Consider the following 57,671-nt stretch of genomic DNA (forward strand, 5'->3'; position numbering starts at 1 on the left):
TAAAAATAAATGGCTTTAGAGGGGTTAATACGGAAATTAGTTTTGATTACCCTATAACGGCTCTTTCTGGATTTAATGGATCAGGAAAAAGTACCGTGGGACAGCTTATGCTGTGCGCATATCGTAAAATGCCTACGTCAAAAAACTCTAAGCGATTTTATGTAAAAGACTTCTTTCCAGTTTCTAATCTAGATCCTGAGCCTTTCACCTCCACAGCAAAAATTGAATTTTTCTACGAAACAGACAAACCTTCAACTAAGCAAGAATTGACGGTCACTCGATCTAAGAAAGAATGGTCTGGATACAAAAGACAGCCAGAAAGAAATGTAGAATATCTTGGATTTACAGTGTATATACCAAAAATAGAACAAAGAGATCTCAGTATATATCTTGCCTCAAGCCTCTCCGTATCTGAAAAAGATAGAGTGGAGGTAGAAAATGGCGCTATGTATGCGAGCCGTATCTTGGGATCTAGTTATGAAGATATATATTTTCAAGGGGTAAAGGCTAGATCAAGAAGTGCAGAACTAGGTGTGGCAAGCCGTTTTGGTGCAAAGTATTCAGAAAATAATATGGGATTTGGTGAGGGACGGGTTGTTTATACAATTAGACTCTTAGAGAGTTGCCCAGCACAAAGTTTAATAGTGTTGGAAGAACCCGAAACTTCTCTTCATGAAAGCGCTCAGTATGAATTTATAAAATATCTAATGGATGTAGTAAATAGGCGCGGTCATCAGATTATTTTTTCAACTCACTCAAGTATTATGATGGATGCTTTGCCGCCGGAAGGGCGAAAACTACTTATAAGAGGAAAAGAGGGAGTTGATGTATTTGATAGTGTAACATCGACTAGAGTAAAAACAGCTCTTTCGTGTGGAGAGGGAGGGCACGCCATTATTTGTGTTGAGGACGAGTTTGCTCAATCATTTCTTCGAGAAATACTAAGACGGTACGATATTAATGTGCTGGAATCGGTTGAAATAATTCCGTTCGGTGATGCTAAGGCTGTATTATCAGCTCACAGAGTTCTTGCTAAAGCAGGACAAAAATCAATCGCGGTTAGGGACGCTGATCAAGGAGAAGATCTAGCCCAACATCTTTTGGCGCTCCCAGGAAGCCTTCCACCAGAGAAAGAGGTGTTCTGCTCAAAAGCATCCAAGGATAAGCTTAACGAATTATATGGGTTTAGTGCCGATACATTTTTGTCATCACACCCAGATATAGACCATCATGAGTATTTTCCAAAGATAGCGGGGAAACTTTCCTGCTCACGTGAGGTCTTAGAGACAGACTGTATTCGAGCTTTTTTAGACAGTGTTGGAAGCATTTGGAGTCAAAAGTTATGTGAAAATATTAAAAAGGCAATAGTGTAGTGTCATAAAATGCATTGATTGTGTAATTTATATTTTATTAAGCGGTATTGAATTTTTAATATTCCGAATGCCCGAGTATCTCTGGACATCCCAAAAGAACCAGACATTCCTCTCCCGGGCAAAACTGCCTGTCGATGAAGGGAGTCGCGTTCTTTTCATCTCGTTAATTTTAATAAATCGGGATCAAAGGGACTGCGTCCCTTTGCGGGGTTCGGGGCAGCGCCCGGGTGTGCCCGGTTATCGTTGTGGACTACTGGAAAACTGTAGTCCACAACGGGAAAATTACACCGCCTGTTGCATGGCGGTGCGTCCTTCGATGGCGTCTCGCAGTGCTTCGGTGACTGTGTCCTCGCTGGTGTGGTTGCGGATGTAGTGTTCGCCGGCGGAAGCGGCGACGGTGTGAGCGGCTTTGTCGGTGTAAAGCCGGATGATCTGTGCTGCCAGTTCACGGGCGTCTGTGCCGGTGAGGGCGCTGAGTTCGGGGGGCAGGATCATGCCTTCGGCGGCGATGGTGCTCATGACGCAGGGGACGCCGGAGGCCAAGGAGTCGAGCACTTTTCCCTTGATGCCGGCGCCGTAGCGCAAGGGGGCGACGGTGAGACGCACCTGATCGAGCAGGGTGTGCAGATCGGGCACGTAGCCGGCGATTGTGACGCCGTCCTGACGGAGGCGGTATATGGCGTCGGGCATCTGGCTGCCGGCGAGCAGGAAGCTGATTTCGGGATGCTGCCTGCGGACCAGCGGCATGACGGAGCTGACGAGGAAGCGGGCGGCGTCCAGGTTCGGAGCGTGGGTGAAGCTGCCGATGAAGGCGACGCCGCTGCGTTCTTCGAAGGGGCGGGCGCCGGGGCGTAGCGGAACATGCCAGGGGACGTGGTGGACGGTGGCGTCGGGCACCATGGCGCGGAGCAGGCTGAGTTCGCGGAGCGAGTGGGTGAGGACGGCGTCCGCTGACCAGGCGGCGGTGCATTCCTCCAGCCGGACCTGGCGGGCGGTTGCGAGCAGTTCCGGCCGGTTTTCTGCTGCGGCCTGACGTTCGAGCCGCAGATGGTGGAGGTCGGCGACGCTGTAGATCACGCGGGCGCGGTTCTGATGCCGGCGGACCAGCGGCATGTAGCGGGTCGCGATGTCATGGCGGTGCAGATAGACGACATCGAAGCTGTGGGCATGACGGCGCAGAACGTCCTCGACGGAGGAGGTGAAAGGCGCGGTGCAGGTTTCGATGCCCTGCGCGGTCAGGGCTTCGCGCAGCGGCTCTGCGGGTGAGAGATCGTCCGCCGCGATAAAGGTGATGTCATAGCCGAGCGTTTTCAGGGCACGCATATGAGAGAGGATGGCCTGCGAGCCGGCGTCGCGGGTGGCGTCCGGTGTGAGTGCGTCGATCACCAGCGTCCGGCGGCGTGTCAGGGTTTCCAGCACGCTCCGGGGGGCGGCCGGTCCCTGTGTGCGCAGAAGGCGGCGGGCGTGGTCGCGGGCGGTGGCGCCGGACTGTTCGTTTGCCTGTCGCTGTCTGAGGGCTTCCGCCTGGGCCATCATGAAGGAATAGACGTGTTCAAGATCGGCGCTGCTGTCCAGCGCCTGCACGGCTTTTGCCACGGCGGTTTCGAGTGCGTCGTCGAAACGGGTGGCGGATTCCAGCACGAAGGGGGAGCCTGCGATCTCGGCGCCGTCGCTTTCGCGCACGACCTGCACGACGTGACGGGTCAGGGGAGAGAGCGGGACCGGCAGGGTGAGGTCGAAACCATGACGGCCGTCGCCGATGCCGGACTGGCGGAGATCGTTTCTGTCGGCGTTTGCGATCGTGCGGGACAGGACCATGCCGTTATCGAGAATCTGCAGGGCCACGGCGGCGTTGCTGTCATCGGCGGCCCAGCCTGCGATCCGGTCGCGGGTGACGATGTCGAGATGGCCGCGCAGAGGGCCGGAGGATGCTGGCAGGGCCGTGGCGTCGGGGAGATCGATAAACCATGGGCTGTGAGCGAGGGCTTTTCCGTCCGATGCGCGCCGGACCTCGATCACATGGCGCAGAGCCGGCGCGAGACCGCCGGGAATTGTCCGGCTGAATCCGCAGCAGCCGTTGCCGAAGCCGGCCTGTTCGAGGTCGGAGCGCCAGGTGGAAGCGGAAACGGTGCTGATTACGACACCGTTTATGACGATTTCCAGATCGACGGGCTGGCCGGTGTTATCATGCGCCCAGCCGGCGATGTGCTCGCGGCTGACTTCATCGATGAAGCCGCTGAGCGGTGCTTCTGTTGCTGATGGCATGGAGCGGCGGGCGTTGATGGCGTGGCGGGCGGCTTCCAGTTCCGGGCCGGATTCCACGCGCGGGGCGCAGTACTGTGCCGGGATGCGTGGGGCGTTGGGATAGAGGGTCGCGAATTCGGCGGCGTTGTGGAACATGCCGCGGCTGTCATCATCGATGAAGGTTTCGGAGGGCGCGCCTTCCGCGAGGATGATGTCGTGGGTTTCGAGTTCGATGTGGAAGTAGGCGACTTCGTCGATCTGTCCGGCCTGGAGGATGGTGTCGCCGTTGACGAGGGCGAGGGCCGGGATGAGGACGCCGTTGAGATACATGGCGTGCAGGGGTGAAACGGACAGATCGCGGGCTGGGAGGTTTTCGCCCAGCGCGCCCTTCCGGATAATGACGGGGAGGATATCCTGATTGCCAGACGCGAACTGTCCGGAATAGCTTCTTGTTCCGATCCAGCGGATCGGGCGGCTGAGGCCGGAGGCGGTGACGACGTGATCGCCGATTTGCAGGTCCTCGACGGCGACATCGCCGCTGGATGTGCGGATCAGCGTGCCGCGGCAGTAGCAGGGGGTGCCCTGATCGGTGATTGTCATGCCGCCGTAACCATCCTGGGCCATGACGAAGTAATCTTTTGAGTAATCGCCGGTGAGTTCGAAGGTGAGGGTTGTGGAGGCGGTTGTGACGACCAGGGTGGAGGTGCCCTGAAGCATGACCGTGGCGCCGGAGCCGTAAACGATGTCGGTCAGATCGAGCGAGGAGCCGATTGACAGCACGGTGCCGGTGACGATGGCGCCGCCGGCCAGAGCCAGGACGCCGCCTGTCTCCACGACTGTATTCCGGGCGGTGCCGCCGGACAGGATCGAGGCGCGCGCATTCGCGTTCACCTGAATATTGCTGACGAGGCCGCCTTTGTTCACGTCCAGCGTCTGCCCGGAGAGGATGGTCGTGCTGAGGAGGGTCTGGCCGTCATTGATGACGTAGGTTGCGAGATCGACGAAGCTCAGGGACGGATCGTGATCCGACTCCCGGACGCTGTCCTGATACTCCGCGTTGACATGGACGGTTTCAAAATCCGAGTCTTCGTAGAAGGTGCTGCTGACCAGCGTGTGGTCCAGTGATTCCGCGTTTCCTTCGAAGACGTAGGTGTACCGGTTATCGGGGTCTTCGTGGCCTTCCATATCAGTGAGAACGCCGCTGCCGGTATAGATCTGCTGGGTGTCACTCCATGCGACATCGTTAAAATCGCCCAGCACGCCGACTTTCGCGGTCGGGTCGCTCTGCAGAAGTGTTTTGACGTAATCAGTGATGTATTCTGCCTGTGCCTGTCTGCCGTTGACGTCATCGGCGGGCGTGCCGCCGCCATGGTTCACCGGCGGCTGGGTTGAGCCGTACAGCTCGGAGCTTCCTGCCTGCGATGAGTTGTGGACGTTGATCAGGGTGACGTCCTGGCCGTTGAACTCGAAGGTTCCGACCAGAGGCAGGCGGGTGTTTTTGAATGTGGTTGTGGAAGCATCCGTTCCGATGCGTGAAACATCGCCGACCAGGCTGACACGTTCGGGATTATAGAGGAAGACGTTGCGGATATTGCCGCCGGCGACGCCGCCTTCGGCTCCGTTCACGGGATCGATTTCGGCGTAAGCGTATGTCGGACCGCCTGCGGCGGCGATCGCGGCGATGATGGCCTCGATATTCTGCGTCGCGTCTACGGTGCCGTCATTGGCGGTGCCGCTGTCGTCCTGGACTTCCTGCAGGGCGAGGACGTCCGGAGCGTTCAGGTTCTGCGTGATGATGGTGGCGAGCTGTGAGAGACGGTCAGCCTGTGTCGGGTCGAGCGCGTCGAAATTTTCGATGTTGTAATCGGCAACGAGAAGATGTGTCTGGTCTTTCAGGAAGTTCGTCGTCTGCTGCGGCGGGGCTGCCGGTGTGACGGTGACTGCGGAGATGGGTTCGAGTTCGTAAACGCCGTTGTAATAGTTGAGAACGCCGGTGACGTCGCCGAGTGAGTCTCCGAGGGTGGCGGAGATGGCGTCTCCGGGCGTGACGCCGCTGTCGTAATAGACCTCGATCCGCTGGGTGTTGATGTTGTCGGCGCTTTCGATCAGCGCGCCGCGGCTGTTCAGGAGTCCGTCGCCGCCATCGGGGACGACCCATGTGGCGTTCGATGCGGTGGCGCCGACGACGACGGCGTTATGGATTGTGACGACCTGTCCGACGAGGCTGCGGTAGAAATCCAGAGCGTTGGCGTCCGGCTGCAGCGTGGCGGTGCTGGTGTTCAGATTTGTGTCGGTGCCTGTATAGGCCTCGGTGGGTACCGTGAGGCCGCCTTCTCCGATGACGGTCGGCGTGATGCTGACGGCGGCGGTGTCGGCGACGCTGTGCGATGTTTCCACGATTTCGGAAACGGGCAGGGAGTTGGACCAGGATGTGCCGCTGTAGTTCTCCATCAGGCCGGTGACGGTTACGGTCTGGCCGACTGACGGCAGTGTCGCGCCGGTTGCCGCCAGGACGAAGAGGCCTGAGCTGCCGACATGAGAGGCGTCGGGGGACGGGTCCTGTATCCAGTATCCTTTGCCGCCGGTGGTGTCGACGGCGGTGACAACGCCGGTCGTCTGCACGGTTTTCCTGTTATACGGGCTTGTATAGCTGTCGCCGTTGAGCTGCTGGATGGTCAGGGTGAGGGGTGTCGTGGTGTCGGAGCCGCCCCCGTTGTCACCGCCGGTATTGCCCCCTGTGCCGCCCGTGTCATCACCGCCGCCTCCGGCTGATCCGCCGGCATCGGCGGAATCGTTGGCTGCTCCGGGGGTGTTCAGAACCGTTCCTTTGGCGGCTGCTGTTCCGTAACCATCGATACCGGCAAGGGAAGGATCGTTGGTGACCCAGTCTGAGGCGCTGTCGGTGTCGTGGCCGTCGGGGATGCGGGACGCGCCGGCGGCGGCGGCTCCGGTCAGGACGGGCGCGCCGGCATAGGCCGGGTCTGTGGCGTCGCTGTCGCGCACGGCGATGCTGTCGGCGATTGTGGACCAGGGGGTTGTGTTCAGGACGCCATCCTTGTCGGGATCGAGGTCCTGTCCGAGGGTTCCGGTGAAATCCTTTACGAGCAGGACGGTCTGGGAGCCGTTCTGCAGGACGTTGCTGCCATAGGGTGTGACCCAGTAGCCGTCGGCGTCCGTTGTCCCGAGATTGTAAATGTTATCTATTTTTCCGGCAGCGTTTGGAAGATCTCCGTCGATGACCACGAGGGACCAGCCGGTATAATCGGTCGAGGGGTCCCCTTTGACCTCTATAAATTCATGGGTGTCCGTGCCGGTTGGGTTGAACATGAACTCATTGATGATCGGATCTGTGGTCACGTCGTTTTTCTTTCTCTGAATTCACTCAGCACTCTGTACCGTCCGGTCATGGATTCTGGTACGACGTCATGAAAGATGTTGATTTTATGATGTCTGTTCAGGTCATTCCGGTATCCGCAGATCTGATCTGATACAGTACGGTCCGACGGACGCCGGCCGGTTCGTGACCGGGGCTGCACGAAGAATAAAGGGCCGGAGCTTTAGCCTTCATGGTGATGGGAGAGCCTTAACGCCAGGTTGCCGTTAATCATTACCTTACGGTTCGAAACGAAGCGCTAACAATTGGAAATTTTACCGTACGGACAGGTTACAGTAATTATGTGATGTTTTTGCAACATATATCGGTTTATTACATAGTTATGACAACAATAAATCCATTAACATCACGAAATGACACTATTTTTTATTTATTACATAATATTTTCGGTTTATATCGTACTGTTTCGATATGTTTATGAAGTGAAGCTGAGGCGGAGAGACATCCCTGAATGTGGCGGGACGTGTCATCAGTTAATGCTGATGATGTCAGGGAGGAACCGGGCGGCGTCGGGGAAAGTTGATTCCGGTCTGTTGTGGCGGGCTGCGATATATCTGAACGGCTTCAGGTGGTTTGTGAGGTTTCTTTTTTACAAAGAGGGAAGCTGATCGGCGCGATCTTTGCTCCTCCTGTCTGACATAACAAACCCACCGCGAACGTCTTTATCACTGACCGGTGGTTTCACAGGCAGGATCCTGAAACAGCCTTTTAGGTGTTGTGCGGATCTGTGCTCTGGAAGCCGTATGTTTCGTAACGGGTTTTTACGGTTCCGTTTGCTACGTCCACGACCATGAAGCCTTCCGGGGTGCCGTAGCGTGTGCCGTGCCACCAGTTGCCACTGACGGCGCCGCCTGTGATGTAGGGCACACCGTGCCAGTCGATCCGTTCGAGGATATGGGTGTGACCCTGGAACACGCCGATGACGTTGTGGCGGTCGAACAGCGGCAGGATTTCGTAAGCGTTGATGACGCTGAGGGAGTGATGTTTCAGCGGCGTGGCGGGCGGGGCGGCGTAGGTCTCGACGGCGGTGACGAGGGGAATGTGGGTGACCACGATGACCGGTGTGCCGGTGGGCTGAGCGGCAAGATCGTTTGCGAGCCAGGCGATCTGCGGCGCGTCGATCCGGCCTTCGTAGGAGCGGTCTCCGGTGATGCCGATCGAATCCAGAATGACGAAATGCACGCCTTTATGGTCGAAGGAGTAATAAAGGCGGCCGAAACTGTCCTCGAAATACTTCTTGCCGTAGAAGGGATCGGTCGGTTGCGCGCCGCTCTTTGTGTAGATTCCGAAGAGGTCGTGATTTCCGATCGTATGATGGACGGGCAGGGTGAGGTCGTCGGCGGTGTGTTTGTAGAGCTCCATCAGCATCGTGGCGCGGCTGGCGCTGACGCCGAGGGCGTCGAACACGTGATCGCCGCCCTGGATCGCGAAATCAGCCGGGATCGCGCGGGCTTTTGTGAAAGCGGAATGACAGCCGGCGGTTGCGTTCAGCTCTGGCTGGAGGTGGGTGTCGGTGATGAACAGGAAGGTGAAGGGCTCGTGGGCGCGCAGGGGCGGCCGGTCCGGGATGGCGGCGCGGGTTCCGGTTGTCGCTGTCAGCGTCAGACCGCCGGTCAGCGTGAGGAAGGTGCGTCGGCTGAGCTGAAACATGCGCGGCGTGTCCTGCTGTTCGTGCCGGGTCAGTCTGCGCGGTGTGGTGTTGCTGTTCAACGGTGTCATAAATGGTTCATCGTTAAGCGGGGCGTTGCTTTGCCCGTGGCAAAACGTGTTGTCTCCTGCACCGCAGTATTGTTCAGAGACTGTTTCAAAGGTCTGCCCATGAAACCTCTGGTTAATTACAGAGAAGTTTTTGGTGAAGCTTTTTTCAGAAAGCTTCAGAAGACGCCGCCTTTTTGGGAAAAGGCGGCATCCAAAAACTTTTATTGTTTTTTGAGCCTGGCTGAGGCGAACAGATGGTCTGGAAGGAAAAAATATAACATTATCAGTTTGTTATGAGAATTTTGTCCATTAAAGGTTTTTGAAACAGCCTCTTAACAAACCGGGATCAAAGAGACTGTGTCTCTTTGCGGGGTTCGGGGCGGACCCCTGAGACAGCCGCGTCATCCTGAGGGTTTTTTCTTGCGTCCGGGCGGAGGTCTGCTCAGGATACCGTCTTATGAACATGGTCCCGACTGATCGTGGTCTTCATCCGACCGCTCCGCCTGCCAGCCGATGGGATCTGTTCCTGATCCTTTGTCTGCTGACCTGTCTCGGCCCGCTGAATATCGATCTCTATCTGCCGGGTTTCCCGGGCATTGCGCATGATTTCCATGCCGGGCAGACGTCGGTTCAGTTCAGTCTGACCGGTGCGTTGTTCGGGCTGGCTGTCGGACAGCTGATGGTGGGTCCTTTCAGCGATGCGAAGGGACGCAAGGGGCCGCTGATGATTGCGATGGGGCTGTTTACGCTGTCGTCGCTTCTGTGTGCCGCGGCGCCGGGGATCGGTACCTTTATAATGGCCCGTTTCATGCAGGGGCTCACTGCGGCGGCGGGTCTGGTTCTGTCGCGCGCCATTGTGCGCGACCTGTTTTCCGGCGTGGCTCTGGCGCGGTTCTTTTCCCGGCTGATGATCATCAACGCCGTGGCGCCGATGGTGGCGCCGATGATCGGCGGGGCTATTCTGCTTACGCCGTCCGCGACGTGGCGGACGCTGTTTCTGTTTCTGGCCGGGGTTGGCCTGGTCGCTTCGGCGCTGAGTTCGGTGCGGCTGCATGAGACGCTCGATCCGGCGCGGCGTGGCGCGCATTCGACGCGGGCTTCGCTCGGGGCGTTTTACAGTCTGTTCAGCGACCGTGAATTTGCCGGTTACGCGCTGACGGTCGGGCTGATCCATGGTGGCAGTTTCGCCTATGTCGCGGGTACGCCGTTCATTTATCAGGGGCTTTATGGTGTCTCGCCACAGGTGTTCAGTGTGCTGTTCGGGATCAACGGGCTGGCCATGGTGGCCGGAAGCTGGCTGGTCGGGCGGTCTTCCGGGCCGGCGCAGACGGCGCGGATTCTGCGTAATGCCGTGCTGACCATTACGGCGGCGAGTGCTCTGATTACGGGTCTCGGGCTGATCCGGGGACCGCTGGCTTTTCTGGTGATCGCGATTTTTCTTTATATGATCTGCATCGGTGTCGTGCTGACGTCGACGTTCGTGCTGGCGATCGAGCGGCAGGGGCATCGGGCGGGGAGCGCCAGTGCGTTGCTCGGGGCCCTGCCGCTGTTTATTGGCGCGGTTGCGGCGCCGCTGGTCGGGATGAGTCGCGTCAGTGCGGTTCCGATGGGGCTTGTGCTGTTTCTGACCTGTCTGATGGGGCTGGTCTGTTATTTCCGGTTTGTGTGGCGGGGGGCTTTGTGAGGTTTGGGCTCTGTCCGGAAATTTGCCAGAGACGGCTGGCTTCTGGAAGGCGCTCAGAGTCTGTTTCGAGAGCCTGATCCTGAAGCCGCTGGATAAATCATAAAGAAGTTTTGGTGAAGCTTTTTTCAAAAGCTTCAGAAGAAGCCGCCTTTTTGAAAAAAGGCGGCACCCAGAAACTTTTTTTTCAATGACTTATTGTAGGGGTGTTTTCTGGCCGGGCAGGATGAGCGGGTGACCGGGACGAAGCCCCGGAAACCTGCTCCGCGTTTATCAGTGAATCGAATGCTGTTCCAGGGCCAGCCGCAGCAGGGTTCCGTTGTGGTCTTCCGTAATCAGCAGGGTTCCGTCCGCCATGATGGCCAGTCCGGTCGGGGCGCCGGCGGGGCCGTCGCTGTCTGACAGATCCCGCCAGCCGCGGATGACGGGCTGAGGCGTGCCGGTCGGTTTGCCGTTCGGGCGCACGGCGAGGCTCATGACCTGATGACCGGTCGAGCGGTAGCCGTGATAGGTGATGAGCAGATGGTTGCGGAGGCCGGGGAGGGTTGTCCGGTCGTAGAAGATCATGCCGAGTGGGGCGGCGTGGGCCGGGAGCAGGAGATCGGGACGGGTTGTGGCGGCGCAGTTATGGTCGGGATATTCCGGCGCCGGGCGGGCGTTGTCGTAGCAATAGGGCCAGCCGTAATCAGCGCCTTTTCTGATGATCTGCCAGGTGTCATGGGGCAGGTCTCCGTCGGAGAGCGTCGGGTCGGCGCTGTCGATGCTGTCGCGGGCGTTGACTGCTGCCAGAAGGGCGCCTCCTGGCAGCACGGTCAGGGCCATCGGGTTGCGGAGGCCGGTTGCCACGACGTCGCCGCTTCTGGCGGTGAGGGGGGCGGGGCCTGGGCGGAAGCGGAGGATGGCGGCGCGGGGTGGTTTTTCTTCCGTTTCCGTACAGCGTCTGGTGGCGTCGGGCGCTTTTCCGGTTTCGGTCTCGCAGTTATTGGTGGCTGAGCCGACGCTGACATAGAGCGTGCCGTCGGGACCCGCTGCGAGGGCGGGCAGAGGATTCCGGCCGGTGCCGGGCAGGCCGGTCAGGACAGTCTGCTGGTCCGCCGTGCCGTTCGGGTGCAGAACGATGCGGGCGATGTGATCGGGGAAGCTGATATAGAGCTGTCCGTCCGCGCCGAAGGTCAGGCCGTTGGGACGGTCGAGCTGTGCGAGCAGGATTTTCGGTTTGTCGTGCCCGTTATGGTTCAGGGCGAGAAGCTGTCCCTGGGCGTGATGCCAGCCGCCCATATCTGCGACGTAGATGGTGTCGCCACTGACCGCGACGCCGCGTGGAAAGCCGAGGCCTGAGGCGACAAGGCCGACGCAGAGTCCGGCGGGAGTCTGCAGATCGACGCGGGGAAAGCCGTCGCAGTTTCCGTGCGGGAGATAGGGGTCGGGCTGGGCCTGTGCCGGCCTGCCGGGCCATGCCGCGAGGGTGGCCAGAATCAGAAATGTGAGGAAGACGCAGGGAAGTCTTTGCACTACGGATCGTAGCAGCGTCGTCTGTGCCGGCATGAGGTCCCCGGTCCGTCGTTACACGCTGGCGGTGTGGCCTCGGTGTCCGGCGGTCTTTTTCTGGTAATTTTCCTTTATCCTCAGCCTGTTTCCGGGAAAATCCTAATCACGAAAACGTCGTTTCCGGGAGCCTGGCTCTGGCACTGCGGACGGGGGATGGTTTCCGGAACGGAGGATCGGGTCGGGTGCTGGCCGGACCTGGTGGAGGTTGTGGACTGTTCCATCTGACAGATCCGGGGAAGGACTTTCTGTGACGGTTTCTGCCGGGTTCAGGGTTGTGGTCTGATGCTGTCCGGAGCGGTTTGCGGGGCTCTGCCCCGCGTCCTGGCAGGAGGCGTGGTTTTCTGCACCTCATTTGTTTTCATAAAAGGCGTTTGTATGCTTTGCAGATACAGGCGCGGTGGTTTTATCGCGGACCCTGCAAAGGGGCGCGGTTCCTTTGATCCTGGCCTGTTAAAATAAATTGGGAAGGGCAGTGGGCTGCTTTGTCTCCTGTCGGCAAAATACATAAATATCTGAGAGGCTGTTTCAAAGGCCTTCAATGTACAAAAATTCTCATATCAAGCTGATGATGTTATGGGTTTTTGAGTTCGGTCATCTGCTTTACTTCAGCAAGGATCGAGGAGTTTTTCATGATAAGCCATTGATAAAATAATAAAAGTTTTTGGGTGCCGCCTTTTTTCAAAAAGGCGGTGTCTTCTGAAGCTTTCTGAAAAAAGCTTCACCAAAAACTTCCTGATAATTTACAGGCGGCCTCTTAATAAAAAGGGGTCAAAGGGGCTGTGCCCCTTTGCGGGTTTCAGGACGGAGCCCTGAGGGCATGGCTTCAGAGCGTCAGATTGGCGCGCAGGTAATAGAAGCCGCCATTCATATCGAGCTGCGAGGTGCTCATGTAATATTGCGGTGCGCCGAGGTAGCGGTTGCCGTCCGGCACGCGGCTGGGGCGGGCGTCGAAAATGTTGTTCGCGCCGAGGGTGAAGGACCAGTTGCGGTTGACGCGATAGGTGATGTCCAGATTGGTGACGAATTTCGGCGTGTTGCGGAATTCGCGAAAGATCGTGCTGGACAGAGAACTCGTGTTGCCCGTGCCGCCGTAATAGGTGAGTTCCGAGGTGGTCTGGCCGTAGCGGATTTCATGCACGCCGACGGTCCAGTTGCCGCTGGTGAAGCGGCCGCCCCAGATCATCTTGCTGCGTGGATAGGCGGTGGTGATGTAGGCGACGCTCTGGGCGTTCAGCAGGGGGGCGCCGGTCAGGCTGTTCATGGTCTGGTGCGACAGGCGGGTGCGGTTGAGGTTGATCGCGACATCCCAGTTGATGACGCCGACATTGCCGAGCTGGGTCGGGTAGGTCGCGGTGATGTCCAGGCCCTGGGTACGGGTGCTGGCGACGTTGGCGAACCAGTTGGCGGAGAGCGATGAGGCCGACCAGCTTTCCGATCCAGCGGGCAGGGTAAAGCCGTTCAGTCCGAGGGCGGAGCGGGCCTGATCGCCGGTGATGTTGCCTCCGGGCAGGATCTGGTCGCGCAGGTTGATCTGATAGACGTCGGCGGTGATGTGCAGCTTTCTCACCGGTTCGATGATGATGCCGCCGGTAGCGTTGGTGGAGCGTTCCGGCTTGAGCTGGGACGCGCCGTTGGCGAGGGCGCCGGGAGAGTTGGCGGCGATCAGGCCGCGCGCGGCCGTGGGGGAAAGGGTGAGGGAGCTGTAATGCTCCTGCGCCAGGGTGGGGGCGTGGAAGCCGTTCGAGATGGTGGCGCGGAAGGCGAGCCATTTAAAAGCGTCGTAACGGGTCGAGACTTTTCCGGTCTCGGTGTCGCCGACATCGGTGTAGTGCTCGAAGCGTCCGGCGAGATCGAGCTGCCAGTTTTTCATCAGATGGGTGGCGACGTCGATGTATCCGCCGACGACATCGCGGCTGGAGTTGCTGGCGTTGCCTGCATTGATGCCGGCGAGGGCGTCCGATCCGCCGTAGGCGGTGGTGTCCGGCGCGCCGGTGCCGACGGAGTAGCTTTCATAGCGGTAGGTGGCGCCGCCGGCGACGTTGATGCTGTGGGGCCAGCCGGAGACGTGGAAAGCGCGGCTGAGGTCGAAGGTATTGCTCCACTGTGAATTGCTGAAGCCCTGTACGTCCGGGAAGCGGGTGGGGGTCTGGCCGGTCGCGTTCGACAGGGGCAGGTTGGCGGACTGTTTCAGGCCGATCTGGTCGTAATCGCGGCCGTAGACGGAGGAGAGATCCCAGTTCCAGCCGAGGACGACGCCTCTGAGGCCGGCGGTGACTTCCCAGTCATTCTCGTTCAGGGTTTCGAGCGGGGAATAGCCGTTCGGATAGATCGCGGCGTAGGCGGGATAGTTCGCGAGCGAGCTGGCCAGACGGTAATTCTGGAAGGATTCCGCGTGGCGGTGGGCGTAGGTGGCGAGGGCATAGGCTTCGATATCGTCGGTGATGTGGTAGCCGGCTCTGATCGCCACGCTTTCGCGGGTTTCTTCCGGCTGGCCGAGGACTTTGTTGTCCTTGATGCCGGTTTGCGCGTCCGGCGCGCTGCGATAGGTGTGGTCCTGGTGGAAGAATTCGCCGCTGACATGCATGTAGCCGCGATCGCCGAGCTTTGTGCCGCCGTCGAGATTCACGCCCTGCTGGAACCCGTCTTTGGCGGCATTGATGCCGGTGATCGACTGGGCGTTGAAGCCGTGATCCTGCTTTTTGAGGATGATGTTGACCACGCCGGCGACGGCGTCCGAGCCGTACTGGGCGGAGGCGCCGTCGCGCAGGATTTCGACGTGGTCGATGGCCGACATCGGGATCATGCTGACATCGACAGGGGTTGAGCCCTGCTGCGGGCCGCCATCGGCGTAAAGATTGGCGGTGGTGTGGCGGCGTTTGCCGTCCACGAGCACGAGGGTTTCGTTCGGGCTGAGGCCGCGCAGGCTGAAGGAGCGGGTGAGGGCACCGGTATCGAAGCCGCCGGTGGGGATGGTCAGGGACGGCAGCACCTGGGCGAGGGCCTGGAGGAGGTTGGTCTGGCCGGTCGAGGCGAGCTGCTTTGACGTGATGATGTCGATGGGGGCGACGCTGTCGCGCGCCTTCTTGCCGGTCTCGCGGGTGCCGGTGACGATGACGGTTTCGCCGGCGTCGGACGCCTGCATGGAGCGGACCGGTGCGTTTACGCTCGTGCTGATTGTCCGCGCCTTTGGTGTCGCCGATGCTTTGGGGTGGGTGGATGCGGCGGGTTTGCGGGTGGTCTCGGCTGGCTTTGTCCCGTCAGCCGCCATGGCCTGAGTGACGGCCTGGAACGGGAGCATGGAGGCGACCAGGAGCGTGCCCCGGAGGCCGATGCTCAGGACCGGCTTCTGTCTGCTTGTGCGGGATGATCCCGTCACGGACGCTGTGGCTGGGGGCAAGGCGGTGTCTCCACAATCAACGAGTCTGTTTAGTTGAAATTTAAATTCAACATGTTCGTTGTGTGGTTATTATCAGCCATGTGTGGCTTCGTGTATTTCTTATATTCGGATTATAACCACATTTCTGCGGAGTGTGTCTTTCGCGGCACAGAGTGTTGCGATATCGAACCGTATCGGTTCCGGATCGGATGCGGGATGTCATGATTTTGTTCAGGCTTTTGAAATACAGACAAAAATTGACTTCCGGACGGGATGGGATCTTTGTCCGGTGAGGGTGTCATGCGGTGTGGTTGTGACGTACGGGCCACAGTCACGTCTTCTGTATCAGCGCGGAACTCTGTGCGTGGTTTATGGGCAGAACGAAAAAAGTTTCGGCCCGGGTGTGGGAGTCGGCTTGTGGCCCCGGCGCGTGCTGGCGCCGGGGTGTGGTTACTGATTCCGGCCTTCAGGGTCCGGTGGCGGGTTCCGGTCCGTTCCAATGCGTTCCGGTCTGGCGGAGCCCGTCTGCGGGGTGTGGCCGGTGCCTGCGAAGTCTGGTGCTTTCGCCGGTTAGCGTGACGATCCGCTGGTTTCGCAATGGGCGGGATCGCCGCCGGGTTTCGCGGAGGACACCATTCTGCAGTCGAGGCTTTCCGTCTGGCTCTGCGTCGCTCCGGGCTGTGTCGAGGCGCGATAGGCGGAGACCATGGACGAGACGATATAGATGAGCATGCCGAGCGCCACGAGGACGATCATTGCGATGACGATCAGCTTGACGACGGGTTTTCTGTCCAGCTTTTCATCGACGGGGGGCGATTTCAGCGCGTTCAGCTTCGCGTCGAGTTTTGATTCGAGAGAGTTCTTTTTCACAGGTCCAGGTGTCCTTGCGATGTCTCTTTGCGGCCTTCGATCCGCGCGGCCTTGTCGCCGTCCGCGAAGACGAGCGTGACGCGGTCTCCGCCAGAGAGTTTCGCCGCGCGGGTGACGGGTTCGCCGGCGGCGTCACGGACGAGGACGTAGCCGCGTTCGAGCACGGCGCGGGGCGAGACGGATTCGAGCTGGCCGCCGAGGCCGGTCAGGCGGGCCTGCCGTTCCCGGCACAGGGCCAGGAGCGGGGCGGGAGAGAGGCGGGTGCGGCCGAGCCGGGCTTCCGCCGCGCGGCCGGATGCTGTCGCCGCGGCGTCCAGGGCGGCGGCCCGCAATGCCAGGCGGGACCGGCGTTCGGCGATGATCGCGCCGGGAGCGGGCATGTGGCGCTCGGCTACCATCAGGGCGGCACGGCGACGTTCCAGCAGGGCGGGGAGGGCCAGCTCCAGGCGGTGGGCGCGGTCGTCCAGCCGCATTCTTGCGGTGTCGAGCAGGGAGGGCAGGTCCGGCAGTCCGGAGGCGGCGCGGTCGAGGCGGAGACGGGCGGTCTGGCCGATGCGGGTCAGCGCGTTGCTCATCCGGGCCGAGCGGTGGGCGAGATCGGCGAGCAGTTCGTCGCGCACCGGTACGGCGAGTTCGGCCGCGGCGGTGGGGGTCGGGGCGCGGATGTCGGAGACGTAATCGATCAGAGTGGTGTCGGTTTCGTGGCCGACGGCGGAGATGACCGGGATGGGACAGGCGGCGACGGCGCGCAGGACGCTTTCATCGTTGAAAGCCATCAGATCTTCCAGCGAGCCGCCGCCGCGCGCGACGATCAGCACATCGGGGCGGGGAAGGGTTGCGCCCGGACCGGGGACGCCTAGGCGGCTGAAGCCCTGAATGGCGGCGGTGATCTGGGCGGCGGCGCCTTCGCCCTGGACTGCGACCGGCCAGATCAGCAGGTGGCGGGGAAAGCGGCGGGCGATGGTGGTGCGGATATCGTGCAGCACCGCGCCCTGGAGCGAGGTGACGACGCCGATGACTTTCGGCAGGCGCGGAATTCGCTTTTTGCGCGCGCGGTCGAACAGGCCTTCCTCGGTGAGGCGGAGCCGCAGCCGCTCGATGCGGGCGAGCAGCGCGCCTTCGCCGGCATATTCCATCTTCTCGACGATGAGCTGGTAGCTGGAGCGTTCGCCATAGGCCGAGATACGGCCGGTGGCGATGATTTCCAGGCCGTTTTCCGGAACCAGGCCGAGGCGGGAGACGGAGCCGCGCCAGACGACGCCGGAGATTTTACCACCCTCGTCCTTCAGCGAGAAATAGAGATGGCCGGAGCTGTAGCGTTTGAATTCGGTGATTTCGCCGCGCACACGGATGCGTCCGAAGGTGCTTTCGAGCGTTTGTTTGATGGCGCCGGAGATTTCGGCGACGGAGTATTCCGGCACATTGCCGAAGGCTGCGGAGCCGAAGGGCGCGGGAGGGGGGGCATCGTCCATGCTCTGACCCTATGCTACAGACGCAGCGGCCTCAACAGGAGGCCGGTATGCGGGTCTGTGACCGGGCTGGCCGCTGATGGTGGCGAACGCGGATGAGCGGGACGGGAAAGGGGTGACGATGCGGGTTCTGCTGGTTGGATCGGGTGGTCGTGAACATGCTCTGGCGGCGGCGCTTGCTGCCTCGCCGGATCTTACGCAGCTCTGGATCGCGCCTGGCAATCCCGGTACGGCGCTCTGCGGCACCAATGTCGCCATTGCGGCCGGCAATGTTTCGGCCCTGGTCGCCTTTGCACGGAGGGAGGCGGTCGATCTCGTGGTGCCTGGTCCGGAAGCGCCGCTGGTGGCGGGTCTGGCCGATGCCTGTGCCGAGGCGGGGATTGCCTGTGCCGGACCGACGCGGGCGGCGGCGGCTCTGGAGGGCAGTAAAAGTTTCACGAAAGAGATCTGTGACGCGGCCGGGATTCCGACGGCCCGCTGGGAGCGGTTTGACGATCCGGCGCATGCGATGGCGCTGGTCCGCCGGCGTGGCGCTCCGATCGTGGTGAAGGCGGACGGTCTGGCGGCCGGCAAGGGGGTTGTTGTCGCGCAGAGTGTCGGCGAGGCGGAAACGGCGATCAGCGACATGATGACGTCCGGCAAGCTGGGCGGTGCGGGCAGTGCGGTGGTGATTGAGGAATGTCTGACCGGGGAGGAGGTTTCGCTGTTTGCGTTCTGCTCCGGTGAGACGGCGGTGCTGATCGGCGCGGCGCAGGATCACAAACGCATTGGCGATGGGGATACGGGGCCGAATACCGGCGGGATGGGGGCGGTGTCGCCGCCGGCCGGGTTCGATCGCGCGGCGCAGGAACAGGCGCTGGATGTGCTGGTGCGGCCGATGCTGAAGGAGATGGTCCGGCGCGGGACGCCGTTTCGTGGCGTGATCTTTGCCGGGCTGATGCTCACCGATGCCGGTCCGAAGCTGATTGAATACAATGTGCGGTTTGGCGATCCGGAGGCGCAGGCGCTGCTGATCCGGCTGAATACGGATCTGCTGCCGGCGCTGGCCGCGCTGGCGGCGGGGTCTCTGGATGATGTGTCGGTCGGGTTTTCGGATGAGGCGTCCGCCGCGGTCGTGCTGGCGGCGCGGGGCTATCCGGGCGAGTATGTCCGGGGCGGCGTGATCGGGGGGATCGAGGAGGCGGAGGCGCTGCCGGGCGTGCGTGTTTTTCAGGCGGGCACGGCGCGGAGTGTCAGTGGCGATCTGATCGCGGCTGGCGGGCGGGTGCTGACGGTCTGCGCGACGGCGCCGACATTGCGGGAAGCGCTGGCGCGGGCGTATCAGGGGGTTGGCGCCATTCGCTGGGAGGATGCGGTCTGGCGTACCGATATCGGGGCGCGGGCGCTGGCGGCGGGGGGCTGACGGGCGCTGTGGCTGAGGCTCACAACCACGTGAACACAGCAACCACCCTGCTGCATATCGCTTGTGTTTATGCCGTCAGCACGCGGCATCCCGGTTTCCCGGCCTTGGCTTGCCGCCCGATCGGCGCCGTGGGATTGTAAGCCAGTCAATTAAGAGTCTGTGGTGTTTCCTGCCCGACGGACAGGGGCCGTTAAAGGCCTGTTACAGAGGATCGGTTTTCATGCGTTTTCTTTATGCCAGTGAGTCCGAGAACAACTGTGCCGGAAAGGTTCTGGCGCCGGAAACCGGTGGCGCATCGGTAAACGATATTGACCGGACGGCCATCGACACGATCCGCACGCTGTCCATGGATGCGGTACAGAAGGCGAATTCGGGCCATCCTGGCACGGCGATGGCGCTGGCGCCTGTCGCCTATACGCTGTGGCAGGATGCGCTGGTCTATGATCCCGCCGATCCGGTCTGGCCGGGACGTGATCGCTTTGTGCTGTCGGTCGGTCATGCGTCGATGCTGCTTTATTCGCTGATTTTCCTCAGCGGCATCCGCGATCTCCACGACGGGAAGCCCACGGGCAAACCTTCGCTTTCCATCGGCGATCTGGAACTGTTCCGTCAGCTTGGCTCGAAGACGCCGGGGCATCCGGAATATCGCCATACGGCGGGTGTCGAGACCACGACCGGGCCGCTCGGCCAGGGCTGTGGCAACTCGGTGGGCATGGCCATCGCGCAGAAATGGCTCTCCACCCGCTTTGATAAGCCCGGTTATCCGCTGTTCGATTATCACGTCTATACGATCTGCGGTGACGGCGACATGATGGAGGGCGTCTCCAGCGAGGCGGCTTCCACGGCGGCGCATCTGAAGCTCGATAATCTGACTTGGATTTACGACGCCAACCGTATCTCCATTGAAGGTTCGACCGATATCGCCTTCACCGAGGACGTGGCGAAACGTTTCGAGGCGTATGGCTGGCAGGTTCTGATTCTGAAGGACGCCAACGATACGGAAAGCTTCCTGAAGCTGCTTGAGCAGGCGAAGGCGGAGAAGACGCGGCCGACCTTTATCCTTGTTCATTCGGTCATTGCCTGGGGGGCGCCGCACAAGGCGGGGACGGCTGCGGCGCATGGCGAGCCGCTCGGTGCGGAAGAGATCCGTGAGACCAAGCTGGCTTATGGCTGGCCGGAAGATAAGAGCTTCTATGTGCCGGATGGCGTGATGGAGCGTTTCCAGGAGAAGCTGGGGGCGCGCGGCAAAGAGGCGCATGCGAAATGGAACGCGCTGTTCGCGGCTTATAAGAAAGAATATCCGGATCTGGCGAAAGAGGTCGAGCTGATCCTGTCCGGCGGTCTGCCGGAGGGCTGGGATTCCGAAATTCCGACCTACAAGGCTGATCCGAAGGGTGTGGCGTCCCGCGCCAGCTCGGGCGAGGTGCTGAACGCCGTTGCGAAGAAGCTGCCCTGGCTTCTGGGTGGCGCGGCTGATCTGGCGCCGTCGACCAAGACGCTGATCAAGGATGGCGGTGCATTCCAGCCTCCGGAGTGGAATGGCAGCTATGGCGGTCGCAACCTGCATTTCGGTGTGCGTGAACATGCGATGGGGTCCATCGTCAACGGGATCGCACTGTCCGGTCTGCGTCCTTATGGCGCCGGGTTCCTGATCTTCTCGGATTATATGAAGGCGCCGATCCGTCTTTCGGCGCTGATGGAAGTGCCGTCGATCTTCATCTTTACGCATGACTCTGTCGGCGTGGGCGAGGACGGGCCGACGCATCAGCCGATCGAGCAACTTGTGCAGCTTCGCGCGACGCCGGGGCTGATCACCATTCGTCCGGGTGACGCCAACGAGGTGGCCGAGGCGTGGCGGACGCTGATTCCGTTTAAGGACCGTCCGGTCGCGCTGGCGCTGAGCCGGCAGAACCTGCCGACGCTGGATCGCAGCAAATATGCCCCGGCCAGCGGTCTGGCGAAGGGCGCTTATGTTCTCGCGGACAGTGGGAAGGAGCCGGCTGTTATTCTGATGGCGACGGGCAGTGAGCTGGGTCTGGCGGTTGAAGCTTATGAGAAGCTGATTGCCGACGGGGTTGCGGCGCGTGTGGTGTCCATGCCGTCCTGGGAGCTGTTCGAGGAGCAGCCGGAATCGTATCGCGAGGAGGTGCTGCCGCCGAAGGTGACGGGACGTGTCTCGATCGAGGCCAGTTCCGCCATTGGCTGGCACCGTTATGTCGGGCTGACCGGCGCGGTGATTGGCATGTATGGCTTTGGCGCGTCGGCGCCGGCGCCGGAACTGATGAAGAAATTTGGCTTTACGGTCGATGCGGTCGTGGCCGCCGCGAAGAAGCAGGCCGGGGTCTGAGGGCTGCTGCGATGCCCCGCGTTCTCAGGGACGCGGGGTTTTCTGACTGAAGTGTCCGGTATCGTCACTGATGCCAGGAAAGAGGAGAGAGTGCATGAACGCCACGCCGAGTGTCGGGAAAAGCCCGCTACGTGATCTGGAAAAATTCGATCAGTCTCCCTGGCTGGATTTCGTGCGGCGCGGCTACACGCGTGACGGCTCCATGGAAAAGCTCATTACTGAAGACGGGGTGAAGGGTGTTACCTCCAACCCGACGATCTTTCAGAAGGCGATGGGCGAGGGCACGGATTACGACGCCCAGATGAAGGATATTCTGGCGCATGACATCGTCTCCGCCGGACAGCTTTATGAGCGGCTGGCGATTACGGACATTCAGGAAGTCGCACGGCTGTTAAAGCCGGTTTTCGACGCCACGAAAGGCGTTGACGGTTATGTCAGTCTTGAGGTTTCGCCGTATCTGGCGCGCGATACGCAGGGTACGGAGCATGAGGCGGCGCGGCTGTGGAAAGCGGTGCATGAGCCGAACCTGATGATCAAGATTCCCGGCACGGATGAAGGTGTGCCGGCGATTGAGAAATCCATTGCGGATGGCATCAACACCAATGTCACGCTGCTGTTTTCGCTCAATGCGTACAAGAAAGTTGTCGAGGCGTGGCTGTCCGGGCTTGAGGCGCGGCTGAAGGCGGGTGAGAAGGTCTCCGGTGTTGCGTCGGTCGCATCGTTCTTCGTCAGCCGGATCGACGGCAAGATTGACGCCGAGATCGATCGCCGGGTGAAGGCGGGTGATGCGGAGAGTAAGGCGCTGAGCGCCATTCGCGGCAAGGTGGCGATCGCCAATGCGAAGATGGCGTATCAGTACTGGCTGGGCGTCATGAAGAGCGACCGCTGGGCGAAACTGAAGGCGGCCGGTGCGCAGCCGCAGCGTCTGCTCTGGGCGTCCACGGGCACGAAAGACAAGGCGTACAGCGATGTACTGTATCTTGAGGAGCTGATCGGGCCGGAGACGGTCAACACGATTCCGCCTGTGACGCTCGATGCTTTTCGCGATCATGGCAAGCTGCGCGCGTCTCTGACTGAAAATGTCGCAGAGGCTGAGGCGGTAATGAAAGAGGCGGAGCGGCTCGGTCTCGATCTTGAGGGTGTGACCCGCACGCTGGTTGATGAGGGTGTTGCGTCTTTCGCCGATGCTTTTGACGGGCTGCTTGGTTCCGTGGGCGCCAAGCAGAACGCCATTCTTGGAAAGAAGCTGACGGAGACGAAGCTTTCCCTGCCAGCGGCGTTCGATGAGGCCGTGAAGAAAGGGCTGGACACCTGGCGCAAGGCGGGTCTGATCCGTAAGCTGTGGGCGCGGGATGCGTCGGTCTGGACGAACAGCGATGAGTCGAAATGGCTGAAATGGCTTGATATTGCCGATGATCGCTATGCGCATCTGAAAGAGCTGGAAGCGTTCCAGGCGGAGGTGAAGGCGCGCGGCTTTAAGCAGATTCTGCTGCTTGGCATGGGCGGTTCCAGTCTCGGGCCTGAGGTGCTGGCGGAAACCTTTGGCCGGCACGACGGGTTTCCGCATCTCTATGTTCTGGACAGCACCGATCCGCAGCAGGTCCGGACGTTTGAGAAGAAGATCGATCCGGCGCACACGCTGTTCATCGTCTCGTCGAAATCCGGCAGCACGCTGGAGCCGAACATTATGCTGGCGTATTTCTTCGATGTCGCGAAGAAGGCGCTGGGTGAGAAGGCCGGTCAGCATTTCGTCGCCGTGACCGATCCGGGGTCAAAGCTGGAGGCGCTGGCGAAGAAAGACGGTTTCTGGAAAGTCTTTTCCGGCGAGAAGCAGATTGGCGGACGGTATTCCGTTCTGTCCAATTTCGGTATGGTCCCGGCGGCGGCGTCCGGCGTGCCGCTGAAGCTGTTCCTGGAGGATGCGCTGCATGGTGTGCGCGCCTGTGACAGCAGCGTGCCGCCGGCGATCAACCCGGGCGTGCTGCTCGGGGCGGTGTTCGGGGTCGGGGCGACGGAATTCGGTCGTGACAAGATCACCATCATCGCGACGAAACAGGTGGCCGATTTCGGGGCGTGGGCAGAGCAGCTGATTGCGGAATCCACCGGCAAATCCGGCAAGGGTCTGATCCCGATTGACGATGAGACGCTGGCGGGACCGAAGCATTACGGCAAGGACCGGCTGTTTATCTATTTCCGTCTGGTCAGCGAACATTCGCATGAGCAGGATGAGGCGGTGCGCACGCTGATCGACGCGGGTGAGCCGGTCGTCACGATCGATCTGCATGACCGTCGTCAGATCGCGCAGGAGTTCTTCCGCTGGGAGATCGCCACGGCGGTTGCGGGGGCTTATCTGAAGATCAATCCGTTCGATCAGCCGGATGTCGAGGCCAGCAAGATCGAAACGAAGAAGCTGACAGCGGCGTATAATGAAACCGGTCATCTGCCGGAAGAGGCGCCGTTCGCGACTGACGGCGATCTGGCGTTCTTTGCCGATCCGAAAAATGCGGCGGCTGTGAAAGGGGAGTCCGCGCAGGCGGTTCTGAAGGCGCATTTCGGCCGGGTGAAGGCGGGGGATTATGTCGGTCTGCTCGCCTATATCGAGCGGGACCGCGCGACGATCGAGTGGATTCAGCACACGCGGCTGGCGATCCGGGATGCAAAAACCGTTGCCACGGCGGCGGAGTTCGGGCCGCGCTTCCTGCATTCGACCGGGCAGGCCTATAAAGGCGGCCCTGACACCGGCGTGTTTCTGCAGATCACTGCGGATGACGCGCATGATCTGCCGGTTCCCGGCGAGCGCTACAGCTTCGGCGTGGTGAAGGCGGCGCAGGCGCGGGGCGATTTCGATGTGCTGGCGGAGCGCGGTCGCCGGGCTCTGCGGGTCCATATTAAAGGCGATCTGAAAACGGGTCTCGCCGCGCTTGCTTCCGCGATCCGCGCCGCGCTCTGAACGAAGGATTAGAAAACCATGCAGATCGGTATCGTCGGTCTTGGCCGTATGGGCGGCAATATCGCGGTCAGACTGACCCGGCACGGACATGATGTTGTGGTCTATGACCGTGATCCGTCCGCTGTGGAAAAAGTGGTGGCGCGGGCGGAAGGCGGCCGGGCAATCGGTGCGTCGGGTGATGCCGATCTGGTCGCGAAGCTGAAAGGGCCGAAGAGGATTGTCTGGCTGATGCTGCCGGCGGGCGACATTACGGAAGCCGGTGTGAAAGCCTTTGGTGAGCTCTTCGGAAAAGGCGATATCATCATTGATGGTGGCAACAGCTACTATAAGGATGATCTCCGCCGCGCCGCTACTCTGGCGGAGAAGGGCATCGATTATGTCGATGTCGGTACGTCCGGCGGGGTCTGGGGCCTGGAGCGTGGCTACTGCATGATGTATGGCGGCACGAAAGAGGCGGCCGATCATATCGATCCGATCCTGAAAGCGCTTGCGCCGGGCAAAGGGGATGTGCCGGTGACGCCGGATCGTGACCGGCCGGGTCTCGATCCGCGCGCGGAGGAGGGCTATCTGCATTGTGGTCCGGCCGGGTCGGGTCATTTTGTGAAAATGGTCCATAACGGCATCGAATACGGGATGATGCAGGCCTTCGCGGAAGGCTTTGACGTCATGAAGTCCAAGGATTCTCCGCTGCTGCCGGAGAATGAGCGGTTCTCGCTGAACATGGCCGATATTGCGGAAGTGTGGCGTCGGGGCAGTGTGGTGTCGTCCTGGCTGCTGGATCTGACGGCGGAAGCGATGGCGAGGAACGGGGAACTCTCTGAATTCTCCGGCAAGGTTCAGGATTCCGGTGAGGGGCGGTGGACGATCGAGGCCGCGATTGAGGAAGCCGTGCCGGTTCCGGTGATGACGGCGGCGCTGTTCACGCGTTTCCGGTCGCGGACGGGCAATAATTATGCCGAGAAGGTGCTGTCGGCCATGCGCTTCGGTTTCGGCGGGCATATCGAGCAGAAGAATTAACCGGCGCGGCGACTGGCTGGTCTTGCGGGGAGAGTTGTTTTGAAGACGGACGATATTGCGAGGCACAACGCCAGGGGTGAGCCGACAGGGACTGTCCGTCTGGTTGTGACGGACATGGATGGCACGCTGCTCACGCCTGAAAAGCAGGTGACGCATGCCACTCTGGACGCCATGGCGAAGCTGCGCGCGAGGGGTGTGCCGGTCTGTCTCGTCAGCAGCCGCGCGCCGCATGGCATCACGATGTATTTCGATGCCCTGAAGATCAGAACGCCTTATGCCGGTCTCAACGGCGCTGTTATTTTCGATGCTGACGGCAACATGATTTCGTCTCTCTGCCTCGAAGCCGGCGCGGTGCGGGCCGCGGTCGACATGTTTGACGTGCATGAGGTGGATTCCTGGCTTTTCTGCGGGAATGACTGGATTGTTCGCGATGCGAGCGCGGGGTATGTGCCGCATGAGAAGCGCGTGATCCGGACGACGCCGCATGAAGTGAAAGACTTCACGCCGTGGGAAGGCAAGGTTGGCAAGCTGACGGGGTCCAGCGCGGATTACGATCTGCTTGAGCGCATGGAGGGCGAAATCGGCCAGATGCTGGAGGGGCAGGCCAGCGTCGCCCGTTCGGCGCCTTATTATCTTGATATCACGCCGCCGGAAGCCAATAAGGGGCACGCTCTGCGCGAGCTGGGCCGTCTGCTGCATGTGCCGGTGGAGGAGATCGCCTGTATTGGCGATATGCGCAACGATATTCCCATGCTGGCCGTTGCGGGGCTGGCCATCGCGATGGGGAATGCGAGCGACGAGGTTGCGTCCTACGCTCATGTGCAGACCGACACCAACGAGGCTGATGGCTGGGCGAAGGCCATGGAAGAGTTCGTTCTGCCCCGCGTTCCGGCCGCGGGAGCGTGACGAGGTGACCGCGCCCGCGAAACAGCGTGACGGTACCGGCATTCGTCTGGTTCTGGCCGATGTCGACGGCACGCTTGTGACGCGGGAGAAGGTTCTGACGGAACGGGCGATCCGTGCTGTCCGCAGTCTTCGCGATCGTGGCATCCGTTTCGCCATTACTTCGGGGCGTCCTCCGAAGGGAATGGAAATGCTGATCGGGCCGCTGGAAATCGATACGCCCATTGCCGGATTCAATGGCGGGCTGATGGTGAATCCGGATTTCTCGGTGGTACAGTCGCTGACGCTGTCGCCGGACTGTGTGAAAAAGACGACGGCGCTGATGCATCGTGCCGGTGTGGATGTCTGGATTTATCGTGGCAATGAATGGATTGTTCCCGATATCAGTCATCCGCATGTCGCGCGGGAGCGCTGGACGGTAAAATTCGATCCGGTCGTGCGGGACGACATCGACTCTCTGACCGATGGCGTGGTCAAGATCACCGGAGTCAGCGACGATGCGGATCTGATGAAAAATCTTGAGGCCGAGGCGCAGAAAACGCTGGGGAAGAATGCTTCCGCGGCGTTGTCCCAGCCTTATTATCTCGATGTGACCCATCCGGACGCGAATAAGGGCGGTGTGGTCCGGACTCTGTCGCGGCTGCTCGATATTCCTGCTGGTCAGATCGCGACTCTTGGCGATCAGCCGAACGATATTTCGATGTTTCGTGTCTCCGGGCTCTCGATCGCTATGGGACAGGCGGGCGAGGCGGTCAGGGCGCAGGCGAGTCATGTTTCCGACAGTTGTGAGGATGAGGGTTTCGCCAAAGGCATAGAGCGCTACGTTCTGGGAGAGGATCAGTGAACGGATTTCCGGGAAACGGACATGATGTGATGTCCGCGAAAGAGATCGTTCTTGCTGACAGCGGGGCTGTCGCCCGTTATGTCGCGGATTTTCTTCTTGCGGAGGCGCAGCGGGCGCCGGGTACGTTCCGTATCGCGCTTTCGGGCGGTTCCACGCCGAAGCGTTTGTATGCTCTGATGGCGGAGCCGGCTTACGCCGCGCGTTTCCCCTGGGCGCGGACGGAGTTCTTTTTTGGCGATGACCGCTTCGTGCCGGCGGATTCTCCCGACAGCAACCGGGGCATGGTTGAGAAAACGCTGTTCTCCCATGTCGATGTTCCGGCGGCCAATATTTACCCGATGCCCGATCAGGGCGATCCGGATGCGGGTGCGCGTGCTTACGAAGCTGTGCTGAAAGAGCGGTATGGCGCGGCGGTGCTGCAGAAGGGCAGACCGCTTTTTGATATTGTCATGCTGGGGCTGGGTGAAAACGGGCATACGGCCTCTCTGTTTCCGCGTCAGCCCGTGCTTCAGGAGAAAACCCGCTGGGTGGCGCCCTGTGTGCCGGACGATGCGCCACATACGCGGCTGACGCTGACCTATCCTGCGATCGCGTCCAGTCGCATTGTGCTGTTTCTGGTCACCGGGTCTGCTAAAGCAGCTGTGTATGCGCGTGTCCGGAAAGGCGACCCTGCCGAGCCGGCGAGCCATATTACGTCAGACGGTCAGATCGAGTGGATCGTTGACAGAGATGCCGCGGCATAGGGAAGAAAAATAATGAGTTCTGCGACAGGCGGAGCCGATCAGGTCCGGGAATACAAGCGGCAGGCGGCGGAGTTCGCGGCTGAAATGGTGCAGGATGGCATGGTTGTCGGTCTGGGCACCGGCAGCACCGCCGTTTTTCTGATTGAGGCGCTGGGGCGCAGGCACCGGGAAGGGCTGCGTTTTCTCGCCATTCCCACTTCTGTTGCGACTGAAAAACTCGCGGTGAGTCTGGGTATTCCGATGACGAGCTTTGCCGAGCATGAGCGCGTGGATCTTACCATTGACGGCGCCGATGAGATCGAGCGCGGGACGCTCAATCTCATCAAGGGTCTGGGCGGCGCGCTGCTGCGCGAAAAGATTGTCGCGGCGGCTTCGGAAAAGCTGGTGATCGTCGCGGATGACAGCAAGCTGGTCGATCATCTTGGTGAGCATTGTCTTCTTCCGGTCGAGGTCACTCCGTTTGGCTGGGAGAGCACGGCCCGGCATCTCGGGCGGCTGGGGGCGCGTATTTCGCCGCGTCGGACGCCGGCGGGACAGTTTTTTGTCAGTGATGGCGGGAATCTGATTCTGGACTGTAATTTCGGGGCTATTTCCAGTCCGGCCGAGACGGAGCGTGCTGTACGCTCCATTGTTGGCGTGGTCGACAGCGGTCTGTTCACCGGCCTTGCCAGCGAAGCTGTGACATGCGGGCCGGAGGGGCTTGCGCATCTGGTTTCCGAAGGGAGTGGCGATGTCTGACATGTCCGGGTCTGGCGGTGTCCTGCCTCCGGAGGTCCGTCTGCCGCCGCGTGTGGTGGTGGTGATGGGGGTTTCGGGGTCCGGGAAAACCACGGTTTCCGTCGGTCTGCATAATCTGCTTGGCTGGCCGTTCAAGGAAGGCGACAGTCTTCATCCGCCGGCGAATGTCGAAAAAATGGCGGCGGGCATTCCCCTGACCGATGCCGATCGCTGGCCGTGGCTGGATAAATGCCGCGCCTGGATTGATGCATGCGCGGCATCCGGCACGGGTGGCATTCTTTCCTGTTCGGCGCTGAAGCGGGTCTATCGGGATCGTCTCCGCTCGGGCGGGACGGATATCACCTTTCTGTTTCTCCGGGTGCCGCACGACATTCTGGCGCACCGGCTGGTGCGGCGGAAGGACCACTACATGCCGGCGAGTCTGCTGGACAGCCAGCTTGAGACTCTTGAGATGCCGGGCCGCGATGAGCACGCCGTTGTGCTGGATGTGTGCGAAACTCCGGCCGAGGAGATCGCTCATGCGCTGGAGGCGCTGAAGGAAGATCCGGTTTTCAGATAGCTCGTTCTTTCTGATCCGGGGCTTTGCCCTGCACCTGGAAGGGGTCCTCACGCGAAGGCGTACTGCGCACAACGCCCCTTTCACCCGGTTTATTTTAACAAGGCGGATCAAAGGGACTGCGTCCCTTTGTGGGGTTCGGGGCAAAGCCCTGAAAATCTGCCGCGCCTGTATTTGCAAAATATACAAACGTTTTTCACAAAGGCGGCATTCCGAAAAAGCCTCACCGGAGCCTGAGCTTTGATATCAGGACGGTGGATGCCCCAGCGCGGCGATAACGGACGCCGCGTCCGGATGCCTGGCGACTCTGACGTCTGCTATACCGCTTTTTCTCAGCGCATGGGCTGCTTTATCCGAGATTGCGATGCCGCGGAGCTGTCGGCAGTCATATCCGCTTGCTTTCAGCGCTGCTCCTGTTGCGGCGGCGCTCCGGGCTGAAAACGCCGTCACAATGCCGATTTCATTGCTTTGCAGCGCCCTGAGAATGGCGGCCGGAAACGCATGCACCGGATGCGCCGAATAGGCGATGCGTCGCAGGACCTTAAAGCCGGCTTGTCGCAGTTCGGAGGCCAGTTCGAGACCCTGGCCGGCGCCGGACAGCAGAAGTATGGGGGCGGGCGAAGGCGCGAGACGCGCGCGGACCAGAGCCGCGAGCGCGCCGGCATCGGCGCCGGCGCTGTTCACGTGATGAAAACCTGCTGCCCGCACGCGTCGGGCTGTTGCATCTCCGACGGCGAAGACCGGCACATCGGGAGCGACCGAAGCGGAGAGCGCGGCGACGGCCTGGCTGCTTGTGAGCAATGCCGCGCTGAGTTTTGTCTGGGGCGGTGGGAATCGTGGTTCGATAATCAGGGCCGGGGCCGCAAAGGGAGTCCAGCCCAGTGCGCGGACGGCATCCATTGTCTCCGACAGACCGGGTTCGGGCCGGGCAATCAGAACGCCTGTCCAGGAGGATGCGGACGGGTTCTTCGCGATGACGCCGGTGGCGACGGTGCCTTTCATACAGTGCTGGTCATACGGTGCCGGCCATGATGGGATCGGTCATGATGACACCGCGCGGACCTTCACGGACGGCAGCAGGGGTTGCGCGCCGGCGGAGGCCATCGGCTCAGTCCGTGAAGATATCGGGCGGGCTGTCGGCGCGGAGGCTGCGCCCGAGTTCGCGGCCCATGCGTTCCGCGTCGGCGGCCGCGCCGATGATCTCGCGTTTCAGCAGGAAGGTGCCGTCTTCGGAGGCGACGAGGCCGGTCAGGTGCAGTTCGCTTTTGGGGCCGGCGACCGGGGTCAGCAGTCTTGCATAGCCGCCGATGGGTGTCCGGCAGGAGCCGTCCAGCTCGGCCAGCAGCGCCCGTTCGGCGGTGGAGACGGCGCGGGCTTCATAATCCTCGATGGCGGACAGGAGTTCACGCAGTTCGACGTCGCTGGCCCGCACGGTCACGCCGACGATGCCCTGTCCGGCGGAGGGGACCATCACGTTCGGGTCGATGACGACCGAGGCGCGGTCTTCCATGCCGAGGCGGCGCAGGCCGGCGAGGGCCAGCAGGGTGGCGTCGCACTGGCGGGCGGCGAGCTTGTCGAGCCGGGTCTGGACGTTGCCGCGCAGGAGGCCGAAGCGCAGATCCGGCCGGACGTGGAGCATCTGGGCCTGGCGTCGTACGGAGGCACAGCCGACCAGTGCGCCATAGGGCAGGGCGGCGTAGGGATCGGCCGGATTATCGCCGGGGGCCAGGCCGGGGCCGAGAATCAGGGCGTCCCGCGCGTCTTCCCGCCGCATGGTGCAGGCGAGCACCAGGCCGTCCGGCAGGGTTGTTTCCAGGTCCTTGAGGCTGTGGACGGCGAAGTCGATCCGGCCATCCAGCAGAGCTTCGTGAATTTCCTTGGCGAACAGGCCTTTGCCGCCGATTTCCGCCAGGGCGCGGTTCTGGACCTGGTCGCCGGTGGTGTTGATGAGGTGTTCCTGAAAGGCGTTCATATCCCGCAGGACGGGACAGAAGCGGGTCAGGCGTGTCAGAAAGGCCCGCGTCTGCCATAAGGCCAGGGGAGAGCCACGGGTGCCCACGCGCAGCGGCAGCTGCTGGCGCCGGTGCTGCGGAGCCGCGTTCTTCTTGCGGGCGGCCGCCTGCGCCGCAATTTTCTGCAGGGCTGCGGACGGGGACGGTGAGGGTGGCTGTGCGGAAACCATGTCGCGTATTTATTACCAGCGCCGGGTGAAGGAAAGGTGACATGACGCCAGACAGCCTCGATGGCAACGCGTATCCTGTGGCGGGAGCGATTCTCCCGGGTCCTCTGCTGGCCATCGAATCGTCCTGTGACGAGACGGCCTGCGCCATCCTTGCGCCTGACGGGAGGGTGCTTGCGGAGCGTCTGGTCTCCCAGGAGGCACATGCGGCTTTCGGGGGGGTGGTGCCGGAGATCGCGGCGCGGGCGCATCTTGCATTATTGCCGGATCTGGCAGGAAAAACCCTGGAATCGTCGGGGCTGGCACGAGGCGATCTGGCGGCTGTCGCGGCCAGTACCGGTCCGGGGCTGATCGGCGGTCTGATCGTTGGCGCGAGCTTCGGGAAGGGGCTGGCGATCGCGCTCGGGAAGCCGTTTATTGCGATCAATCACATTGAGGCCCATGCGCTGTCGGCAAGGCTGCCTGGTGTCTCTGACGGGCAGATCGGCTTTCCGTTTCTGCTGCTGCTGGTCTCCGGCGGGCATTGTCAGTGTCTGGCGGTGGAGGGCGTGGGCCAGTACCGGCGTCTGGGCGGGACGATCGATGATGCGGCCGGGGAGGCGTTCGACAAGGTGGCCAAGATGCTCGGGCTTGGCTGGCCGGGCGGGCCGGCGCTGGAGCGGCTGGCGCGTGAGGGGGACCCCGCGGCTTTTGCGCTGCCGCGTCCGCTGAAGGGGCGTGCGGGGTGTGATTTCTCTTTTTCGGGCCTGAAGACGGCGATTGCCCGGCAGCTGGAGCCGTTCGGTTTCGCTGCGCTGCCGCGTCAGGTCGCTGCCGATCTGGCCGCCAGTTTCCAGCAGGCGGTGGCGGATGTCATCGAGGATCGCGCGACCCATGCTCTGGCGATGATGGAGCGGCCGACGGCGCTGGTGGCGGCGGGCGGAGTCGCGGCCAATACTGTGCTGCGGGAGCGGCTGACGGCGCTGGCGGCGGCGCACGGGTTGCCATTTGTGGCGCCGCCGCTGCGGCTCTGCACGGATAATGCGGTCATGGTCGGATGGGCGGCGCTGGAGATCTGCCGGGAGGCGACGCGGCTGGGTCTGCCGGTGCCGGATGACCGGGCGACGCGGCCGCGGCCGCGCTGGCCGCTGGGTGAGATGGCGGAGCGGTTTGCGGTGGGGTGATCCGGGCTTCTGTCCGGTTTCCTGTATTGAGCTGATGGGGGCTGGCTGCGGGCAGGGGAACGCGGTGTGCTGCGTACGATGACGCTCTCACCCCTGTTTATTTAAGAGGCAGTTTCAAAAGCTATGCAGGGGCAAAAAGCATTTCACGATAAATATATAAAAAAAAGTTTTTGGGTGCCGCCTTTTTTCAAAAAGGCGGCGTTTCCCAGAACTTTCCGAAAAGCTTCATCAGAAACGTCTTATTCCAGAAGCGGCAGACTGTCTTTTTTGCGGCGCGGGTCGTGTTTCCCACGAGGTGTTTCATCGGAGGACGGCGTTGCCCGGCAGCGGATTGATTCAGCGACAGCCCTGATAAAATCAGCGGTCACAGGCTCGCTCTGATCCGTTTTTGCGGACAGGACGAAGGGGGAGGAAACGGCTCTGTCGTCGCCCTGTTATGTCGCAGGCGCCTCTCTCTATCGTCCCGCTTTATGGCCCCTTTTTTCATGGGAGCACCATCTATGACCGCTTTCATTCACGCGATCGATCCAAAAATCGGCAAGCCTATTGATCCGGGCATCGCCCTGTCGGACGAAGACGATGTCGACCGGCTCTGCGCCGCTGCGGCGGCGGCTTTCCGTCTCTATCGCAACACGTCTCTGGAGAGCCGCGCGGTCTTTCTCGAAACCATCGCTGCTGAAATCATGGAAACGGGCGATGCGCTGATCGAACGGGTGATGGCCGAAACCGGCCTTCTCCGTACCCGGGTCGAAGGAGAGCGTGCCCGGACCTGCGGACAGCTTCGTCTGTTTGCGCGTGTCGTGCGCGATGGTGGTTTTCTGGACGCCCGGATCGATCCGGCGCAACCAGACCGCCAGCCTCTGCCGCGTGTCGATCTCCGGCTGCGCAATATCGGCACGGGTCCGGTTGCGGTTTTCGGGGCCTCCAACTTTCCGCTGGCTTTTTCAGTTGCCGGGGGCGACACGGCGTCGGCTCTGGCGGCCGGTTGCCCGGTTATCGTCAAGGCGCATCCGGCGCATCCCGGCACGTCTGAAATCGTGGCGGCGGCGATCCGGGCGGCCATCACCCGCTGCGATCTTCCTGAGGGCGTCTTTGGTATTCTCTTTGAAAAGAGGACCGGACTCGGCGCGGCGCTGGTTACGGACCCGCGCATCAAAGCCGTGGCGTTTACCGGCTCGCGCCAGGGTGGACTGGCCCTTGTGCAGGCTGCCGCTGCCCGTCCCGAACCGGTTCCGGTCTATGCCGAGATGAGCTCGATCAATCCTGTTCTGCTGTTCCCTGCGGCGCTCGCGGGGCGTGGTGCGGCCATCGGGCGGAGTTTCGCGACATCCCTGCAGACCGGCGCCGGACAGTTCTGCACCAATCCGGGGCTGGTGCTCGGTGTGGACGGGCCGGGACTCGACGAATTTATCGCAGGCGCCGTTGCCGGTATCGAAGGGGCGACGCCGCAGACGATGCTCACTCCTGGCATTCATGCGGCCTATGACCGGGGCGTGGGCAGGTTCGCCTCCCATGCCGGAGTCAGGACGCTGGCCCGTGGTGGTGAGCCGTCCGGGCCGCATGAGGCGCAGGCTGCATTGTTTGAAACGGATCTTGCGGGGTTTCTGGCGGACGGCCATCTGCAGGATGAGGTGTTCGGGCCGTCTTCGCTTCTGGTTCGCGTGCCGGATGCCGGGGCGTTCAGTGACGTTCTCGCGCATCTTGAAGGGCAGCTCACGATTGCGCTGCATATTGACGAGCCTGACCATGCCGCCGTCACGACATTACTGCCTGTGCTTGAGGAAAAGGCGGGGCGTATTCTGGTGAACGGCTTTGGCACCGGGGTCGAGGTTGCGGACGCGATGGTGCATGGAGGTCCGTTCCCGGCGACGTCGGACAGTCGCACCACGTCGGTGGGGACGCTTGCGATCCGGCGTTTCCTGCGGCCAGTCTGCTATCAGGATTTGCCGCAGACGCTGCTTGCTCCTGCGCTCAGGGATGGCAATCCGCTGGGGATCAGCCGCATGATTGACGGGAAGATCGCGAAACACTGAAAACATACTGCGGGAAGAAGCTTTTATCTGCGGCCGGACGTGTTTGTAACGGCAAAAGGCTTTTTCCTGTTTCCTGGTTCTGTCTGATGATTTTTCTGAAGAGAGTCTGACAGCGGAGGCAATTTTCAGTTCCGTCATTCCGGAACGGCTGCATTGTTACCGGCCGGAGTGATGTGCGCTGTCCTGTGTCGCGATATGCCGAGCGGTTCCGGTCCGGAATTCTGCGTCAACTCCTATCTTTTCAGCGCATTTTCTTATCGGGTCGGGCGTTGCGGGGCATGGCTTACTCACGGTGTCACGCGGCGTTTGCCGCTGCATTACAGGAGTGAAATCCCTTGCCGAACGACCTCAGACTGAAAATCGCCATCGCCGAATTTCCGCATACATCGGCTATTCGTAACGGGTCCATTCCGATTGAAGGTGTGGATGCGGAATTTGTGACAGTCCAGCCGCAGATCGGGGCATTTCGTCGGATGGTCCGGCAGCTGGAATTCGACGTCTGCGAGCTGGCGCCGACGACTTACATCATCGCGCGGTCTTACGGGATTCCGCTTGTCGCGTTACCCATATTTGTAACAAGGCGTTTTCATCATTCCGGACTCCTTGTTCATCCCGATTCAGGTGTTACCGGACCGAAGGATCTTGAAGGGAAAAAAGTCGGTGTCCGCGCCTATTCCGTTACGACCGGTGTGTGGACACGAAGCGTTCTGATTGAGGAATTCGGTCTCGACAGCAGCAAAGTCACATGGGTTGTCGATGATGAGGAGCATGTCCAGCAGCTGAGGCTTCCGCCGAATGTCGTTCATGTCGGAGACGGCGAGACGCTGGCGGGAATGATGGCGGCCGGGCAGCTTGCAGCGGGTTTCGAGGGCAATGCCGGGATTGGCCGGACGGGTTCTCCGACGGGAGGCTGGAAGGAGGTGGAGACTGACTATCCGGATCTGTTTCCGAATGCGGTGGAGCTGGAGGCCGACTGGTATGCGCGTACGCATATTTACCCGATGCATGGGACAATTGTCGTGAAAGAGTCAGTCCTGAAAGAGCATCCGTGGGTTGCCGCCTCGCTCTTTAAAGCCTTCTCGACCGCGAAGAACGAGTGGCTGACGCGGCTGGAAGACGGCAGTGCGATGGCGGCGTCCGACAGGCGTTATGCTGAACTGCGTAAAATCGTTGGTTCTGATCCGCTTCCTTATGGTTACGAGGTCAATCGTCCCACAATGGAGGCGCTTGCCCGCACCGCCTATGCTCAGGAGCTGACACCTCGCCTGATGCCGCTCGATGAGCTGTTCCTTGATCTTAACAACGCCTGAAAGCGGATATCTGGTTGCTCAGCCTGTCTGAGCGACCAGACGGGGCGTCTGGATATGTGCCACGCAGCGCTGCAGGAGTTCGATGAAATTCGTGTGCAGATGGGTGGGAAGCCAGTTGCGGCGTGTCAGGATGCCTATGGCGGGAACCGGGGCTGAGACGGGGAAAGAAACCGGCATCAGTGTCTCGCCTTCGTAGGTGCGTTCATAGGATGTCATCAGAGTAAGCCGGTCGCCGGCTGTCAGCAGATGGCGGACGACGGGCATGGAGCACGTTGCGATTGGTGCCCGTGGACCTTCATGGTCTGCGAAAAGCTGATCGAAAACTGCCCGACGGCTTGACGCCGGTGTGCCGGCGATCCAGTCACATTTTGCCAGATCGTCGATTGTAACAGGTCGCCTGTGCAGCAGGGGATGTCCCCGACGCGCGACGATTTCATAAGGGGTTCTCACGAGAGGGTGTGCCTGGATTTCTTCATGGGGTGTTTCGGGAATCAGCCCGAGGGCTATGTCCACATCCCCGCACAGCAGCCTGGCCAGCATATCCGATGACTGGGAACTGGTTACTTTTACGGTGGCCTGTGGAAACTCCGTGACGAACCGGTCAAGTACCGAGGCGAGCATGACGCTGCCGCCGCAGGGCATGGCTCCGATCGCAATGCTGGTGCTGGCGATTCCGCGTGCCGTATCGATCTCTTTCAGGCCCAGATCGATTTCCTGTATGGCGAGTCTGATCCTGCGTCCGAAAGCAGCACCTTCCGGAGTGCCGATGATGCCTGACGGCGTGCGGGAATAAAGCTGCCTGCCGACATTGCGTTCCAGATCGTGGGAGGCTCTCTGTAACGAGGCGGCGGAGAGGCCCTGCGTTCTGGCGGCATCTGCAAAGGGTACACGCTCAGCGATGAGCAGAAGGCTGCGGATCTGGGACTTTGTCAGTCGTCGTGCGATCGCTCTGGCGCCGTGACGGTCTCCCGGACAGCCGAGATCCGTGATTGCCTGTTCGACCTGTTCGAAAAAACGCGTTGTCCGGCGATGCAGGATGAAACCGAAATCATTGAGGTAGCTGCCGTTCGTATCGCGATCGAGCAGAATGACTCCCACATGCGATTCGAGTTTCGCGATTGACTGTGTGACGGCCGGCTGCGAGAGGTTGCATTCTTCCGAAGCGCGACGAATGCTTTTCAGGCGCCCGACTCCTTCGAATAATCTGAGCTGCCGCAGGCTGATTGTATCAGCCTGCATAAAGCGACTGTCGACCTGCATGTATCTTTCCTTTTTTGTTTTTTTGCTACTTAAGCAGACTGGTCGGGGAAAACCAGACACGATAACGCGCGCGGTCTGCGGAGAGTTACGGGAAAAGAGGATCTGTCTGAAATCTCATCCGGAAACAGAGATGTGTTTCGGGCGGAAACCGGTGGGGAGTCTTTGTTTGTAAAGACGCTCTGCTGCGCAAAGTTTCTGATGGCTTCGTAAAGTGAAAGAAGGTTTGCCGGACGCTGACAGGGCAGATTAAATGCGATGATATCAAATAAAATTTGTCAATTCTGAACAGTATGTAAGTAACTGTAACGCGGGGCGGAACTGTCGTTATGCGAATGGTTGCCGGGTGCGCCTCGAATCATTTGTAAAACGGCGGAGAGGACGGTGCTGATCCGGTCTATGGGGTGCCGTTCTGTCTCATGGTGTGCGCGTTCGGAGCAGGCCTTCCTGTTCCGAATTATGACACCAGTGTTTAAGAAAATCAGAAATACAATGAGTCTGTTTCGATAAGATTCAGGCTGGATTCCGGCGATCCGGAAGTCCTGAACAGATGTACAATGCACTGAACTCCACAGCGCTGTACGTGCAGATGGCGGAAATGCTGTCTTTCTCAGTGAAAAAGACAGCGTGCGGACGTCTTTCTTTCGCTGACGGACTGCCGGAATACTTTACCTGACCGGTGCCGGATCTGTTCTGACGCGCATGACGTCAAATCAATCAGGAATGTCATGAAACCTACAGCCGCTTTGCCCCCTGTCTGGTGGCAGTCTGCTGCTGTCGCTGAATACAGATCATGCGGTTTCAGATCCGCCGGACCATGCCGCCACGAAGCAAGAAGCCCAGCAGGGCCCCGGCGTTGCATGAGGAGAAAAATATCGTGTCTGAACAATCGTTTATATTAACCCGCCGCGTTGCCGGCCCCTGTCCGGCGCGATGGTCGCAGGTGGCCGGTGTTGTGGCTGTCGGAGCCTGTGTTTCTTTCTGGCAGCCTGCGGGTTCGGCATGGGCCAGTGATAACAGTCAGGCTTCGCAGCCCGCAGTTACTGAGACGACGACAGGAACGAGCACCGGGACGACTGCCGCCTGGCCCGCTGGCATCGGGGTCACTACCGCATCCGCCACGACAACGCCTGGCACTGACACCTCCCGGCCGCTGATACTGAAACCTGCTGTGGCGCCGGTACCTTCTCAGCAGGGCGGGGAGACTATTGCGGGGACGCCGGCAAAAACGAAACCCGCGACGCCGGAGGAAGCACGGATTGACGCACTGCGTCTCCGCGGTGTTGTGAACGTGCCGACGGTGAGTGATACCCTGCTGGGAAACTGGGGAGGATTCCGGTCGACTCTCGCGGATTTCGGTATCGGTTTCAACGGTCTGCTGTCGGGTTCTTTTGCCGGAAATCTGCTTCATCAGCCGTCCCGTACCATGGGAGTGCAACGCTATATCGGTCAGAGCAGAGAGGTCGATACGTCCAACAGCTACCTGGCTCTGACTTATGATATGGGTCGTATCGGCATGAAGGACGGGCTCGCGCAGCTTCAGGTGTGCACGGAAGGGTCGACGGTGGGAAGTTATCCGCATGGTCTGGCGCGTCTTTGCGCGGCCTATGTCGATCAGCCTCTGTTCAACCACCATGTCGATCTGCAGGTTGGCTATCTTGCCAACAACTATCAGTTTGCCAATCCGCTGGTAGGCGGGTCGATTTCATCGGGTTCACTTGGTCCTTCCGCATCGCTTCTTACCGAGCTGGGCCTCAGTGTGTCGGGGATCGGGGCACCGGGTGTGAATCTCGGTGTTAATTTCGGACATTTTTATAATCTGTTCGGCATCCAGAGAAGCACCGCGCCTGGCGGCTTCAACTACGAAGCACAGACGGCGAATCGCTATGGGATACGCTTTAACGATATCGGAGCGGGCGCGCTTGTGATCAATGAAGTCGGCTACCGGAAGCTGGCGGCGCCGGGAGTTAAGAAAACCTGGATTCGTATGGCCGGACTCGGAAACTTTTCACACTTTACAAATTATTCCGATCCGAAGACCAAAACGCAGGCGGCGGGCGCTTATTTCCTCGCCGATCAGCAGTTCACGCAGCCTGATCCGGCGCATCCGGTCAGGGGACTGTATGCGGGGTTCAGCTATATGTATGCGTCACCAAGCGCATTTTCCTATTCCCAGTATCTGGAAGGACGATTCTACATTGTCGGGCCTTTTAAATTCCGTCCCCGGGATCAGTTGTCATTTGTTGCGAACAGAACCAAGGTCAGCCGGTCTTACCAGGATTATTATGTAGAGAGAGGGTATAAAGTACAGAATGCTGTCTACAACTTCACGCTGGCTTATACCTATCGTGTCATACCGGGACTGTATTTCAATGGCGGACTGACCTATGCGGTCCATCCGAGCGCGATTTATAACCGCGAGGAAGGTAATCCGCTGATATTCAAGTTTGTTGTTGTGATGCATATATAGCGCTGCAGCATAAAGACCACAGATTCTGAAAAAGCCCGCTCCGATCAGGAGCGGGCTTTTTTGTCTTTATAATCCGGACGGGAAAGAGGTTTTTGGCTTTGCGCCAGATCCCACAAAGAGATCGGGGGCGGAGTTTCGCCCTGGATACCGGCGCTCTGCGGTTGCAACGCGGTACTTATGGCATCTGCGACAAAATGGATTTCTTCTCCTGTGACGGCACCTTCTACGATCTTCTCAGGTTGAATAACAGTCGAAAACCGACCCGGGAGACGTCATGATCATTGATTGCCACGGTCATTTTACAACAGTGCCGAAATCCTTTCGTGACTGGCGCGCCAGACAGGTCGAAACGGCCGATGATCCGCTCAACGCACCGGACAGGAAGGATGCGATTCTGAGTGATGATCAGATTCGTGATGCCATAGAGAGTGGTCAGCTCAGGCTTCAGAAAGAGCGCGGCATTGATCTGACGCTGTTTTCCCCGATTGCCGGGCTGATGTCTCATCATCTTGGCAATGAGCGCACCAGTCTGGAATGGGCCGAAATATCGAACGACAATGTTTATCGGGTTTCGGAACTTTATCCGGACAATTTCGTTCCTGTCTGTCAGCTTCCGCAATCACCCGGCGCGCCGCCGGCTCACAGTATCCCGGAACTGCGGCGCTGCATCGAAGAGCTTGGCTTCGTCGGCTGTAACCTTAATCCGGACCCGTCCGGTGGCTACTGGACCGGAAAACCGGTGACGGATCGTGAATGGTATCCGCTTTACGAAGCGCTCGTCGATCTTGACGTGCCGGCTATGATTCATGTGGCTGCCTCCTGCAATCCGAATTTCCACGGCACCGGGGCGCATTACCTGAATGCGGATACCTCTGTCTTCATGCAGGTTCTGCAGTCCGATCTTTTCAAAGACTTTCCGACTTTACGCTTTGTGATTCCGCACGGTGGCGGAGCGGTGCCTTACCACTGGGGGCGGTATCGCGGCATGTCTCTGGAGATGGTTGCGCGCCCGCTGGAAGGCCTGCTCGACAACATTTTCTTCGACACATGTGTCTATCATCAGCCCGGGGTCGAGCTTCTGACGAAGGTTATTCCGGTGGACAATGTCCTGTTCGGGTCGGAGATGATCGGAGCCGTGCGTGGGAAAGATCCCGATAACGGGCAGTATTTCGATGACACCAGACGTTATCTGGATGCCTGCGTCGCCCTGACCGATGCCGAGCGGCACAAAATTTTCGAAACCAATGCGCGCCGCGTCTATCCCAGGCTCGATGCGAAACTTAAGGCACGCGGTCTCTGATCGCTGACGGAATGGTCTGCAGGTCTTCCGGGCCTGCTCTCAGCAAGGAACCGGCGGAGAACCGGTCGAGAGGAAACAGAGTCCATGCCTCCTCGCTACATTGATATTCATCCTCATATTATTTCAGACGATGAAAAACGGTATCCGCCCGCTCCTTTGTTCGGTAAACGGTCCGACTGGTCGCAGGAACGCCCCTGCACGGTGGAGACGCTGATTGCCGCGATGGATGAGGCGGGCATCGCGAAAGCGGCCGTGGTGCATTCATCGACGACATATGGTTTTGACAACAGTTATGTTGTCGATTCCTGCGCCCGGTATCCGGACCGTCTGGTGGCGGTCGGTTCCGTGGATGTTCTTCAGCCGGACGCGGTGAATGAGATCCGCAGATGGGTGGAGCGCGGCCTCAGCGGATTACGTCTTTTTACCGGGGGCAGCACAAAGGAGTTCGATCCGAGCGAACTGGATGATCCCCGGTCATTTCCTGCCTGGGAGCTGTGCGGAGAACTGGGGCTGTCGATGTGTATCCAGACCGGTCCTGTCGGGCTGCCGCAGGTAAGGGCGCTCGCGGAGCGTTTTCCGGACGTTCCGATCATACTCGATCATCTTGGTCGCCCGGATGTGACGGATGGCCCTCCCTATACGGCGGCGCAGAGTCTGTTCGACCTTGCCCCGTTCAGTTCGATCTTTCTGAAACTCACACCGCGTATCATGGGAGATTCCATCAAAGGCAAGGCGACACCGGACACGCTGTTCCGCAAAATCGTCGATGTTTTTGGCGCACGGAGACTTGCCTGGGGCTCCAATTTCCCCACGTCACCCGGAACACTTTCCGAAATTCTCGCAACGGCGAAGGAACGTCTGTCCGGTCTGTCGGAAGCCGATCGGGAATGGATCTTTGCGAAAACGGCGGAAGTGCTTTACCCGCGGCTCCGGGTCTGAACGGAGGGCCGCCGGTGCTCATCAGCATGAGTTTTACGAAGGAAGGTCCGTATCTATGTCTGTTCAGTCCGCTTCGCCCGAAGTCCGGGCGTCAGCCCGCACGGGCGCAACCGAGACCATGGCGTTCAGGCGCTGGTCTGTTCTCATTCTTCTGTCCCTCGGTGCGGTTATTGCCTTCATCGACCGGACAAGTATCGCATCGGTACTGGCTGTGGGCACGTTTCGTGTCCAGTTTCACCTTACCGATCTCGATCGGGGGGCGCTCGCTTCGGCGTTTTTCTGGTCCTATGCGCTTCTCCAGATCCCGATGGGCTGGATTGTTGACCGGTATGGCGTCAAATTTCCTTATGCCATCATGTTTGGCGTGTGGTGTGTCGCGTCCGCCTGCACAGGGCTGATGTCGACCTTCTCCGGTCTGATAATCATGAGAATTTTCACCGGTGTCGGAGAGTCCATTGTTGTGCCGGCAAGTTACCGCTGGATACGGGCAAATTTCACCGAGGACAGAAGTGGGTTCGCGGTCGGTATCTACATGATCGGGACCAAGATCGGTCCTGCGGTCGGCGCTCCCCTTGCCGCGTGGCTGATCGTTCAGCACAGCTGGCGGTTCATGTTCCTGCTGTGTGGTGTTGTCGGCCTGCTCTGGCTTGTGCCGTGGATGCTGCTCGCCCGGAACGACAGCAGCGGGCGCGGAGTGGCGGCGAAAGCGGCTGCGAAGGCCATACCGCTGCGCAACGTGCTTTCCAGTCCGCTTGTCTGGGGTACCATTATCATAAATTTCTGTTACAATTACTTCGTTTTTTACTGCATGACCTGGATGCCCGCTTATCTTGTGGAGCAGCGCGGTCTTTCTCTTCGCACGATGGGTCTTTATTCCTTCTTCAGTTTCGGCGGCATCGCGCTGGTGGCGCTGGCGTCCGGATGGGCCGCCGACGTGCTGATCCGGCGCGGGCACGACGCCGTGGTCGTGCGCAAGGCGTTCGTTATCGCGGGTTTCGCGCTGGCCTGCACGGAACTGCTCGGCGCGGTCTCTCATTCTCTCAACGGAGCTCTGTTCTGGAATGTGGTGTCGCTTTCCGGTCTCGGCTTTGCGACCGCCAATCATCTTGCGCTTTGCCGTCTGACGCTGATCCCGGCGCCTGCCGTCGGGCTTGTAACCGGCATTCAGAATGTTTCGACCAGCCTTGCCGGCATTGTCGCTCCGCTCCTGTCCGGATGGCTGCTGGAGTGGAGCGGCGGTTATCGCGCTCCGATGGAGGTGATCTTCGTCTTCCTCGTTGTGGGGGCGGTGACCTGCATCGTTCTTCTGCGGCGGCGCTGGGCTCCGGTTCTCCCGGACGAGAATGACGATCCGCCGCGTCTGCCGCTTCATTTTGGAACCAGCCTTGTTCATCGGGGATAAATCATGACACAGACACAGCGCCTTAACGGCATCATCCGCGCCTGGGAGCAGGGAAAGACGGCCTTCTCCGCCTTCGCCAAACCCGATCAGCAGACGGCGATCGAGATGACGGATGCGCCATATGACGGCATCGTTTACGAAATGGAGCATAATCCATACGACGTGGCTGCGCTGGGCAACGCTCTTCAGTACATGCTGAACCGGAAGGCGATCGCTGAATCCGGTTCGGTCGCCCCGTCCGTGACGCCGCTCGCGCGCATTCCCGCGAACGGTGCTGAAATGAATCAGGCTTTTGCCAAGCAGGTGCTGGACCGGGGCGTGTACGGCGTTATATGGCCGCATGTGGCGACAGTCGAACAGGCGTATAATGCGGTTGCCTCATGTCGCTATGCGCGGCCAAAAAATGCCCCGCTCTACGAGCCGAAAGGGATACGCGGCGACGGTCCTGCGACGGCTGCCCGCTACTGGGGGCTCAGTCAGCCCGATTATTACGCGAAGGCCGATGTGTGGCCGCTTGCTCCGGCTGGCGAAATTCTTGTCGGTCTGATGTGCGAGAGTACCGAGGGGATCGGTAATCTTGATGATATTCTTACCAATGTTCCGGGTATCGGTTTCATTCTGATCGGGGAGGGCGATCTGAGTCAGGAGCTTGGTTACGCGCGCCAGTATGAGCATCCGGTCGTGATGGATGCCATGCGGAAAATATCCGAGATATGCAAAAAGCATTCGGTTCCTCTCGGGAATCCGCATACGACGGCCTCCAATCTGGAACGCCTGTTGCAGGATGGATACCGCTTCCTGATGTCCGCGCCGTCCCGCAGCTACGGCGTTGTGGGCAAGGGACGGGAAATGGCTGGTTACTGAACCTGCTGGCTGGCGGGACGGATAAGTGATCCGCCCTCGCTCTGAATGTCATGAAGGAATGATCATGAACGGTGCAGAGAGCCTGGTTGCGACTCTGGTGCGGGAGGGAGTCGATATCTGTTTTGCGAATCCCGGCACCTCCGAGATGCATTTTCTCGCAGCGCTCGACAATCCGAAGATGCGCAGTGTGCTCTGTCTGTTCGAGGGAGTTGCGACGGGCGCCGCCGATGGGTGGTATCGTATGCGTGACAAACCGGCATCGACATTGCTGCATCTCGGGCCGGGGCTGGCGAACGGCCTTGCCAATATCCATAATGCGCGCCGCGCGTCATCCGGAATGGTGAATATTATCGGAGAGCATTCCTCGGCGCATCTGACGTATGACCCGCCGCTGAAATCCGATATCGAAGGGCTGGCCCGGCCGCTCAGCCACTGGGTGCGTCGTGTTGACTCGTCGCAGTCGATCGCCTGGGATACCGCATCCGCGGTCGGTCAGGCGTCAGGTCATCCGGGCAGAATCGCGACGCTGATTCTTCCGGGTGATGCCTCCTGGCAGGATGCGGGAGATGCTGTTATTCCGCCTTCATCTGCACGGAAATCGCCTTCTGTACCTGATTATGGTCGCATAGAAGCTGTGGCGCAGATTCTGAAAAGCGATGAATCTGCGATGATTATTCTGGGCAACAAGGCGACGCGTGGTCCGGCGCTTGTGGCCGCGGGACGGATTGCGGCGGCGACCGGATGCCGGCTTGCGACACAATTCTTCAGCAGTCGCATTGAACGGGGGGCAGGGCGTACGCCGCTGGAGCGCATTCCTTATGCCGTGGAGCAGGCGACGCGCTTCCTGTCCGGAATACGTCATATCATTACGGTTGAGACGACTGAACCCATTGCTTTCTTCAGTTATCCGGACAAGCCGAGTCTTCTGAAGGCAGAAGATACAGTTGTGCATTCTCTGATTCATGCCGATGAAGACAGCACGATCGGGCTGGAGATGCTGGCCGATGCGCTGGGAGCGGGAGATGCGGCGCCGGTCATTCAGCGTCCGACGGAGACGGCGGCGCCAGCCGGTGCGCTCACCCCTCTCAGCATCGCGCAGGCGCTGTCCGCAGCTATCCCGGAAAATGGCATCATTGTCGATGAATCCCTGACCACGGGGCGTGAGACGATGAGTCACACGATGGGGGCGAAGCCGCACGACCTTATCAACAATATGGGCGGTTCGATAGGATATGGCACGCCTGTCGCCACCGGGGCGGCTCTGGCCTGTCCGGACCGGCGGGTGATCTGCATCGTTGGTGATGGCAGCGCAATGTATACGATACAGTCTTTGTGGACGCAGGCCCGCGAGGGGCTGAATGTCACAACGGTTATTTTCGCCAACAACCAGTATGCGATCCTGAAAGCCGAATACAGCAACATGGGCGCGGGCACTCCGGGCGCGCAGGCGATGGCGATGATCGATATCGACCGGCCGACGATCGACTGGCTTGCGATGGCCAGGAGCATGGGGGTTCCGGCTGTCAGAGTGGAGGATGCGGGGGCTCTGCATGCCGAACTTCTTCGCTGCAATACAACGCCGGGTCCGTCGCTGATTGAGGTCAGACTGTACTGAACCCTATTCTAACGTGGAGATATTGTTATGACAGGCGCTGATACGATCAGGCTGAAGACCAATCTGGCGGATTATCCGGTGACGAAGGCCATGAAAGATGGTCGCGTTGCTTCGGACATTGTCGATCTCGATTTTTGCGGACCGAAGGAAGCGCATAACGGCTTCAAGGCGATGCTGCGTGAAGGCGCGTATGATTGCGGTGAGCTGGCGATCGTGACCTATCTGCAGGCAAAAGTGTATGGCAAGCCGTTTGTGCTTCTGCCTGCGCCGATTTCCGGACGCTTTCAGCATCATTGCGCCGGTTTCAATAAAGAACTGTTTGATCTGAAGCCGAAGGATATTGAGGGGAGGCGGGTTGGCGTCCGGACCTATGCGCAGACGACCGGCCTCTGGGTGCGGGGGATTCTGCAGCATGAATACGGCGTCGATCTTGATAAGGTCACATGGATGACGACGGGAGACGGGCATCTGGCTGAATACACTGATCCTCCGAACTGCGAGCGTCTGCCGAAAGGTTCGGATATTGGCCAGATGATGCTGGATGGCGAACTGGTGGCGACATTGCAGGGGGTTGATCTGCCTAAAGATCCGCGTGTGCAGCTTCTGATTCCGGATGCGAAAAATGCCGCGAGAGCGTGGTATGAGCGTGAAAAGGTTGTGCCGATCAACCATATGTTCGTTGTGCATCAGGATATTTCACGTCAGCGGCCTGATGTTGTCCGTGAGATTTTCCGGATGATCGTGGAGAGCCGCAAACTGACCGAAGGAGGCGTGCCCGATCCGTTTCCGCCGATCGGTCTGGAGGCGAACCGGAAAGGGCTGCAGCTGGCTATTGACTGGGCGTTTGAGCAGAAGATCATTCCTTATAAAATGGCGGTGGATGATCTGTTCGATGAAACGACGGCTGCTCTTGAATCTTGATCAGGACACGCTGTTTTTGTATGGGGCGGGGTGACTTTTCGGGGCTTTGCCCCGGGCCCCACAAAGGGACCCGGTCCCTTTGATCCCGGTTTTGTTAAAATATAAAGGGGTGAAGGGGTCTGCGACCCCTTTCGGGTGCAGGGCAGCGCCCTGCTGTGTCTGTCGTTTGCAAAATATATTGCGGAAGAAGGGTGAGGACGCAGACGGGTAAATCCCGAAGCTGGTGGTGACACAAAAAAGTCCTGCACCGGAAAGTTTCCGGTGCAGGACTTTTGTGTTTTGCTGGTCGTCTAACGCTGCGATGTCCACCGCGCTATGGTGCCGCCTGCCGGTGTAATGCCGTCGAACAGTGTCATTTCCTCTCTCCAGCGCTGGGGAGGGCCGTCGCCCCATGGGACGAGGGACACGCCATCGGTTGAATCCCATACGTTTGGCTGGTCTTCCGGGTCCATGAACTGCATGGGGGGCAGGCCGAACTCGATCCGGTTGCCGTCCGGGTCTCTGAAATAGGTGAAGATGCCATTGGGGGGGCCGTGCCGTCCGGGGCCATATTCGACATGGCGGCCATAGCCGAGATTGGCGGCGATGTCGCAGGCACGGAACATGGCCTGCAGGTCTGAGACGATGAAAGCGACATGATGCAGGCGCGGGCCGGCGCCCTGGGCGAGCACCAGATCATGCGGATTGTTCTTACGTGTAAGGAAGATGCTGAGAAGCCGCCCTGTATCGACATGTGTTGTGTATTTCGAAGGGCGGAATCCGAGTGCCATGAACTTACCGGCCGTTGCTCCGACATCGGGTATGACGCACTGATAGTGGTCGAGGCGAAGCGCCCGTCCGCCTTTCTGCGCCGGAAAATTATTGAGCAGGCGTGGCAGAACGGGCATCGAGGAGCAGAGCTCGACGGGGGGCGTGCCTTCACCGAACGTCGTCAGAAGGGTCGGTCCCTGATAAGGCCGTTCCACGAATGTGGCGGTGCCGCCGGCTGCGATAATATGTTCCTGCGCGCGATGAAGATCGTCTTCGGACGCCACACGCATGCCGACACATTCCGCCGCGGGTGTATCGCGTCTGCGCATGAGGACGACGCTGTGATGGCAGGCTTCTTCTATGCCGCGCAGATAGGCGGTGTCCGAATCCTGGTCGCTGACGACCAGACCGAGAATTTCCGTATAGAATCTGAGGCTTGTTTCGAGATCCGTCACGAAATACCGGACATGGCTGGAACGGGTAATATTGAACGGGGGATTTTTGACGACACTGGGTATGCTCATGAATACCTCTGATTCCGATCCGGGCGCACATTGCAGGGACTGTCGGGGCAGAAGCTGCCGGGAGCATCATCTGCTCCTCTTTCCCGATGGTTCTGCTGCGGATGTCGCCGCTCTCGTTTCACCCTTTCGTCAGGGTACCGATGATTCACTTATGATTTTTGCGCCGGGCAGGGGGCATTCGTTCTGATGCGGGGGAAATAGAAAAGAAGCCGGAAGGAGGCGTCTGGTTTTCCGTTGATTGTAGGGGAGGTGCCGGGATCGTCGTGGTGATCGGATGTACTGGGCTGCCATGAAGGCGTGCATAGATGGGCCGGCGCGGTGAAAGGCGGAGATGATCCGGCGTGTGACTGGCGTCTGGGTCAGGAGTCCGGCGATATTTCCGATTTGTGTTCTGGTCGCCGTCATTGTCTGCCGTTGGATAGGAAGCGGTTCGCCTGGGGTCTGGAGATCATTTTGATCCGGCGGAATTTTTTACCGGCCTGATGCAGATCGCTTGCCGTCCGTTGCGCCTGTGCTATGCGTGCGCCCGCGGAGGACGCTGACACATTATGATGAAAAACAAATTTCTGGCCGGCGCTGCGATGGCAGCCCTTCTCGGCATCTGCTCTTTTGCGCCAGCCGGTGCCCAGACATCTGATCCGGCAGCGGGCTCGCGGGTGAACGCGCCGGCTGCCACGGTCGGGCCGGTTCAGACCATTCCGGGCATGCCGCCGGTGGTCAATCCGAACAACATCTATTCGGAGGCGCGGCCGGACAATATTGCGCCGGAAGTGGTGAAAGATCCGGCGCGGATCTATGTGCCGAATCTGCGTTCGAATGATGTGTATGTCATTGATCCGGCCAGCATGACGGTCGTGGATCGCTTCCCGGTCGGGCGCAGCCCGCAGCATGTCGTTCCGTCCTGGGATCTGCGGACTCTCTGGGCGACCAATAATGCCGAGGGCACCACTCAGGGCAGTCTGACGCCGATCGATCCGCGCACCGGCAAGCCCGGTCCGGCGGTTCCGGTCGATGATCCGTACAACATGTATTTCACGCCGGACGGGAAGTCGGCGATCGTTGTGGCCGAGGCCCGCAAGCGGCTCGATTTCCGCGATCCGCACACGATGGCGATGCAGGGTTCCGTCGAGGCGCCGGAATGTCGCGGGATCAACCATGCGGCGTTCTCCATTGACGGCCGCTATGCGATCTTCACCTGTGAGTTCGGTGGCATGGTGGCGAAGGTCGATACCGTCAACCGTCAGCTGCTTGGCTATCTGAAGCTTTCCACCGGCGGCATGCCGCAGGACATTCTGGCCGCGCCGAACGGGAAGACTTTCTACGTGGCCGATATGCATGCGGACGGCGTTTTCGTCCTGGATGGCGACACGTTTAAGGAGATCGGCTTCATTCATACGGGTGTTGGCACGCACGGGATTTATCCAAGCCGTGACGACACTGTGATGTATGTGGCGAATCGCGGGTCGCATAAGGTTCACGGGCCGCGTCACAGCAAGGATGGCAGCGTGTCGGTGATCGATTTCACGACGAATAAGGTGATTAAGACCTGGCCGATTCCGGGCGGTGGCAGCCCGGATATGGGGAATGTCAGCGCTGACGGAAAGCTGCTGTGGCTGTCCGGTCGTTTTGACGATGTGGTGTATGCCATCGACACGACGACGGGCCAGATGAAGATCATTCCGGTTGGCGCGGAGCCGCACGGGCTGACGGTGTGGCCGCAGCCGGGACGGTATTCTGTCGGGCATACGGGGATCATGCGCTGATCTGAGCGCCTGACGGGCAGGGCTCCAGAACCGGAAAGGGTTTGGGTCTTTGTAAATACGGGAGCGGTGGTTTTCAGGGCTTTGCCCCGAACCCCACAAAGGGACGCGGTCCCTTTGATCCCTGTTTATTAAATAAAAAGGGGTGAAGGGGTCTGCGATCCCTTCCGGGTGCAGGGCAGAGCCCTGCTCTGTCTTCTGTTTGCAAAGTATACAGACGCCCTGCTTTTTTTACCTGACAAATCGGGATCAAAGGGACCGGGTCCCTTTGTGGGGTCCGGGGCAACGCCCCGCAAACTGCTACACTGCATTGGGAGGCTTTCACGGGCAGTCCTGAAGCCCGAAAGGGAACGCTTTCTCCGATCCCGATTATTTTATGACGGGAACAGCTCAGGGGCAGAACGCGTGTGAGCGGGCAGATTCTGTCGGTTTTGCGATCTCTGAAAGACGTTCCGGGTAAAACATGGACCAGTTGTTCCGGCTTTTTGCCTCTTGGCGAAAGGTTCGGTGTCGTTACAATCGCCTTCTTTCCGATGTAACGAAGACCCAGACATGATGCATTTTTCCGCTCGTCGCCTTCTTGCTCTTTCAGCCTCTTTTGCCATCCTCGCATCGGTGCCGCTTTCGGCGTCTCCGGGGTGGGCCGATGAGGCCGCGAAACCGGCGAAATCCGCCCCGGCCGAGACGAAGAAGGACGACAGCCCGTTTTCCTTTAAGCCGCAGCAGACGGTCAGCGACGGCACGGTGACGATCCGTGGTCAGAGAATTGCCTATCAGGCGGTTGCGGGGACGCTGATCGTTCACCCGAAAGGCTGGGATGACGCGGCGCCGGAGAAGACGACGAAGCCGGAAGAGGAGCCGGTCGCGTCGATGTTCTATGTTGCGTATTTTAAGAAGGGTGTGCCGGCGGCGTCCCGTCCGATTACGTTCGTCTATAATGGCGGACCTGGTTCGGCGACCGTGTGGCTGCATATGGGTGCCTTTGGTCCGCGTCGGATTCAGACTGCTGACGACACGCATACGCCGGCGGCGCCTTACAGGCTGGTCGATAATGATGACAGTCTGCTCGATGTCACCGATCTGGTGTTTATCGATGCGCCGGGCACCGGCTTCGGCCGTCTGGGGGGCAAGGATAAGGATAAGGCGTTTTACGGCACCGATCCGGACGCGCGGGCCTTTACGGATTTCATCGCTCAGTTCCTGGGCCGTTATAAGCGCTACAACTCACCGAAATTTCTCTTTGGCGAGAGCTATGGCACGACCCGGTCGGGGATTGTCGCCAACATGCTGGCGGAGGACAAAAGCATCGATCTGAATGGTGTGATGCTGCTGTCCCAGATTCTGAATTACGACAACACGATCGACCGTCCGGCGGCCAATCCGGGCATGGATATGCCTTATGTGCTGGCGCTGCCGAGTTTCGCTGCCACGGCGTGGTATCATAAGAAACTGTCGCCGATGCCGTCCGATCTGCCTGCGTTCCTTCGTGAGGTCGAGCATTTCGCGCTGAACGATTACAATTCGGCGCTGCAGCAGGGCACGGCGCTGCCGGAGGCGAAGTTTAACGAGATCGCCGATAAGCTGCATCAGTATACGGGTCTGCCGGTGGATTACCTCAGGCATGCGAATCTGCGTGTCGATGGCGGCGAGTTCGAGAAAACGCTGCTTGGTGAGGACGGGATCGACACGGGGCGTCTGGACAGCCGGTTCTCCGGATTCTCGATCGATCCGCTCTCGCAGCACCCTTATTACGACCCGATGGGTTCGGCGCTGGGTTCAGCCTATCTGTCCGCCTTCAACGATTATGCCCGCGAAGTGCTGCATTATGGCGGCGACACCGCGACCGGACCGTATGAGGAATACAAGCCCAGCGCGCATTCCATCGGGAAATGGGATTTCCATCACGAGCAGCCGGGTATGCCGTCATCGAAGCGCGGCGTTCCGAACGTGCTGCCGGATCTGGCGGATGCGATGAAGCAGAATCCGGCGCTGAAAGTGCAGCTTAATCAGGGGTATTTCGATCTCGGGACGCCGTATTTCGAGGGTGTTTATGAGATGAATCACCTGCCCATTCCGCGTAAGCTGGCGGGGAATATCGAGATTCACCAGTATATGTCGGGCCACATGGTCTACACGCATGCTCCGGCTCTGAAAGAGTTGCATGACAATGCGGCGGCCTTCATTCGCGCCAACGACAATCTTCCGAACTGAGTGGGTAGCCGGGCGTCTGTCGCGCCTGGTCCTGCGGGGACGTGTGCCTGCCCCGTCTGGCAGACGGGGGCTCAAACCACGCGTATCTGCTGTGCTTTGTCCCCGGTTCGGAGCAGATTCGCGTAAATTATTGCTGGTATAAGACGGCGCTTGCCCTTAAAACCGCGTGCCAGTTTGCCCGGCAACCCGGCGTGCGCCTGCCGGACAGGTCTCGTACGGCCAGACGGCCCCTGTTTCCGACTGCGTCGCGCCCCTGAACCCATCACGGAGAGGTCCTCCATGTCCGAAACGCTGACGCGCCTTGCCCCCGAACTGGCCCCTTCCGGCCTGCTGCCGGTTGAAGGCCATGAAGGCGTGTGGCACCTGGCCGCGCCGACGAAGGAATACCCGCATCTTTACCCGGCCGAAGTGCTGACGGTGCATCACTGGACGGATCGTCTGTTCAGTTTCACCACAACGCGCGATCCGGCCCTGCGGTTCGAAAACGGTCAGTTCGCGATGATCGGTATCGAGGTTGAGGGCAAGCCGCTGCTGCGGGCGTATTCCATCGCTTCCGCGAACTATGAAGATCACATGGAGTTCCTCTCCATTGCTGTGCCGGATGGTCCGCTGACCTCACGGCTGCGGCATGTGAAAGTCGGGGATACGGTGCTGATCGGCCGCAAGCCTGTCGGCACGCTGCTGCTCGATAATCTGCGTCCGGGACGGAATCTGTATTTCCTCTCCACGGGCACCGGTCTGGCGCCGTTCATGAGCCTGATCCGCGATCCGGAGTGCTACGAGCGCTACGACAACGTCATTCTGACGCATACGGTGCGCATTAAGAGCGAACTGGCGTATCAGAGATATATCAGCGCCGATCTGCGTGAGCATGAGTTCCTGGGCGAGTATATCAGTGAGAAGCTGCGCTATTATCCGGCTGTGACGCGTGAGGAATTCGAGGTGACGGACCGGATCACCACGCTGATTGAGAACGGTAAGATCTTCCGGGATCTGAATGTGCCGGAGCTTGATCCGGAGCATGACCGGGTGATGATCTGCGGATCGCCGGAAATGCTGGCCGATACGGAGAAGCTGCTGGAGGCGCGCGGGTTCGATGAGGGCAACAACTCCCGTCCTGGGGCTTATGTCGTCGAGAAGGCGTTCGCTGAGCGCTGAGGCGTTCAGGGCTCTGCTCTGACGGCTGCCGGAGGATGCGGACTTCCGGAATTATTTTGTTAAACTAAACAGGGTGCAGGGACCTGCGGTCCCTGCCGGGTCCGGGCAACGCCCGGATAAATGCCGCTTCCAGACGAAATTCCGGAGAAAAGATGTCCCAGAACAGAACCTACGACGTCGATCTCCTGGTCATCGGCGCCGGATCGGGCGGGGTTCGCTGCGCCCGGATCGCGGCCGGTCATGGCGCGCGGGTTGCTGTGGTGGAGGGGCGTCACTGGGGCGGGACCTGCGTCAATCTCGGCTGCGTGCCGAAAAAACTCATGGTTCAGGCCAGCGAGTACGGCGATTACGTGGCGGACAGTCATGGCTTCGGCTGGGATACTGAGCGGGGCCATTTCGACTGGGCGAAGCTGATCGCGGCGAAGGATCGCGAGATTCACCGGCTGAATGGCATCTATGTCTCGATGCTGGAGAAGGCCGGTGTGCGGCTGATTACCGGACATGCCCGGTTTGAGGATGCGCATACCATCGTCACCACGCCGACCGGGCTTGATCCGGAGGCGAAGCCGGAGCGGATCACGGCGGAACGCATCGTCATCGCGACGGGATCGGCGCCGTCGAAACTGCCGGTTGTGGGGGCTGAACTGGCGATTTCGTCGGATGAGGTGTTCGGTCTGCCAGCCATGCCGCGCCGGATCTGCATTATTGGCGCGGGTTATATTGGCATTGAGTTTGCCGGGATTTTTGCCGGGCTTGGCGCGGAAGTCGATCTGGTTTACCGGCAGGAGCTGCCGCTGCGCGGGTTTGACGAGGATCTGCGCGGCGCTCTGCATGAGGCCATTGGTCAGCGTGGCGTGCGTCAGCATGAGAAGGCCAGCCCGGTGCGCATCGCCCGTGAGGGTGAGGGGCTTGTGGTCACGCTGGATAATGGCGCACGCATTGCGGCGGACTGTGTGCTGATGGCCACCGGCCGTCATCCGAAGACGGAAAAGCTGGGTCTGGATATGACGCGAGTCCGCACGACGGAAGACGGGCGGATTGAGATTGACCGTCACTTCGAGACGACGGAGCCGGGTGTTTTCGCGATCGGCGATGTCACCAATCGCCTGAATCTGACTCCGGTGGCGATTGCCGAGGGGCATATCCTTGCGGATCGGCTGTATGGCGATCATGCGCGGGAATGGTCTTTCGACACCACGCCGAAAGCCGTTTTCTTCACGCCGCCTCTGGCCAGTGTGGGTCTGTCGGAGGCTGAGGCGGCGGAGCGGGGCGTGACGGATATCTATCTCTCGAAGTTCCGCCCGATGCGGCATACGCTGAGTGGCCGGGAGCGGCGCACACTGATGAAGCTGGTGGTCGATCAGGCGACGCAGAAGGTTGTCGGCGCGCATATGCTTGGCGAGGACGCGCCTGAGATCATGCAGGGGCTGGCGGTCGCGATTACTGCCGGGCTGCGCAAGGCTGATTTCGACCGGACGATCGGTATTCATCCGACGGCGGCGGAAGAGTTCGTCACGATGCGGACACGGACGCGCGTTTCCGGGGACTGAAGGGTGGGCGGGGGTTTTCCGGGCTCCGCCCGGACCCGGCAAAGGTCGCGAACCTTTGCAAACCATTTTATAAACAAACCGGGGTGCAGGGGCCTGTGGTCCCTGCCGGGGTTCGGGGCGGAGCCCTGAGTGACCGGCGCCCGCATCGTTGCGATTGTCCCTTTCGCGGGGCTTGAGCATTTCGTTTCGGATAAGCTACGTAAGGGTGAAGATTTTGTCAGGTCGTCACGCGGCCCGGCGGGATCAGCGCCAGGCGTTTCCGTGTCTTTGGTCTGATCTTCCGATACGCGGATGCGAATGGGGCAGGGGGCCACAGCCGTTAATGGATAATCAGTTTTCCTCTTTCGCGGGGCGAAACCCGCGTCAGGAGAGCAGGACGCCTCTGTGCTTCGGCATGAAAACAGCCGGCGCCGCCGCGATTCTGGCGGTCGGGTTTGCTGTTGCGGCTCCGGCACGGGCGGCGGATGCGCCTCCGGCGATCGACAGCGGCGACACGGCCTGGATGCTGGTCAGCGTCGCGCTTGTGCTGATGATGACCATTCCGGGTCTGGCGCTGTTCTATGCCGGCATGGTGCGCAAGAAGAACGTGCTGTCGACTGTCATGCAGAGCTTCGCCATCTGCTGCATCATCACTGTTGTGTGGATGATCGCGGGCTACTCGCTCGCCTTCTCGACCGGCACGCCTTATATCGGCGGTCTTTCGAAGGCTTTCCTGGCGACGCTGGGAGAGCACATCGTCAAGGGCGCGGATGTCGGCTTCACGCTGGGCGCCGATTCGCCGAATCCGACTGTGATGACGATTCCTGAGAGCGTTTTCATGACGTTCCAGATGACCTTCGCCATCATCACACCGGCTCTCATCGCCGGCGCCTATGCCGAGCGCATGAAATTCTCGGCGATGTGCGTCTTTACGATCCTCTGGTCGCTGCTTGTCTATGCGCCGGTCGCGCACTGGGTCTGGAGCCCGGTCGGCTGGCTGCTTGGTCTCGGCACGCTCGATTTCGCCGGCGGTACCGTGGTGCATATCAATGCCGGGATCGCCGGTCTTGTCTGCGCCATTGTTCTTGGCAAACGGCGCGGGCTCGGCACGGACGATCTTGCTCCGTTCAATCTTACCTATGCCGTGATCGGCGCGTCCCTGCTCTGGGTTGGCTGGTTCGGCTTCAATGCCGGCTCGGCCGTGGGAGCCAATGGCCGCGCGGGCATGGCCATGGCTACCACGCAGATCGCCGCTGCGGCCGCGGGTGTCTCCTGGATGCTTGCGGAATGGGTGCGCACCGGCAAGCCGACCGTGCTGGGCATCATTTCCGGCGCCGTTGGCGGTCTTGTCGCCATCACTCCGGCGGCCGGCTTCGTCCTTCCCGAAGGCGCGCTGATTATCGGGCTTGTCACCGGTGTCGTCTGCTTCTGGAGCGCCACCACGCTGAAGCATGTCTTTGGCTATGACGACAGTCTTGATGCGTTCGGTGTCCATGGTGTCGGTGGCATTATCGGCGCCCTGCTGACCGGTATTCTCGCTTATGGCCCGCTCTCCGCGACGGATGCGAATCCGGAAGGATCGCCGGGTTCGCTGCATCAGCTTCTGGTGCAGGTCGAGGCGGTTGGTGTGACTATCATCTGGTGCGGCATCATGACCTTTATCCTGCTGAAAATCGTCGATGCCGCGATCGGACTGCGTGTGTCGGCCGAGGCTGAGCAGGAAGGTCTGGATGTCGCGCTGCATGGCGAGCGGATCGTCTGACGGGTCGGTCGGAATTGTGACAGCTGTGCCGGAGGCCGGGTTCCGTGACCCGGCCTCTGTTGTGTACGGCCGCCGCATTGTAGAATCCGGGCCATCCCTTCTGCCTGGGCATACCGTCTCACGCAGGCGCGGAAAACAGAGCGTCATGCCAGCGGGCATGATGTGAATCATACAGAGAACAAAGGACAGCCGATGGGCTTCAATCGTTCAGTTCGCGCCGCGACCGCCTCTTTCGCTCTTCTCGCCGGATGCGCCCTGTGGGTCGGTAGTGAAAATGCCGCGCAGGCCATGACCGCGAAGGAATGCCATGCGAATTTTACCGCGGCGCGTAAGGCTGGCACGCTGACCTCCGGGCAGACCTATAAGGAATACAAGGCGTCGCAGTGCTCCGGGTCGGAGCCCGAATCGGAAGAGGCGGCTCCGGCCGCGCCTGCCGCGGCACCAGCCGCTTCTTCGGCGCCGGTCCCGGCCCCGGCTGCGAAGACGACGGGCAGCGCGGGCTATTCGGGAAATGCGGTTTTCCCGAGTCAGATCGCGTCGAAATATTCATCTCTCAGCGCGGGGACCGCACGCCGGAAGACCTGTGACGACCAGTACAAAGCCAATAAGGCCACGGGTGGAAATGGCGGTCTGAGGTGGATCCAGAAAGGTGGCGGGTATTACAGCCTTTGCAATAAGCGGCTGAAAGGCCAGTAAATTTTCCTGGACTGACTGGCTTTTGGACGACCGTGTCAGGCTTTGTCTGGCGCGGTCGTTTGCTGTCTGGCACCGGTGGAACGCACTGGTGACTGTGCTGGCGGAGACGCCAATTATGAACGGACGGAAAGTATTGTATCCGAAAAATTAGCGATTTGTCGGAAGAATGAGACCCGAAATTAATTTTCAGCGTGTCCGGTCAAAAATGGCCCGGCGTGATTTTCGGGGGCGTTCATGGTTACCAGTACAACGAATTCGGGCACACAAAATAACGTCACTGTCAGCGGCGGGAATACACTCGACATCATCGGTTCCGGTGTCGTCAGCGGGCTCACTGTCAGTTCCGGTGGAACTGTTTACGTCAATGCCGGTGGCTCGGCGGCCATGATCGACCTGGCGCCCGGTGGCTTTCTCTATGTCGAACCACTGAACAACGGGACTGCGACGGGGACGCAGGGCACCGTATCCGGAGGTGTCCTGTCCGGAAACGGCGCTCATGTGGGCAGCAACAGCGTCATCGAGGACGTGACCGTTGCTTCCGGAGGTATGCTGACTGTCGATCCGGGTGGGCTTGCCAGCGGCGTGACGTTCAGTGGCGGGGCGCAGGAAAAAATTGCTGCTGGTGGCAGCGATATCGGTGCTGTTCTGGAATCCGGCACCACTGCGGAAACGGTT

General features: G+C 60.2%; 38 protein-coding genes (1 of these 38 only partly in view). 28 read left to right on the forward strand and 10 right to left on the reverse strand.

Going from position 1 to position 57,671, the window contains the following annotated elements:
• Positions 1–5: 5 nt before the first annotated feature.
• Complete coding sequence (locus GOB93_RS11590; protein WP_338422361.1) at positions 6–1,373, forward strand: ATP-dependent nuclease; 1,368 nt, start codon at positions 6–8, stop codon at positions 1,371–1,373.
• A 282-nt stretch (positions 1,374–1,655) separates the two neighbouring features.
• Here GOB93_RS11590 and GOB93_RS11595 read toward each other — a convergent pair whose 3' ends face one another.
• Together GOB93_RS11595 and GOB93_RS11600 are read right to left on the reverse strand one after the other, a co-directional pair.
• The gene (locus GOB93_RS11595; protein ID WP_173583666.1) at positions 1,656–6,974 is read right to left on the reverse strand and encodes a Hint domain-containing protein; all 5,319 of its coding nucleotides are present in this window, start codon (positions 6,972–6,974) and stop codon (positions 1,656–1,658) included.
• Positions 6,975–7,719: 745 nt separating this feature from the next.
• On the reverse strand, positions 7,720–8,730 hold the full coding sequence (locus GOB93_RS11600; RefSeq protein ID WP_242010726.1) for a metallophosphoesterase family protein: 1,011 nt from the start codon (positions 8,728–8,730) through the stop codon (positions 7,720–7,722).
• Positions 8,731–9,172: 442 nt separating this feature from the next.
• Here GOB93_RS11600 and GOB93_RS11605 point away from each other — a divergent pair, with 442 nt between their 5' ends.
• A complete protein-coding gene (locus GOB93_RS11605; RefSeq protein WP_173583667.1) occupies positions 9,173–10,393 on the forward strand; it encodes a Bcr/CflA family efflux MFS transporter in 1,221 nt (406 codons plus the stop codon).
• Positions 10,394–10,663: 270 nt separating this feature from the next.
• On the opposite strand, the gene GOB93_RS11610 is transcribed toward GOB93_RS11605, so the two are convergent.
• The 4 genes from GOB93_RS11610 to xseA form a co-directional block, all read right to left on the reverse strand.
• Complete coding sequence (locus GOB93_RS11610) at positions 10,664–11,935, reverse strand: PQQ-dependent sugar dehydrogenase (RefSeq protein ID WP_173583668.1); 1,272 nt, start codon at positions 11,933–11,935, stop codon at positions 10,664–10,666.
• 826 nt (positions 11,936–12,761) lie between these two features.
• On the reverse strand, positions 12,762–15,206 hold the full coding sequence (locus GOB93_RS11615) for a TonB-dependent receptor plug domain-containing protein (RefSeq protein WP_173583704.1): 2,445 nt from the start codon (positions 15,204–15,206) through the stop codon (positions 12,762–12,764).
• A gap of 678 nt (positions 15,207–15,884) precedes the next feature.
• Entirely contained in the window at positions 15,885–16,184 is a 300-nt protein-coding gene (locus tag GOB93_RS11620; protein ID WP_173583669.1) for a hypothetical protein, read from the reverse strand.
• On the reverse strand, positions 16,181–17,656 hold the full coding sequence (xseA, locus tag GOB93_RS11625) for an exodeoxyribonuclease VII large subunit (protein ID WP_173583670.1): 1,476 nt from the start codon (positions 17,654–17,656) through the stop codon (positions 16,181–16,183). The genes GOB93_RS11620 and xseA overlap by 4 nt, the downstream gene beginning before the upstream one ends.
• Positions 17,657–17,774: 118 nt before the next feature.
• Here xseA and purD point away from each other — a divergent pair, with 118 nt between their 5' ends.
• The 9 genes from purD (at position 17,775) to GOB93_RS11670 (ending at position 29,156) form a co-directional block, all read left to right on the forward strand.
• Positions 17,775–19,055: a phosphoribosylamine--glycine ligase gene (gene purD, locus GOB93_RS11630; RefSeq protein WP_173583705.1), complete on the forward strand. Its 1,281-nt coding sequence runs from the start codon at positions 17,775–17,777 to the stop codon at positions 19,053–19,055.
• 220 nt (positions 19,056–19,275) lie between these two features.
• The gene (gene tkt, locus GOB93_RS11635; protein ID WP_173583671.1) at positions 19,276–21,402 is read left to right on the forward strand and encodes a transketolase; all 2,127 of its coding nucleotides are present in this window, start codon (positions 19,276–19,278) and stop codon (positions 21,400–21,402) included.
• A gap of 94 nt (positions 21,403–21,496) precedes the next feature.
• Positions 21,497–24,352 (forward strand): bifunctional transaldolase/phosoglucose isomerase, encoded by a 2,856-nt coding sequence (locus GOB93_RS11640; protein ID WP_173583672.1) that lies wholly within the window; start codon positions 21,497–21,499, stop codon positions 24,350–24,352.
• Between the two features lie 18 nt (positions 24,353–24,370).
• A complete protein-coding gene (gnd, locus tag GOB93_RS11645; RefSeq protein WP_173583673.1) occupies positions 24,371–25,369 on the forward strand; it encodes a phosphogluconate dehydrogenase (NAD(+)-dependent, decarboxylating) in 999 nt (332 codons plus the stop codon).
• A gap of 39 nt (positions 25,370–25,408) precedes the next feature.
• Positions 25,409–26,275, forward strand: coding sequence for a Cof-type HAD-IIB family hydrolase (locus tag GOB93_RS11650; protein ID WP_242010727.1), 867 nt, complete (start codon positions 25,409–25,411; stop codon positions 26,273–26,275).
• Positions 26,214–27,116: a Cof-type HAD-IIB family hydrolase gene (locus GOB93_RS11655; protein WP_173583674.1), complete on the forward strand. Its 903-nt coding sequence runs from the start codon at positions 26,214–26,216 to the stop codon at positions 27,114–27,116. The genes GOB93_RS11650 and GOB93_RS11655 overlap by 62 nt, the downstream gene beginning before the upstream one ends.
• A gap of 29 nt (positions 27,117–27,145) precedes the next feature.
• Positions 27,146–27,859 carry a 6-phosphogluconolactonase gene (gene pgl, locus GOB93_RS11660; protein WP_173583707.1) on the forward strand — a complete coding sequence of 238 codons (714 nt, stop codon included), beginning with the start codon at positions 27,146–27,148 and terminating at the stop codon, positions 27,857–27,859.
• Positions 27,860–27,871: 12 nt separating this feature from the next.
• Positions 27,872–28,597 carry a ribose-5-phosphate isomerase RpiA gene (gene rpiA / locus GOB93_RS11665; protein WP_173583675.1) on the forward strand — a complete coding sequence of 242 codons (726 nt, stop codon included), beginning with the start codon at positions 27,872–27,874 and terminating at the stop codon, positions 28,595–28,597.
• Between the two features lies 1 nt (position 28,598).
• Positions 28,599–29,156, forward strand: a complete 558-nt coding sequence (locus GOB93_RS11670; protein WP_173583708.1) for a gluconokinase — start codon at positions 28,599–28,601, stop codon at positions 29,154–29,156.
• A 243-nt stretch (positions 29,157–29,399) separates the two neighbouring features.
• Here GOB93_RS11670 and GOB93_RS11675 read toward each other — a convergent pair whose 3' ends face one another.
• Both GOB93_RS11675 and hemC read right to left on the reverse strand, forming a co-directional pair.
• Complete coding sequence (locus GOB93_RS11675) at positions 29,400–30,155, reverse strand: uroporphyrinogen-III synthase (protein WP_173583676.1); 756 nt, start codon at positions 30,153–30,155, stop codon at positions 29,400–29,402.
• Positions 30,156–30,261: 106 nt separating this feature from the next.
• The gene (gene hemC / locus GOB93_RS11680; protein WP_173583677.1) at positions 30,262–31,335 is read right to left on the reverse strand and encodes a hydroxymethylbilane synthase; all 1,074 of its coding nucleotides are present in this window, start codon (positions 31,333–31,335) and stop codon (positions 30,262–30,264) included.
• 41 nt (positions 31,336–31,376) lie between these two features.
• Between hemC and tsaD the strand changes: the two genes are divergently transcribed.
• The 3 genes from tsaD (at position 31,377) to GOB93_RS11695 (ending at position 35,838) form a co-directional block, all read left to right on the forward strand.
• Positions 31,377–32,495, forward strand: coding sequence for a tRNA (adenosine(37)-N6)-threonylcarbamoyltransferase complex transferase subunit TsaD (gene tsaD, locus GOB93_RS11685; protein ID WP_173583678.1), 1,119 nt, complete (start codon positions 31,377–31,379; stop codon positions 32,493–32,495).
• Between the two features lie 500 nt (positions 32,496–32,995).
• Complete coding sequence (locus tag GOB93_RS11690; RefSeq protein ID WP_242010729.1) at positions 32,996–34,528, forward strand: aldehyde dehydrogenase (NADP(+)); 1,533 nt, start codon at positions 32,996–32,998, stop codon at positions 34,526–34,528.
• 335 nt (positions 34,529–34,863) lie between these two features.
• Positions 34,864–35,838, forward strand: a complete 975-nt coding sequence (locus tag GOB93_RS11695; protein ID WP_173583680.1) for an ABC transporter substrate-binding protein — start codon at positions 34,864–34,866, stop codon at positions 35,836–35,838.
• A gap of 18 nt (positions 35,839–35,856) precedes the next feature.
• Here GOB93_RS11695 and GOB93_RS11700 read toward each other — a convergent pair whose 3' ends face one another.
• Positions 35,857–37,098 carry a LysR family transcriptional regulator gene (locus GOB93_RS11700; RefSeq protein ID WP_173583681.1) on the reverse strand — a complete coding sequence of 414 codons (1,242 nt, stop codon included), beginning with the start codon at positions 37,096–37,098 and terminating at the stop codon, positions 35,857–35,859.
• Between the two features lie 874 nt (positions 37,099–37,972).
• Between GOB93_RS11700 and GOB93_RS22130 the strand changes: the two genes are divergently transcribed.
• From GOB93_RS22130 to GOB93_RS11735, 7 genes are all read left to right on the forward strand, one after another.
• The gene (locus GOB93_RS22130) at positions 37,973–39,565 is read left to right on the forward strand and encodes a carbohydrate porin (RefSeq protein ID WP_173583682.1); all 1,593 of its coding nucleotides are present in this window, start codon (positions 37,973–37,975) and stop codon (positions 39,563–39,565) included.
• Positions 39,566–39,839: 274 nt separating this feature from the next.
• On the forward strand, positions 39,840–40,865 hold the full coding sequence (locus GOB93_RS11710) for an amidohydrolase family protein (RefSeq protein WP_173583683.1): 1,026 nt from the start codon (positions 39,840–39,842) through the stop codon (positions 40,863–40,865).
• Positions 40,866–40,949: 84 nt separating this feature from the next.
• Positions 40,950–41,804: an amidohydrolase family protein gene (locus GOB93_RS11715; RefSeq protein ID WP_173583684.1), complete on the forward strand. Its 855-nt coding sequence runs from the start codon at positions 40,950–40,952 to the stop codon at positions 41,802–41,804.
• A gap of 55 nt (positions 41,805–41,859) precedes the next feature.
• Positions 41,860–43,206 carry an MFS transporter gene (locus GOB93_RS11720; RefSeq protein ID WP_198912695.1) on the forward strand — a complete coding sequence of 449 codons (1,347 nt, stop codon included), beginning with the start codon at positions 41,860–41,862 and terminating at the stop codon, positions 43,204–43,206.
• A gap of 3 nt (positions 43,207–43,209) precedes the next feature.
• Complete coding sequence (locus tag GOB93_RS11725) at positions 43,210–44,070, forward strand: HpcH/HpaI aldolase family protein (protein ID WP_173583685.1); 861 nt, start codon at positions 43,210–43,212, stop codon at positions 44,068–44,070.
• A gap of 64 nt (positions 44,071–44,134) precedes the next feature.
• On the forward strand, positions 44,135–45,685 hold the full coding sequence (locus GOB93_RS11730) for an acetolactate synthase large subunit (protein ID WP_173583686.1): 1,551 nt from the start codon (positions 44,135–44,137) through the stop codon (positions 45,683–45,685).
• Between the two features lie 27 nt (positions 45,686–45,712).
• Positions 45,713–46,606 carry a substrate-binding domain-containing protein gene (locus GOB93_RS11735; protein ID WP_173583687.1) on the forward strand — a complete coding sequence of 298 codons (894 nt, stop codon included), beginning with the start codon at positions 45,713–45,715 and terminating at the stop codon, positions 46,604–46,606.
• 290 nt (positions 46,607–46,896) lie between these two features.
• Here the strand turns inward: GOB93_RS11735 and GOB93_RS11740 are convergent, their stop codons facing one another.
• Positions 46,897–47,880: a VOC family protein gene (locus GOB93_RS11740; protein ID WP_173583688.1), complete on the reverse strand. Its 984-nt coding sequence runs from the start codon at positions 47,878–47,880 to the stop codon at positions 46,897–46,899.
• Between the two features lie 548 nt (positions 47,881–48,428).
• Between GOB93_RS11740 and GOB93_RS11745 the strand changes: the two genes are divergently transcribed.
• From GOB93_RS11745 to GOB93_RS11775, 7 genes are all read left to right on the forward strand, one after another.
• Positions 48,429–49,643 (forward strand): YVTN family beta-propeller repeat protein, encoded by a 1,215-nt coding sequence (locus tag GOB93_RS11745; RefSeq protein ID WP_173583689.1) that lies wholly within the window; start codon positions 48,429–48,431, stop codon positions 49,641–49,643.
• Between the two features lie 549 nt (positions 49,644–50,192).
• The gene (locus tag GOB93_RS11750; RefSeq protein ID WP_173583690.1) at positions 50,193–51,851 is read left to right on the forward strand and encodes a S10 family peptidase; all 1,659 of its coding nucleotides are present in this window, start codon (positions 50,193–50,195) and stop codon (positions 51,849–51,851) included.
• Positions 51,852–52,130: 279 nt separating this feature from the next.
• Positions 52,131–53,009: a ferredoxin--NADP reductase gene (locus tag GOB93_RS11755; protein WP_173583691.1), complete on the forward strand. Its 879-nt coding sequence runs from the start codon at positions 52,131–52,133 to the stop codon at positions 53,007–53,009.
• Positions 53,010–53,161: 152 nt separating this feature from the next.
• Positions 53,162–54,559 (forward strand): glutathione-disulfide reductase, encoded by a 1,398-nt coding sequence (gene gorA, locus GOB93_RS11760; RefSeq protein ID WP_173583692.1) that lies wholly within the window; start codon positions 53,162–53,164, stop codon positions 54,557–54,559.
• A 394-nt stretch (positions 54,560–54,953) separates the two neighbouring features.
• Positions 54,954–56,300: an ammonium transporter gene (locus GOB93_RS11765; RefSeq protein WP_206752613.1), complete on the forward strand. Its 1,347-nt coding sequence runs from the start codon at positions 54,954–54,956 to the stop codon at positions 56,298–56,300.
• 192 nt (positions 56,301–56,492) lie between these two features.
• On the forward strand, positions 56,493–56,996 hold the full coding sequence (locus GOB93_RS11770; RefSeq protein WP_173583694.1) for a hypothetical protein: 504 nt from the start codon (positions 56,493–56,495) through the stop codon (positions 56,994–56,996).
• 234 nt (positions 56,997–57,230) lie between these two features.
• Positions 57,231–57,671, forward strand: the 5' portion of a protein-coding gene (locus GOB93_RS11775; RefSeq protein ID WP_173583695.1) for a Hint domain-containing protein. 2,973 nt of this gene lie beyond the right edge of the window; only the first 441 of its 3,414 coding nucleotides appear in the window; it begins with the start codon at positions 57,231–57,233; the stop codon falls past the right edge of the window.

Source organism: Acetobacter musti (genome assembly GCF_011516835.1).
Taxonomy (GTDB): Bacteria; Pseudomonadota; Alphaproteobacteria; order Acetobacterales; family Acetobacteraceae; genus Acetobacter; species Acetobacter musti.

Excerpts from the sequence above, each read along its gene's own strand:
- GOB93_RS11600 (WP_242010726.1), bottom strand. The coding sequence starts at position 8,730 with ATGACACCGTTGAACAGCAACACCACACCGCGCAGACTGACCCGGCAC.
- GOB93_RS11605 (WP_173583667.1), top strand. The coding sequence starts at position 9,173 with ATGGTCCCGACTGATCGTGGTCTTCATCCGACCGCTCCGCCTGCCAGC.
- GOB93_RS11610 (WP_173583668.1), bottom strand. The coding sequence starts at position 11,935 with ATGCCGGCACAGACGACGCTGCTACGATCCGTAGTGCAAAGACTTCCC.
- GOB93_RS11615 (WP_173583704.1), bottom strand. The coding sequence starts at position 15,206 with ATGGCGGCTGACGGGACAAAGCCAGCCGAGACCACCCGCAAACCCGCC.
- xseA (WP_173583670.1), bottom strand. The coding sequence starts at position 17,656 with ATGGACGATGCCCCCCCTCCCGCGCCCTTCGGCTCCGCAGCCTTCGGC.
- purD (WP_173583705.1), top strand. The coding sequence starts at position 17,775 with ATGCGGGTTCTGCTGGTTGGATCGGGTGGTCGTGAACATGCTCTGGCG.
- tkt (WP_173583671.1), top strand. The coding sequence starts at position 19,276 with ATGCGTTTTCTTTATGCCAGTGAGTCCGAGAACAACTGTGCCGGAAAG.
- GOB93_RS11640 (WP_173583672.1), top strand. The coding sequence starts at position 21,497 with ATGAACGCCACGCCGAGTGTCGGGAAAAGCCCGCTACGTGATCTGGAA.
- gnd (WP_173583673.1), top strand. The coding sequence starts at position 24,371 with ATGCAGATCGGTATCGTCGGTCTTGGCCGTATGGGCGGCAATATCGCG.
- GOB93_RS11655 (WP_173583674.1), top strand. The coding sequence starts at position 26,214 with ATGGCTGGGCGAAGGCCATGGAAGAGTTCGTTCTGCCCCGCGTTCCGG.
- pgl (WP_173583707.1), top strand. The coding sequence starts at position 27,146 with ATGTCCGCGAAAGAGATCGTTCTTGCTGACAGCGGGGCTGTCGCCCGT.
- rpiA (WP_173583675.1), top strand. The coding sequence starts at position 27,872 with ATGAGTTCTGCGACAGGCGGAGCCGATCAGGTCCGGGAATACAAGCGG.
- GOB93_RS11670 (WP_173583708.1), top strand. The coding sequence starts at position 28,599 with ATGTCCGGGTCTGGCGGTGTCCTGCCTCCGGAGGTCCGTCTGCCGCCG.
- GOB93_RS11675 (WP_173583676.1), bottom strand. The coding sequence starts at position 30,155 with ATGAAAGGCACCGTCGCCACCGGCGTCATCGCGAAGAACCCGTCCGCA.
- hemC (WP_173583677.1), bottom strand. The coding sequence starts at position 31,335 with ATGGTTTCCGCACAGCCACCCTCACCGTCCCCGTCCGCAGCCCTGCAG.
- tsaD (WP_173583678.1), top strand. The coding sequence starts at position 31,377 with ATGACGCCAGACAGCCTCGATGGCAACGCGTATCCTGTGGCGGGAGCG.
- GOB93_RS11690 (WP_242010729.1), top strand. The coding sequence starts at position 32,996 with ATGACCGCTTTCATTCACGCGATCGATCCAAAAATCGGCAAGCCTATT.
- GOB93_RS11700 (WP_173583681.1), bottom strand. The coding sequence starts at position 37,098 with ATGCAGGTCGACAGTCGCTTTATGCAGGCTGATACAATCAGCCTGCGG.
- GOB93_RS11710 (WP_173583683.1), top strand. The coding sequence starts at position 39,840 with ATGATCATTGATTGCCACGGTCATTTTACAACAGTGCCGAAATCCTTT.
- GOB93_RS11715 (WP_173583684.1), top strand. The coding sequence starts at position 40,950 with ATGCCTCCTCGCTACATTGATATTCATCCTCATATTATTTCAGACGAT.
- GOB93_RS11720 (WP_198912695.1), top strand. The coding sequence starts at position 41,860 with ATGTCTGTTCAGTCCGCTTCGCCCGAAGTCCGGGCGTCAGCCCGCACG.
- GOB93_RS11725 (WP_173583685.1), top strand. The coding sequence starts at position 43,210 with ATGACACAGACACAGCGCCTTAACGGCATCATCCGCGCCTGGGAGCAG.
- GOB93_RS11730 (WP_173583686.1), top strand. The coding sequence starts at position 44,135 with ATGAACGGTGCAGAGAGCCTGGTTGCGACTCTGGTGCGGGAGGGAGTC.
- GOB93_RS11735 (WP_173583687.1), top strand. The coding sequence starts at position 45,713 with ATGACAGGCGCTGATACGATCAGGCTGAAGACCAATCTGGCGGATTAT.
- GOB93_RS11740 (WP_173583688.1), bottom strand. The coding sequence starts at position 47,880 with ATGAGCATACCCAGTGTCGTCAAAAATCCCCCGTTCAATATTACCCGT.
- GOB93_RS11745 (WP_173583689.1), top strand. The coding sequence starts at position 48,429 with ATGATGAAAAACAAATTTCTGGCCGGCGCTGCGATGGCAGCCCTTCTC.
- GOB93_RS11750 (WP_173583690.1), top strand. The coding sequence starts at position 50,193 with ATGATGCATTTTTCCGCTCGTCGCCTTCTTGCTCTTTCAGCCTCTTTT.
- GOB93_RS11755 (WP_173583691.1), top strand. The coding sequence starts at position 52,131 with ATGTCCGAAACGCTGACGCGCCTTGCCCCCGAACTGGCCCCTTCCGGC.
- gorA (WP_173583692.1), top strand. The coding sequence starts at position 53,162 with ATGTCCCAGAACAGAACCTACGACGTCGATCTCCTGGTCATCGGCGCC.
- GOB93_RS11765 (WP_206752613.1), top strand. The coding sequence starts at position 54,954 with ATGAAAACAGCCGGCGCCGCCGCGATTCTGGCGGTCGGGTTTGCTGTT.
- GOB93_RS11770 (WP_173583694.1), top strand. The coding sequence starts at position 56,493 with ATGGGCTTCAATCGTTCAGTTCGCGCCGCGACCGCCTCTTTCGCTCTT.